This window comes from Pedobacter sp. GW821-FHT01D05 (assembly GCF_059422505.1).
In genome coordinates this window covers 1-57,671 of record NZ_JBWKXA010000005.1, presented here as the reverse complement: position 1 = coordinate 57,671, position 57,671 = coordinate 1, and the positions used below count along the sequence as shown (strand labels likewise).

At 40.0% G+C, this 57,671-nt stretch carries 47 protein-coding genes and 4 tRNA genes (1 of these 51 running past the window's edge); 30 read left to right on the top strand and 21 right to left on the bottom strand.

What is annotated here, in order from left to right; genetic code table 11:
• From AC07VK_RS17690 to AC07VK_RS17645, 10 genes are all read left to right on the top strand, one after another.
• Nucleotides 1-67 carry the 3' end of a DoxX family membrane protein gene (locus AC07VK_RS17690; RefSeq protein ID WP_492962116.1) on the top strand. It extends 311 nt beyond the left edge of the window, so the window shows 67 of its 378 coding nt (coding positions 312-378); its start codon lies beyond the left edge, outside the window; the stop codon is at nt 65-67.
• Nucleotides 68-167: 100 nt separating this feature from the next.
• Entirely contained in the window at nt 168-599 is a 432-nt protein-coding gene (locus AC07VK_RS17685) for a DUF2147 domain-containing protein (protein WP_492962114.1), read from the top strand.
• 7 nt (nt 600-606) lie between these two features.
• Nucleotides 607-1,626 carry a WD40/YVTN/BNR-like repeat-containing protein gene (locus AC07VK_RS17680; protein WP_492962112.1) on the top strand — a complete coding sequence of 340 codons (1,020 nt, stop codon included), beginning with the start codon at nt 607-609 and terminating at the stop codon, nt 1,624-1,626.
• 153 nt (nt 1,627-1,779) lie between these two features.
• Nucleotides 1,780-2,595 carry a TerC family protein gene (locus tag AC07VK_RS17675; RefSeq protein ID WP_057932988.1) on the top strand — a complete coding sequence of 272 codons (816 nt, stop codon included), beginning with the start codon at nt 1,780-1,782 and terminating at the stop codon, nt 2,593-2,595.
• 104 nt (nt 2,596-2,699) lie between these two features.
• Nucleotides 2,700-3,404, top strand: a complete 705-nt coding sequence (locus AC07VK_RS17670; protein ID WP_492955197.1) for an HAD family hydrolase — start codon at nt 2,700-2,702, stop codon at nt 3,402-3,404.
• Entirely contained in the window at nt 3,391-4,227 is an 837-nt protein-coding gene (locus AC07VK_RS17665) for a phosphoribosyltransferase family protein (RefSeq protein ID WP_440823542.1), read from the top strand. The genes AC07VK_RS17670 and AC07VK_RS17665 overlap by 14 nt, the downstream gene beginning before the upstream one ends.
• A gap of 2 nt (nt 4,228-4,229) precedes the next feature.
• Nucleotides 4,230-4,784: a TerD family protein gene (locus tag AC07VK_RS17660; RefSeq protein ID WP_426328546.1), complete on the top strand. Its 555-nt coding sequence runs from the start codon at nt 4,230-4,232 to the stop codon at nt 4,782-4,784.
• Nucleotides 4,785-4,788: 4 nt separating this feature from the next.
• Nucleotides 4,789-5,403, top strand: a complete 615-nt coding sequence (locus tag AC07VK_RS17655) for a TerD family protein (RefSeq protein WP_116251228.1) — start codon at nt 4,789-4,791, stop codon at nt 5,401-5,403.
• 27 nt (nt 5,404-5,430) lie between these two features.
• Complete coding sequence (locus AC07VK_RS17650) at nt 5,431-6,528, top strand: toxic anion resistance protein (RefSeq protein WP_492955198.1); 1,098 nt, start codon at nt 5,431-5,433, stop codon at nt 6,526-6,528.
• 7 nt (nt 6,529-6,535) lie between these two features.
• Nucleotides 6,536-7,498 (top strand): hypothetical protein, encoded by a 963-nt coding sequence (locus tag AC07VK_RS17645; protein ID WP_492962110.1) that lies wholly within the window; start codon nt 6,536-6,538, stop codon nt 7,496-7,498.
• Nucleotides 7,499-7,645: 147 nt separating this feature from the next.
• Here AC07VK_RS17645 and AC07VK_RS17640 read toward each other — a convergent pair whose 3' ends face one another.
• Together AC07VK_RS17640 and AC07VK_RS17635 are read right to left on the bottom strand one after the other, a co-directional pair.
• On the bottom strand, nt 7,646-8,509 hold the full coding sequence (locus AC07VK_RS17640) for a dienelactone hydrolase family protein (protein ID WP_492962108.1): 864 nt from the start codon (nt 8,507-8,509) through the stop codon (nt 7,646-7,648).
• 62 nt (nt 8,510-8,571) lie between these two features.
• Nucleotides 8,572-9,576, bottom strand: a complete 1,005-nt coding sequence (locus AC07VK_RS17635; protein ID WP_492962106.1) for a phosphotransferase enzyme family protein — start codon at nt 9,574-9,576, stop codon at nt 8,572-8,574.
• A gap of 109 nt (nt 9,577-9,685) precedes the next feature.
• Here AC07VK_RS17635 and AC07VK_RS17630 point away from each other — a divergent pair, with 109 nt between their 5' ends.
• Nucleotides 9,686-10,279: a 2OG-Fe(II) oxygenase gene (locus AC07VK_RS17630; RefSeq protein WP_492955202.1), complete on the top strand. Its 594-nt coding sequence runs from the start codon at nt 9,686-9,688 to the stop codon at nt 10,277-10,279.
• Between the two features lie 3 nt (nt 10,280-10,282).
• On the opposite strand, the gene AC07VK_RS17625 is transcribed toward AC07VK_RS17630, so the two are convergent.
• A complete protein-coding gene (locus AC07VK_RS17625; RefSeq protein ID WP_492962104.1) occupies nt 10,283-11,011 on the bottom strand; it encodes a LytR/AlgR family response regulator transcription factor in 729 nt (242 codons plus the stop codon).
• Complete coding sequence (locus AC07VK_RS17620) at nt 11,008-12,504, bottom strand: sensor histidine kinase (protein WP_492962102.1); 1,497 nt, start codon at nt 12,502-12,504, stop codon at nt 11,008-11,010. The genes AC07VK_RS17625 and AC07VK_RS17620 overlap by 4 nt, the downstream gene beginning before the upstream one ends.
• Nucleotides 12,505-13,063: 559 nt before the next feature.
• On the opposite strand from AC07VK_RS17620, the gene AC07VK_RS17615 reads away from it, so the two are divergent.
• Both AC07VK_RS17615 and AC07VK_RS17610 read left to right on the top strand, forming a co-directional pair.
• Entirely contained in the window at nt 13,064-13,963 is a 900-nt protein-coding gene (locus AC07VK_RS17615) for an ABC transporter ATP-binding protein (protein ID WP_492962100.1), read from the top strand.
• Nucleotides 13,960-17,478, top strand: coding sequence for a M1 family aminopeptidase (locus AC07VK_RS17610; protein WP_492962098.1), 3,519 nt, complete (start codon nt 13,960-13,962; stop codon nt 17,476-17,478). The genes AC07VK_RS17615 and AC07VK_RS17610 overlap by 4 nt, the downstream gene beginning before the upstream one ends.
• A 457-nt stretch (nt 17,479-17,935) precedes the next feature.
• Here AC07VK_RS17610 and AC07VK_RS17605 read toward each other — a convergent pair whose 3' ends face one another.
• The 8 genes from AC07VK_RS17605 to AC07VK_RS17570 form a co-directional block, all read right to left on the bottom strand.
• Nucleotides 17,936-18,877, bottom strand: a complete 942-nt coding sequence (locus AC07VK_RS17605; RefSeq protein ID WP_029276941.1) for a helix-turn-helix domain-containing protein — start codon at nt 18,875-18,877, stop codon at nt 17,936-17,938.
• A gap of 26 nt (nt 18,878-18,903) precedes the next feature.
• Complete coding sequence (locus AC07VK_RS17600) at nt 18,904-20,004, bottom strand: efflux RND transporter periplasmic adaptor subunit (protein ID WP_492962095.1); 1,101 nt, start codon at nt 20,002-20,004, stop codon at nt 18,904-18,906.
• Between the two features lie 13 nt (nt 20,005-20,017).
• Nucleotides 20,018-23,302, bottom strand: a complete 3,285-nt coding sequence (locus AC07VK_RS17595; RefSeq protein WP_492962093.1) for an efflux RND transporter permease subunit — start codon at nt 23,300-23,302, stop codon at nt 20,018-20,020.
• A gap of 13 nt (nt 23,303-23,315) precedes the next feature.
• Complete coding sequence (locus AC07VK_RS17590) at nt 23,316-24,707, bottom strand: TolC family protein (protein ID WP_492962091.1); 1,392 nt, start codon at nt 24,705-24,707, stop codon at nt 23,316-23,318.
• A gap of 377 nt (nt 24,708-25,084) precedes the next feature.
• Nucleotides 25,085-25,504: an SRPBCC family protein gene (locus tag AC07VK_RS17585; protein WP_057933008.1), complete on the bottom strand. Its 420-nt coding sequence runs from the start codon at nt 25,502-25,504 to the stop codon at nt 25,085-25,087.
• 254 nt (nt 25,505-25,758) lie between these two features.
• Nucleotides 25,759-26,277, bottom strand: a complete 519-nt coding sequence (locus tag AC07VK_RS17580) for a protease (RefSeq protein WP_492955211.1) — start codon at nt 26,275-26,277, stop codon at nt 25,759-25,761.
• A 158-nt stretch (nt 26,278-26,435) separates the two neighbouring features.
• The gene (locus tag AC07VK_RS17575; RefSeq protein ID WP_492962089.1) at nt 26,436-27,629 is read right to left on the bottom strand and encodes an SGNH/GDSL hydrolase family protein; all 1,194 of its coding nucleotides are present in this window, start codon (nt 27,627-27,629) and stop codon (nt 26,436-26,438) included.
• A 458-nt stretch (nt 27,630-28,087) separates the two neighbouring features.
• Entirely contained in the window at nt 28,088-29,182 is a 1,095-nt protein-coding gene (locus AC07VK_RS17570; protein ID WP_492962087.1) for an AI-2E family transporter, read from the bottom strand.
• A gap of 183 nt (nt 29,183-29,365) precedes the next feature.
• Between AC07VK_RS17570 and AC07VK_RS17565 the strand changes: the two genes are divergently transcribed.
• Nucleotides 29,366-30,184, top strand: a complete 819-nt coding sequence (locus AC07VK_RS17565; RefSeq protein ID WP_492962085.1) for an alpha/beta hydrolase — start codon at nt 29,366-29,368, stop codon at nt 30,182-30,184.
• 6 nt (nt 30,185-30,190) lie between these two features.
• On the opposite strand, the gene AC07VK_RS17560 is transcribed toward AC07VK_RS17565, so the two are convergent.
• A complete protein-coding gene (locus AC07VK_RS17560; RefSeq protein WP_494939810.1) occupies nt 30,191-30,568 on the bottom strand; it encodes a response regulator in 378 nt (125 codons plus the stop codon).
• Nucleotides 30,569-30,910: 342 nt separating this feature from the next.
• Between AC07VK_RS17560 and AC07VK_RS17555 the strand changes: the two genes are divergently transcribed.
• On the top strand, nt 30,911-31,165 hold the full coding sequence (locus AC07VK_RS17555; RefSeq protein ID WP_116251214.1) for a hypothetical protein: 255 nt from the start codon (nt 30,911-30,913) through the stop codon (nt 31,163-31,165).
• Nucleotides 31,166-31,473: 308 nt separating this feature from the next.
• Here AC07VK_RS17555 and AC07VK_RS17550 read toward each other — a convergent pair whose 3' ends face one another.
• Both AC07VK_RS17550 and AC07VK_RS17545 read right to left on the bottom strand, forming a co-directional pair.
• Entirely contained in the window at nt 31,474-32,367 is an 894-nt protein-coding gene (locus tag AC07VK_RS17550) for a helix-turn-helix domain-containing protein (protein ID WP_492962081.1), read from the bottom strand.
• Between the two features lie 53 nt (nt 32,368-32,420).
• On the bottom strand, nt 32,421-33,239 hold the full coding sequence (locus AC07VK_RS17545) for an SDR family NAD(P)-dependent oxidoreductase (RefSeq protein WP_492955217.1): 819 nt from the start codon (nt 33,237-33,239) through the stop codon (nt 32,421-32,423).
• A 345-nt stretch (nt 33,240-33,584) separates the two neighbouring features.
• Between AC07VK_RS17545 and AC07VK_RS17540 the strand changes: the two genes are divergently transcribed.
• The 12 genes from AC07VK_RS17540 to AC07VK_RS17485 all read left to right on the top strand — a co-directional run bounded on the left by AC07VK_RS17540 (nt 33,585) and on the right by AC07VK_RS17485 (nt 53,143).
• Nucleotides 33,585-34,169 (top strand): RNA polymerase sigma factor, encoded by a 585-nt coding sequence (locus AC07VK_RS17540; protein WP_492955218.1) that lies wholly within the window; start codon nt 33,585-33,587, stop codon nt 34,167-34,169.
• 112 nt (nt 34,170-34,281) lie between these two features.
• Complete coding sequence (locus AC07VK_RS17535) at nt 34,282-35,283, top strand: FecR family protein (RefSeq protein WP_492962079.1); 1,002 nt, start codon at nt 34,282-34,284, stop codon at nt 35,281-35,283.
• A gap of 222 nt (nt 35,284-35,505) precedes the next feature.
• Nucleotides 35,506-38,742, top strand: coding sequence for a TonB-dependent receptor (locus AC07VK_RS17530; protein WP_492962077.1), 3,237 nt, complete (start codon nt 35,506-35,508; stop codon nt 38,740-38,742).
• 17 nt (nt 38,743-38,759) lie between these two features.
• Nucleotides 38,760-40,211 (top strand): RagB/SusD family nutrient uptake outer membrane protein, encoded by a 1,452-nt coding sequence (locus tag AC07VK_RS17525; protein WP_492955221.1) that lies wholly within the window; start codon nt 38,760-38,762, stop codon nt 40,209-40,211.
• 11 nt (nt 40,212-40,222) lie between these two features.
• Nucleotides 40,223-42,148: a TlpA family protein disulfide reductase gene (locus tag AC07VK_RS17520; RefSeq protein WP_492962075.1), complete on the top strand. Its 1,926-nt coding sequence runs from the start codon at nt 40,223-40,225 to the stop codon at nt 42,146-42,148.
• 656 nt (nt 42,149-42,804) lie between these two features.
• On the top strand, nt 42,805-43,416 hold the full coding sequence (locus AC07VK_RS17515; RefSeq protein ID WP_494939809.1) for an RNA polymerase sigma factor: 612 nt from the start codon (nt 42,805-42,807) through the stop codon (nt 43,414-43,416).
• 96 nt (nt 43,417-43,512) lie between these two features.
• On the top strand, nt 43,513-44,535 hold the full coding sequence (locus tag AC07VK_RS17510; RefSeq protein ID WP_492962071.1) for a FecR family protein: 1,023 nt from the start codon (nt 43,513-43,515) through the stop codon (nt 44,533-44,535).
• A 52-nt stretch (nt 44,536-44,587) separates the two neighbouring features.
• Complete coding sequence (locus AC07VK_RS17505; RefSeq protein WP_492962069.1) at nt 44,588-48,163, top strand: SusC/RagA family TonB-linked outer membrane protein; 3,576 nt, start codon at nt 44,588-44,590, stop codon at nt 48,161-48,163.
• A 12-nt stretch (nt 48,164-48,175) separates the two neighbouring features.
• Nucleotides 48,176-49,573 carry a RagB/SusD family nutrient uptake outer membrane protein gene (locus tag AC07VK_RS17500; protein WP_492962067.1) on the top strand — a complete coding sequence of 466 codons (1,398 nt, stop codon included), beginning with the start codon at nt 48,176-48,178 and terminating at the stop codon, nt 49,571-49,573.
• 48 nt (nt 49,574-49,621) lie between these two features.
• Nucleotides 49,622-51,610: a TlpA family protein disulfide reductase gene (locus AC07VK_RS17495; RefSeq protein ID WP_492962065.1), complete on the top strand. Its 1,989-nt coding sequence runs from the start codon at nt 49,622-49,624 to the stop codon at nt 51,608-51,610.
• 7 nt (nt 51,611-51,617) lie between these two features.
• A complete protein-coding gene (locus AC07VK_RS17490; RefSeq protein WP_492962063.1) occupies nt 51,618-52,694 on the top strand; it encodes an alpha/beta hydrolase family protein in 1,077 nt (358 codons plus the stop codon).
• Nucleotides 52,694-53,143 (top strand): protein-disulfide reductase DsbD N-terminal domain-containing protein, encoded by a 450-nt coding sequence (locus tag AC07VK_RS17485; RefSeq protein WP_492955229.1) that lies wholly within the window; start codon nt 52,694-52,696, stop codon nt 53,141-53,143. The genes AC07VK_RS17490 and AC07VK_RS17485 overlap by 1 nt, the downstream gene beginning before the upstream one ends.
• Before the next feature lie 206 nt (nt 53,144-53,349).
• Here the strand turns inward: AC07VK_RS17485 and AC07VK_RS17480 are convergent, their stop codons facing one another.
• Nucleotides 53,350-53,841, bottom strand: coding sequence for a protease (locus AC07VK_RS17480; protein WP_492962061.1), 492 nt, complete (start codon nt 53,839-53,841; stop codon nt 53,350-53,352).
• A gap of 376 nt (nt 53,842-54,217) precedes the next feature.
• Between AC07VK_RS17480 and AC07VK_RS17475 the strand changes: the two genes are divergently transcribed.
• Both AC07VK_RS17475 and AC07VK_RS17470 read left to right on the top strand, forming a co-directional pair.
• Nucleotides 54,218-54,901, top strand: a complete 684-nt coding sequence (locus AC07VK_RS17475; RefSeq protein ID WP_492955231.1) for a lipid-binding SYLF domain-containing protein — start codon at nt 54,218-54,220, stop codon at nt 54,899-54,901.
• 22 nt (nt 54,902-54,923) lie between these two features.
• Complete coding sequence (locus tag AC07VK_RS17470; RefSeq protein ID WP_492962059.1) at nt 54,924-55,310, top strand: hypothetical protein; 387 nt, start codon at nt 54,924-54,926, stop codon at nt 55,308-55,310.
• A 309-nt stretch (nt 55,311-55,619) separates the two neighbouring features.
• Here AC07VK_RS17470 and AC07VK_RS17465 read toward each other — a convergent pair.
• Both AC07VK_RS17465 and AC07VK_RS17460 read right to left on the bottom strand, forming a co-directional pair.
• Nucleotides 55,620-55,703 (bottom strand) — tRNA-Leu (locus tag AC07VK_RS17465).
• Nucleotides 55,704-55,773: 70 nt separating this feature from the next.
• A tRNA-Gly gene (locus tag AC07VK_RS17460) sits at nt 55,774-55,846 on the bottom strand.
• 302 nt (nt 55,847-56,148) lie between these two features.
• On the opposite strand from AC07VK_RS17460, the gene AC07VK_RS17455 reads away from it, so the two are divergent.
• The gene (locus tag AC07VK_RS17455; RefSeq protein WP_492962057.1) at nt 56,149-56,868 is read left to right on the top strand and encodes a M15 family metallopeptidase; all 720 of its coding nucleotides are present in this window, start codon (nt 56,149-56,151) and stop codon (nt 56,866-56,868) included.
• Between the two features lie 127 nt (nt 56,869-56,995).
• Here AC07VK_RS17455 and AC07VK_RS17450 read toward each other — a convergent pair.
• The 3 genes from AC07VK_RS17450 to AC07VK_RS17440 all read right to left on the bottom strand — a co-directional run bounded on the left by AC07VK_RS17450 (nt 56,996) and on the right by AC07VK_RS17440 (nt 57,652).
• A tRNA-OTHER gene (locus tag AC07VK_RS17450) sits at nt 56,996-57,082 on the bottom strand.
• Between the two features lie 133 nt (nt 57,083-57,215).
• Nucleotides 57,216-57,485: a GIY-YIG nuclease family protein gene (locus AC07VK_RS17445; protein ID WP_492963767.1), complete on the bottom strand. Its 270-nt coding sequence runs from the start codon at nt 57,483-57,485 to the stop codon at nt 57,216-57,218.
• 80 nt (nt 57,486-57,565) lie between these two features.
• Nucleotides 57,566-57,652 (bottom strand) — tRNA-OTHER (locus AC07VK_RS17440).
• Nucleotides 57,653-57,671: the final 19 nt, after the last annotated feature.

The following is a 57,671-nucleotide window of genomic DNA, read 5'->3' as shown; positions in this document are numbered from 1 at the left end:
GCTCCTATTTAACTTATTCCTGTTTTACGCGTACCGTGCCAAGTATCTACCGATCGTTTCAAAGTAAATTTTAGGATTTTCAAACTTTCTCGTACTTTTTCTCTTTATTTAGTGTTTTGATATAAAGTCTAATTATTATCTTTAAAAACTAACTAGAAATAAAAAATATGAGAAAGTTACCATTTTTAATGCTGTTTTTGGTGGCAGTATCGTTTTCTGCATTTGCACAGAACAAAGATGCTATTGTAGGCAAATGGCTTAATCCATCAGGCGAAGGGCAAATAGAAATTTATAAAAAAGGCGATAAATATTATGGAAAATTAGCCTGGATGAAGGAACCCAATTTAAATGGTAAACCTAAATTAGATGCGAAAAACCCAGACGAAAAGCTGCAGAAACGCGCTTTATTAAATCTGGAAATACTTAAAGACTTTAAATACGATGATGGTAAATGGACAGATGGAACGATTTACGATCCGAAAAAAGGCAAAACGTATAGCTGTAATATGACTTTAGCAGGTAATGATGTGTTAAATGTTCGCGGTTATATAGGTATTTCACTTTTAGGCAGATCTGAAACTTTTAGACGGGTTAAATAACATATACATGAAGAAAATTTTATGGTGCCTTTTAATGGCACCTTTTTTTTGCACTGCACAGAACTATTCCTTTAAACCTTTGAATGAAAATACCAAAACCAGTTTACGCGGGTTAAGTGTAGTATCAGATCGGGTTACCTGGGTAAGTGGTAGTAATGGATCGGTAGGTAAAACAACTGATGGCGGTATAACCTGGAAATGGTTAAAACCAAAAGGCTACGAAAAAATCGATTTCAGGGATATTGAAGCTTTCGATGATAAGCAGGCCATTATTGTGGGCATTGCCTCTCCGGCATACATTCTGAAAACCGTAGATGGTGGCGAAACCTGGACAGAAAATTATAAAAATGTAGATTCTGCCATATTTTTAGACGGCCTAAGTTTCTGGGATAAAAATAAAGGAATCATTTTCGGCGATCCCATAAACGATAAAATGCAGCTGCTTAAAACCGTAGACGCAGGTAAAAGCTGGCAGGATATTTCTGCAAAGTTCAAAACCAAATTAACAAAAGGTGAAGCGAGTTTTGCAGCCAGCGGCACAACCATTAAAACATTACCTGGTGGTAAAACCTGGATTGCAACAGGTGGAACGGTATCCAATATTTACTTTTCTCCAGATTATGGACAAAACTGGCAAGTATTTAAATGCCCCATTTTACAGGGCGAAAATAGTACAGGTCCTTTTTCCATCGATTTTTTGAATGAAAAAACCGGTGTAACCGTTGGCGGCAACTACCTAAAAGATAAAGAAAATGCGAATAATGTGCTTTTAACGAGCGATGGAGGCAAAACCTGGCAAAAACCAGCCACCCCGGTTTCGGGCTTCCGATCGGGCGTAACCTATATTAATGCTAAAACCTTAATTGCTACAGGTACTTCAGGAACAGACATTTCTACTGATGGCGGCCAAAACTGGAAACATATTTCTGATAAAAGTTTTAATGCCGTTCAACAAGCCAAAAAAGGCAAACAGATTGTTCTGGCAGGAGAGAAGGGGAATATCTATCAATTGGAGATCAACAAATAAAATTTCAGCCCCATTACGTAACAGTTGTATTGATTAGGTATCTAATCAGTAAAACGATTCAATAAATAAAAAAGATTGAAGCATCGGGATTGATAAAATTTTGTTTCTTTGCTGTCAACTAAAACTTTAATTTAAAACATACACACTCGCTCAATGGATTTTTTGCACACGATTTTAGGTGACGATATACAGGCCGGACTATTAATTATTTTGAATTTAATTGTGATCGAAAGTTTGCTTTCGGTTGATAATGCTGCTGTTTTGGCTACTATGGTAATGGATCTGCCAAAATCGCAAAGAGAAAAAGCTTTAAAATATGGCATTATCGGTGCTTATGTTTTTAGGGGGATCTGTTTGTTCCTGGCTGCATGGCTAGTTAAAATCTGGTGGTTGAAACCACTTGGCGGTTTATATCTGCTATATCTGGCTTTCGATTATTTTAGAAAAAAGAACAATAAAGGCAAGGAAGAAGAAGAGGAAGTAGACAAAAGCAAAAGCTGGATTTATAAATCTACTGTTGGCTTAATGGGGAATTTTTGGGCAACGGTAGCTTTAGTAGAGGTAATGGATCTGGCCTTCTCTATCGATAATGTTTTTGCTGCTGTGGCTTTTACCGATCATATCTGGTTAATCTATATTGGTGTTTTTATCGGGATTTTGGCTATGCGTTTTGTAGCACAGGCTTTTGTTAAACTGATGGAGAAATTTACCTTTTTAGAAACGATAGCATTCATCGTAATTGCTGTTTTAGGAATTAAACTTACTTCATCATTAGTAACACATTTCTATCCCGAATCGCCTATTTCTCACGCTATCGAAGGTGAAAAAACAGATCTTTTTGTCTCTATTTTTACGGTAGCCATTTTCATTATACCCGTATTAACGTCATTATTGTTTAACTATCCCAAAAAACACAAAAGCGATATCATCATTTCAGACGATGCCGAAAAGGTTTTGGATAAATCTTAAGTTGTAGGGCTTATCTGTGATAAATCTTACAATCAAACGGTTCTGATCTTGCAATCAAATTTGTAATATTAGATTTTATAAAACAGATTAGAAAACAGGGTGCAATGGCTTTTTACAAACATTACTCATTCGATCTTTGGTTAACGCTGATTAAATCTAATCCAGCGTACAAGCAAGAGCGAACACGGTATTTTTACCAGAAATTTAATACTAAGCATAAAAATTTAGCAGAAATTGCTGTTGTTTTTCGTCAGGTAGATTTAATGGTAAATGCCATTAACGAGCGGACAGGGAAAAATGTAGATGCTGATGAAATGTATTTAATGATCATCAGTATGATTAACGATTACGATTTCAATTTCCATGATGTGGATCTGCAGGAGATTGATCACCACATGGAACAACTGGTTTTTACCCACATGCCTTTGCTATATAGCGATAGTTCTTTAACCGTACTGGAAAAGCTTAAATCAACAGGTTTAAGTTCGACCAATATTTTAAGCAATACTGGTTTTATAAAAGGGAAAACCCTAAAAAAAGTAATCAATCATTTGGGTATCGATCAGTTTATCGATTTTCAACTGTATTCTGATGAAGTACGGATGTCTAAACCCAATACCGGATTTTTTCAGCTGATGTTAGATCGCATCGACAGGGAAAAACATCCGGAGTTAATGCTAAAAGATGTAATCCATGTTGGCGATAACCCGCATGCTGATGTTCGTGGGGCAGAAGCAGTGGGCATTAACAGTATGCTCATCAATTCCAATCACCTATCTATCTCAAACCTACTCTATGATACCGTATAATTTCTCACTTCATAAAATAGACAATACCGTCGATTTTGGCTTTAGTGCCGACGATTATAGCCGTTTTAAATTTGGCGATGACCTGGTGGCCCGATCTTTCGGAAAAGATCTTGCCGATGGCTTTATCCGCTATTATCTGGCCGATAATGTAATTACCGACCAGATTGTGGTTATTTCTAGTCCTTATAGTTTTATTCCAACGGCAACCTTTGCCATGAAAAACTATTTCGTTTGCCAACTTAACCGTTGGCTGGTCGAAAATGGTGGTTTGGCAGTACAGGAAACCAAAGTGCACAGAACCATTACCTATAAAGAAGATTACGGCGAATTAAGTGCCGAAGAAAGGCTATTGTTGATCGGAAATGATTCATTCCATATCGATAAAGATTTTCTCGCGGGTAAAACACTTTTATTTCTGGACGATATCCGAATTACCGGAAGTCATGAGCGGATGATCTTAAAAATGGCTAAGGAATATGGTTTAAAGAACGAAATGCATATGCTTTATTTCGCCGAACTGGTGAATAAGAATATCCATCCCAATGTAGAAAATTTTCTGAATTACCATCAGATAAAATCTATTTTTGATCTGGAAGAAATTATTGATAGCGGCAATTTCAGGTTTAATACCCGTATTGTAAAATACATTTTAAATACGACTTCTAGCAGTTTTAATCTATTTTTAGAACGTAGAAGTACCGATTTTATCAACCAGCTTTACGATCTATCCTTGGGGAATAATTACCATACGATAGAGGCGTACGCTAAAAATTTACATCTTATTAAAGACTATATCAAAAACAATAATTATAAATTAATTTAAATATGGCTATTAATTTGCAAAAGGGGCAAAGAGAAAATATCGATGCTCCTAAATTTACAATAGGTTTAGGTTGGGATACCAACAGCTCTTCAACAGGTTCTGCATTCGATTTAGATGCTTCAATTTTTATACTAAACGATCAGAAGAAACTGATTTCAGACGAAAACTTTGTATTCTACAATAATTTGGTTTCTCCGGATGGTTCGGTAGAACATACAGGTGATAACTTAACTGGTGATGGCGATGGAGATGATGAACAGATCAAAATTGATTTAACCAAAGCTGATGCTAAAGTAAACGAAATCTGTATTGTAGTAACCATCCACGATGCTGATAACAGAAGACAAAATTTTGGTCAGGTTAGAAATTCTTTCATCCGTATTTTTGATGCCGTAACAAATGAGGTGATCTTAAAATACGAATTAGAAGAAGATTTTTCTATCGAAACTGCAGTAGAATTTGGAAGGATTTACAAACGCGAAGGCAAATGGAAATTTGAAGCCGTTGGCGTAGGTATGAAAGGTGGTTTACAGGATTATTTAAACAAATATCAATAATATTATGGCAATCAATCTTCAAAAAGGACAGCGTATCAGTCTAGAAAAAAGTAATGGTAGCAAACTTCAGAATGTTTGTGTAGGTATTAACTGGGGGGCAATCGAAAAGAAAGGCCTGTTCGGTTTCGGATCATCAAAAGAAGCGGTAGATTTAGATGGAAGCTGTGCATTATACAACGAAAACAAACAACTTTTAGAGGTCGTTTATTTCGGTAACCTAAAATCTAAAAACGGTTCTGTAAAACATAGTGGCGATGATTTAACCGGCGATATGGGCGGCGATGATGGATTAGATAATGAGATCATCACGCTTGATTTCTCTCAGCTGGATGCCAATGTAAACTATGTTGCCTTTGTATTGAATAGTTTTAGGGGCCATGATTTTGGTACTATTCCTTTTGCTTCCATCCGCATTTATGAAGGTACGACTAAGCGTGTTAACGAGGTTTTTGCTAAATTTGATATTGCTAATGGTGCAAACTTCGCTGGTCATGTATCGATGGTAATGGGCGTTTTTTACAAGAAAAACGGCGAATGGAAATTTAATGCCATTGGCGAACCAACCAAAGATAAAAAACTCGAAGATACCGTTAAAACCGTAACTCAAAACTATTTATAGGCCGTAAAGCTGGTAATTAATCAAACTATGGAAACCAACCCAAACGTTACCCAAGCCCTTACTCCGGTTAAACTGGATAAAGATGGCAATGTGGATCTCGAGAAAATAACCTCAGAGGAAACGCTTAAATACAATGAGATTGGAAAATCGTTAGAACCATCAGATGTAAATTCTATCCTGAATTACGGGAGCGATGCCCAAAACTCAATGGAGAAATACAGTAACGAGTTTTTATCGTCGGTACGGACCTATAACAGTGGTGAAGTGGGCGGTTTAATTAACGAACTGCTTACCGAACTGAATTATATCGATGTTTCAGAATTGGAGCAAAGTGCGTTTAAAAACTTTATTTCAAAAATCCCGTTTTTAAAGAGCCTGGTTGTTGATGTGAAAAAACTTTTCCAGAAGTATGATGTTGTGGTGAACAATATTGATAAAATCACCAACAAAATTAAAGCTGGAAGATTAAACTCCATTAAAGATAACAGTTCGCTGCAAACCATGTTCGATAGCAATGTAGGTTACATCCACCAAATGGAGGAACTGATTATTGCCGGACAGATGAAATACAACGAGCTGAGCATCAAACTTGCTGAGATGGAAGGCCGGCCTGCCGATTACCAGGATTATGAAATTGCCGATTTAAGGGATTTCATTAGCCGTTTGGATAAAAGACTGGCTGATATGAAGATTGTCCGCTTCATTATGTTGCAATCTTTGGCGCAAATTCGTGTGGTACAGAACAACAACACTTCAATTGCAGAAAAAGCGCAGTCGATTGTATCTACAACCATTCCGGTGTGGAAAAACCAATTGACTATTGCTGTTGCTTTACAAAGGCAAAAAGCCAATGTAGAGATGCAGAAGAAAATTTCGGACACCACCAATACCATTTTGCAGAAAAATGCAGAGATGCTGAAACAAAACAGTATCGATGTAGCCAAAGAGAATGAAAAAACAGTAGTATCTTTGGAAACCTTGAAACGAACCACTTCATCGTTGATTGAAACGCTTAATGAGGTTAAACAGATCCATGAAGCGGGTGCACAGAGCAGAAGGGTGTTGGATGGCGAACTTAAAACTTTGGAAACAGAGTTGAAAAAGAACGTTACGAGGGTGAGTTAATTAAAATATGGATGAATACCGTTTAAATATTATCAAAAAATCAAGCGCAGAGATCAACCGTTTACAGTTGCTCTCTGTGTTTTTTGATGATGAGGTGATTTATAAAATTTATTTAAGAAGCCAGGTTATTCATCAACTTTTTGCCAACAACGAAGAATTAGAGATCGAAAAATTAGATCTTTTCCATCTTCAGTTTACCGATAGTGTGATCGAACTGCTCAAAAAAATCAAAAAGAGCAATGAGAAAAACGTATCGCTCATTTACGATGAAATTGACCTGAATGAAGAGCTGATCGACCGCATGGCAAGTGCGCTTGTTGATCAGAAAAGTTTTCAGCAGGATAAACAGAAGCAATCGCTTAAAGTTAACTTATCACTACGGAAGTTATTCAGTGTATTGTCTGAACTAAGCTCCGATTTCCCCTTCTCCAAAAACATCAACGTTTTTAGTTCCAGATACGCCAACGATTTTTATTTCGATCTCAGCACCGATCAATTTGCCAAACTGATTGATTTTCAAAGCAAACAGGTGTATACCAATGTTTATGCAACCATCGAAAAAAAACTGATGGGCAAATTGTGTAAGTACGATTTTCGGACCGAATTTTATATTGGTTTAAAATCGGGTGAACTGGTAATTGAAGTATATAAATTTTTGGATATAGACAGTTATTACCTGTTTTTTCCAAGCAGAAACCTGTTCTTGTTCTGCGATTTAACTATTTTAAAAGATTTGGATATGTCTAATAATCTTTCAGAACGGGAACGGATTGTACAAGAGCTGCAATATAAAAACGATAAGTTGAAAAGTAATGCTGCGGTTTTAAAAACCGCAATTCCTAATGAGGTTATTGATTTATTAGAAGATAGTTACAGTAAAATATCGGACATTAATTTCCTAAACCACCTCAATAATTTCGATGTACAATCGAATATTTTGAAGACCATGCTGAAGACGGATTTGTTTTAGGTTGGTTTTTTCCATTCTACGTAAATCTCTATAGATAAATCGTCATTTCGACCGTAGTGGAGAAATCTGTATCCATAGCTTTATAGCATCTTTTAAAGATTTCTCGGCTTCGCTGCGCTCCGCTCGAAATGACGGTTCTAGGAATTACTACCGCGTTAACACCGCCAATTTCTGTTTAAACAGGTCGATTGTTCTGCTCCAGGCCAGTTTTGCTGCGGCTTCGTTATACCTCGTAGGTGAGGTATTGTTGTTAAAGGCATGGTTTACACCATCGTAGATGTAAATTTTGTAATCAATTTTATTGTCTTTTAAAGCTTGCTCATAAGCTGGGATTCCGGCATTAATGCGTTCATCCAGGCCGCCATAGTGCAGCATTAAACTCGCTTTAATTTTAGGAACATCTGCCACATTGGCCTGCGCGCCGTAATAAGCAACAGCTGCCTGCAATTTAGGATCGTTAACTGCTAATTTATTGGCCATTCCACCTCCCCAGCAAAAGCCAACACAACCTACTTTACCATTTCCGTCTTTTCTATTGCGTAAATAGTCCAATGCTTTTAAATAATTCTGTAGATTTTTTTGGGGATCTAATTTGCCGATCAACTCACGTCCCTTATCTTCATCCGTCGGGGTTCCACCAAACGGCGAAAGGGCATCAACACCAAGGGCCAGGAAACCTTCTGCAGCAATACGTTTGGTTACATCAATAATATGTGGATTTAAGCCCCTGTTTTCATGAATAACCAGTACGCAACCTAAGTTCTTTTTGCCTTTTGGCTTGGCCAGTACTGCTTTCATTTCACCATCAACACCAGTGTAGGTAATATTTTCAACTTCGATATCATCACTGTTAAAATCTGCTGCAGCGGCATAATTATTCTCTAGCATGGGCAGAATAGTCATCGCTAATGCTGTGCTGCCCGCCAGGATAGCCAGTTTTCTCATAAAATCTTTTCTGCTTACCTGACTATGGGTGTACTCATCGTACAGGTTGATTATTTTCTGATCCATCTTATTGATTTTGAATTACCATACAAGATAAACAAGGATGTTGAGATTTGAGGTAGCATTGCCTAAAAGTTACAATACATTTCTTCCCATTTTTTAATCAACATTACACGGTGTTTCGTATATCGAGGGGTTAAAAAGGCATTCGACCAATCATCGTAATTATCATAAAAGAATTTCAGGAAGAAAATATGAAAGGTAATCCCGAGATAGGGAATGGCTTTTAGTTCATCGTCAGTTAAGGGCCGTACTTTTTGATAAGCATTTAAAAAGATATTAAAATCCTCTTCTGCCCGTTCTTTTGACATTAAATTATTGAGTTGATGGAAAAAATAATGATTAAGGAACGACATTAAATCGTTAATCAGGTAGCCCTCACCTGCAAAATCGAAGTCAAAAAAGGTAATTTTTCCCGCTTCATCAAAATGGAAATTCTTTGGAAAAAAATCATAATGGCAATAACCATAGCTGAACTTTGAAGTATCAAATCCCTCGAATTTTTTTACCACTTTATTGGCAATGTTGGTCAGGTATTCAAATTCTTCAGGCATTTCTGTAAAATGAGGTTTTAAATCTCGCAAAGGCTCAAATAAAGTTGTTTCAAAGTTGAATACTGGACGTGGATTACTGAGCTTAATTGAAGCAGTAGTTTGGTGTAATTTAGCAATGTCTTGTCCCAATTGGATAAGGTGTGCGTTTTCCAGATCCAAAATCACTTTTCCTTCAGCAAAAGAAAACAGTACGCCGTTTCTTAAACCTTCAATGGCATTAAACTGTTGAATTTGTTTCCCATTTACATCAGTTATAGGGTAGGAAACCGAATTTTCATTTGCTTTTAAAATATTGAGCAATTCTACTTCAGCTTCAATTTCATTGCGTTTACGGTGTGCATCGCGGTAGATTTTGAAGATATATTTCTGGCGTTCATTTTCCAGAATATAGGTGTCGCTTACATTTCTGATGAGTAATCGGCAGGTTGTAGATGGATCTAACTGATATGCTTCAATTAAATGATCTTTTAGGGCAGCGGCTGATAAGGTAGAGTATTGTGCCGGGAATATATTTTGCATAAGTAGCGCTTTGGGGTTTCAAATATAAATTTTAGAAATGACATCTTAACCGTTAAATAAGACTACCTTTCCCAACTTAGGCATATCGTTTTAAGATTAATACAATCTATTGGAAAAAATATTTGATTGCCTTATCGATAGTTTTATCGAAGATAAAGTGGGTATAGCAGAAAACTTTTTAAGTGTTTCTTTAGCGGCCCATCTTAAAGATAACCTCATCGGGTTATTTGAAAACAAAAAGCTTTTAAATGCTGGCGTAGGTAACGATACGGTTGTGAATCAAAACAAGTTGATTAGAAGCGACGTGATTTACTGGTTAGACAGAAAGCATAATAACCAATACGAAAATGATTTCTTCGATCTGATGGACGAATTTGTGGTTTATTTAAACCGTACCTGTTATACGGGGATCACCGGCTACGAATTTCATTATACACTTTACGAATCGGGCACGTTCTACAAAAAACATATCGATCAGTTTCATAACAACGGGAGCAGACAATACTCGATGATTCTGTATTTAAATGCCGATTGGAAAACAGAAGATGGAGGAGAGCTGTGCATTTATCATGTTAATGAGGAACAGCATATTTCGCCCAATAACGGCAAAAGTGTTTTCTTTAAAAGTTCGGATCTGGCTCACGAGGTTTTGCTCACCCATAAACAAAGGATGAGTATCACAGGATGGCTTAAAATTGGTTAAACGCTAGTCTCCAATATTAAGCAATTGTTTAATTGTGCCCTTATAATTTTTACCGATAGGAACCTCCTGACCGTTTTTGAGCACAATGGTGTTACCTTCTAAATAATCTACGTATTTTTTGTTGAGAATAAAAGATTTATGGATCCGGATAAAATAATCGGCTGGTAACTGATCTTCAAAACTGGCCAATGTTCTGGGCGTTAGTAGAAAATCACCGTTTTTCCAAACCTTAACATAATTACCCAGGCTTTCTAAATATTGTATTTCTTCGGTTTTTACCAGGATGTGCTTTTTGTCTGCTTTAATGGAGATTTGCCCATCGCTTTTGGTCTCTGCTTTTTCGATTTCAATAGGGCCAGCAGTTTGTTTTTTAAGGTTGTACAATTCCAGCGCCCGGTTAACGGCTTTTAAAAAACGGTCGAACCGGAAGGGTTTTAACAGGTAATCGCAAACGGCCAGATCAAAACTCTCTAAAGCGTATTCTTCGTATGCCGAGGTAATAATTACAAGCGGTTTATGCGGTAAGGTTCTCAAAAAATCCAGGCCGTTTAGTTTTGGCATCCGAATATCCAGGAAAATTAAATCCACCTGCTGTTTATTCAAAAAATCTAGGGCCGCTGTAGCCCGGTAACAATCACCAACTATGTTAATAAAGGGAATATCTTTCGCATACTCGGTTATTACACCGTGTGCAAGAGGTTCATCATCTACTATTAAGCAACGTAAGCTCATGTTAACTGGAGTTTGAGTTCTGCCTTAAAGATATTAGCAATGGTGGTAATTTCCAATGTATAACGGTTAGGATAAAGCAATTCGAGTCTTTTTCTCAAATTATCAATCCCAATTCCTTTAATTCCCTTTACTTCTTCAGGGTCGAAGGAGTTCTCGCAATTGAAAATAAGCGTGGTATTATTGCTGATTAATGATAGTTTCAAACTGGCAGTATCATCCGCAGGTTCTATACCATGTTTAAATGCATTTTCGATAAGCACGATTAGTAAGAGGGGCGCAATATCTACCTGATCATTTTTAACTTGTTTATTAAATTCAAAATTTAAGTTTTTTTGTAAACGGATTTGTTGCAATTGAATGTAATCATCAATATAATTTAACTCCTGCAAAAGTTTAACTGTTTTTTCCTGCCCTTTGTAAATCGTATAACGCATCAGTTCTGATAGTTGCAAAATACTTTCCGGTGTTTTATCCGATTTTTGCAAGCTTAATGCATAAAGGTTGTTAAGCGTATTAAAGAAAAAATGTGGGTTAAGCTGTTGTTTTAGTAAATCGAGTTCAGTTTGCGATTTTTCCTTTTCTAAAGAGAGAATTCTATTGTTCTGTTTCCCCCATTGCAACGCCAAAACCACCGGCAAACTGATGAGCATGATGGCAAAGGCACCGAAAGCATTTTCCAATTCGAAAGGATTGGGTACGAATATACTCCTGCCAAAAACCGTGTTAATGGGCAGCGAAATTAACAATTGGGCCAATAAGGGATAAAGAACAGCAATGATGGCCGAAAGTGTTAAAAGGTAAATGAACAAACCCTTCTCTTTAAGGATTTTAGATACGAGTAAACGGCTATTGATCAGAAAAAGCAGGTATCCGCATAAATACATGATCAGGAATTGTGAAAAGAAGCTTAAAAATGTCCCAAAATTGAACAACAACAGTTTACTGTCGAATTCGAAACCAACCAAACGGAAACCCTTTCTTTGGTAAATCGGATTATCTAAACTCGAAACGGCCATTACCGAAATGGTTGCAGCGAGTAGAATGATGGTAATGAGGACGGCATTTTCCAGACCGATTTTTTTGATCCATTTAATGTGCTGCACTTTTTTCTGGTAATACTGATTGGCAATCAACATGATTTCGAGGGCGACTGCCGCCAAAGCTGTTGAAATAAAAACAGCATTGTCAAGCTTCGCAATTTGCAGGTAAAATGCAATGTCGGTAAAAAGCGGAAGCAGGATGAAGAAGCAAGTGCACCAGTAAACAACATATTGCTTTTTATTTAAGGTGTTTTTTAATCTGGTTTTAACAAAAGAAAAAATAAGTACAGGGAGCAAACAGAAACCCAAAGCCAAAATACAGCTGGCATAGGTAAACCAAATATTGGTAGTTAAGTTGTAGGTGTTAAAAATGGCTATCCACAACAAAAGGCCAACAAATATGAAAAAATCCTGGTATTTATAGTTGTAGCTGAAATTTTTTGTACTGAGCATTTTGTTAAATAGGATAATATTATTTAAAAAGATGTCACCCTGTCCAAAGGACTCCTGTGGAGAGCTTAGTCGAAGGACAATCTTTTTTGATTGATCTAATTGTATGAGGGCTTCGACTCCGCTCAGCCTGACAATATCAGCGTGACTAAGCTTTCAATAATCTTTAAAGTTATGAAAGTTTGAAGTTCACATAAAATTTAGATGATGAAAGGCACGTTTTTGATGATGAACGTCGTTTAGTTCCATGGTCTGTGTCTCCACAGACCATTTATAGTTTTATTTTGAGGAACGTTTAAAAAAGATGTCATCCTGAGGGATAATTTATTGTGTAAAAAATCAAAATAGATGAAAGAGGAGCTTTTTTGCGGTGATAGGCTGCGAGAATCGTCATCGGATAGCTATCGGATGACGATCCATTTTGATGAAAGGCACGTTTTTGATGATGAAAGGAATTTTAACCCTATTTAATACTTTCATCATCATTTTAAATGCCTTGGTCACTTAAATTATCTGCTGTGGTTTTGCCTGTCTAATTTGCGTCCATCTTATATTAATTAATATGGTACGGCTTAAAATACAGCAACTTACAAAATCTTATCAAAACGGGGTAAAGGCCCTTGATGAGGTTACATTAAATATCGCTAACGGTATGTTTGGCTTATTGGGGCCAAATGGCGCAGGCAAATCGTCGCTTATGCGCACACTTGCAACCTTACAGCTGCCAGACGCCGGTCAGGTTCATTTTGATGGAAATGATGTGCTGCAAAATCCGCAGGAAATGCGGAATAATCTTGGTTATTTGCCGCAGGATTTTGGTGTATATCCTAAAATTTCAGCGCTTGATCTGTTAAACCACCTGGCTGTGTTAAAAGGCCTGCAGCATAAAAATGAAAGAAAAGAACAAGTGACTTCTCTTCTGCAACAGACCAATTTATTTGAAGTAAGAAAAAGGTCTGTTAGCACCTTTTCTGGTGGTATGCGACAGCGTTTCGGCATTGCGCAAGCTTTACTGGGCAACCCACAGTTAATTATTGTTGATGAGCCCACCGCAGGTCTTGATCCGCAGGAAAGGAACAGGTTCCATGATCTGTTAAGTGAAATTGGTGCCAACCGTGTGGTTATCTTATCCACTCACATTGTAGAGGATGTGAACGACCTTTGTGCTGAAATGGCCGTGATGGCCAATGGGAAGTTGATTTTACAAGGCAAACCTTCAGACTTAACCCAAAAGTTAGATGGAAAAATCTGGCGAAGGGTAATCGATAAGGCAGATCTGGCACAATATTCATCCGTTTTTAATGTAATTTCTACGAAAATTATTTTGGGTAAGCTTCACATTTTCGTGCTGGCTGATGAATGTCCTGTACCAGGTTTCGAAGCGGTTTATCCCAGTTTGGAAGAGGTATATTTTTCTTCATTATTCGGCTCTGCCAATCAAAATCCGGAGGCTAGGTTATGATTATAGATTTACTAAAATTTGAACTGAAATACCATTTCGGGCAGATATCGTTCAAAGTGGCCGCTCTTTTATTTTTTATTCTCGGGTATTTCTGTGCGGTACAAGGTGGGTTTGGCTCGGAAGACGTGCATAAAAATTCGCCATATGTCATCACCAACATCATCGCCCTGCTTTCGCTTTTCTCTATCTTTTCTGGCACCTTATTTAGTGCTAATGTGGTGCTGAGGGACAGTATGCATAAAATGGAAGCAGTTGTTTTTACTACTTCGATCAAAAAACTCCCTTATTTTGCCGTAAGGTTTTTAGGCCTCATCATTTCAGCTTTTAGTTTACTCGTGCTGGTGGCCTTGGGTATTTACGTTGGCACTTTCTTTATCGATGCCGATCGGTTAGGTGTGTTTTGTATCACTTATTTTTTACAGCCACTTTTAGTTTTTGCATTACCTAATGTGCTGTTCGCTGCAGGTATTTTATTCTGTACTGCCATATTAACCAAAAATGTAAGGGCAATTTATGTGGTAGGTGTGTTGATTTACATTTTGTATATGCTTGCTTCGATATTTGGCAATTCGCCATTGCTGGCCACCTCAACAATGAAAGCAAGTAGTCCCCATATTTTACCTATACTTTTAGATCCTTTTGCATTAGCCTCGTTTTTTGGCGAAACCAGAACCTGGACCGATCTACAGCGCAATCAACAATTATTCCCGTTAGACGGCGCATTTTTACTCAACAGGCTGCTGTGGCTTGGTTTTACTGCTTTGCTAATGCTGATAACCTATCGTTTATTCAATTTCCGCTTGCAGCAACAGCGACAGGTAAAAATTAAAGCAATCAAAGTAGAACAGATTAAATTAATCCCTTATCGTGCTTTAGCCGTATTGTCAAATGGCTTTCGTTATCATGTGAACACGTTTTTCGCGCAGCTTAAACTCGAAATGATATTCCTGTTTAAAAACATCCCTATTATGGTAATGCTCTTGTTGTGGGTTTTTATATTCGGGGTAGAGTTAAAAGATGAGCTATTCAGTGGTGTTTATGGTATTCATAGCTATCCGGCAACAGGCATTATCATCGAAGAAATACGTTCAATAAAATTCGGACTGATCCTGATTATTTTTTACGCAGCAGAAGCCATAAGCAGAGAAAAAGCAGTAAATATTCATTCGTTGATTTACAGTACACCTGTTCAGAATTCAGCTTTATGGATGGCAAAAACCCTGAGTCTTTTTGCGCTGGTTTTCATCCTCGTCACTTTAAATATTGGGATTGGTATTGTTCTGCAGCTTACTCATGGCTATTTTCAGATCGAATTGCCCCTATATTTATCGTTGTACTATTACAGTGCATTCCCTTTGTTGCTTTTTGTGGTACTTATAATTTTTATCCAGAATTTGAGTGCGAACAAATATCTCGGCATGTTACTGAGTATGGTAGTCGTTTTCTTAATCTCATATGCGGAGCGCTTCGGTCTTGAACATTATCTTTTCCGATTTGCAACAGTACCTGATTTATTACATTCTTATTTTAACGGTTTTGGATATTATGCCAGCGCATTTAACTGGTACATGCTGTATTGGTCGGCTTTTGTAATAGTTGTTGCAGTTTTAACCATTGGGCTGTGGCAGCGTTCGGTTGAAATTAAGACTAAAGCGAGATTCGCGTTAGTAGGTTTGGCTTTTAAACAATATAAATGGATTACGGTTTTAGCATTGCTAATGTGGGTTTTCTGTGGGGCATTTATTTATCATCAAACCAATATCGCCGGTAAATATAAAAATAAACAGGAGCGGTTAGATTGGAGCCTGGCTTACGAGCAGAAATATAAAGCGCTGGCAGGCCTGCCCCAACCAGTAATTAAAGCTGTTAAAACCAATGTAGATTTATATCCTAACGAAGGAAAATATACCATTAAAGGTACATATCGCCTAAAAAATGAATCAAAATTGCCTATTGCCAAAATATGGACCTATGTAAGCCCTGCTGTAAATTCATTTTCTATAACCATTAAAGGAAGTGAAAAAAGCGAAAGAGATGAAGTATTTAATCAACAGTTTATCACTTTAAAAGTACCATTGCACCCTAACGAAGAAATAATGATGAATTTTTCAATTGATGTAATCCGCTCTGGATTTATTCCCTTTAATAGCGAAAACTCGATTGTAAAAAATGGGACCTATATTGAACTGGAGAAAATTGTACCTCAATTTGGTTATTGCTATAACTTTGAGACTGAAGATAAACGGGCCAGGAAAAAAGCAGGTTTAGCCGAAATAGCCAGCAAGCCTAATTTTAACAATACTTATGAACTGATCGATTTAGAAACGGTCATTTCTACGGATGTAGATCAGCAGGTGATTACCGTTAGTGAATTGCAAAAAAACTGGATGGCCAATAACCGAAGGTATTTTAAGTACAATACTTCTACTCCGATAAATTTTATGTTTGCCTTAAGTAGTGCAAAATATGCGGTAAAAAAGGAAAAGTATAAGGGGATAGATTTAAGTATCTATTATCAACCAGGACAAGAGTATAACTTGAAAAGTATATTTAGAGGCGTAAAAGATGCCTTGGAGTATGGTAATATGAATTTTGTTAAATATCCATTTAAACAATTAACTATTGCCGAGATTCCTCAATATAAAGGTGCTGCAACAGCTTACCCCGGAGTAGTTTTCAGTGCAGAGAACATTAATTTCCTGGGAAATTATAGTCAGAAAGGTGCTATTGATCAAAGTTATGCCATCACTGCACACGAAACTGCACACCAATGGTGGGCAAATATATTGGCTCCTGCAGATGGTGCAGGTTATGCCATGCTCACCGAATCGCTGGCTAAATACACCGAAAATGTGCTGATAGAAAAGGCTTTTGGCAAAATGTATTTGAGGAAATATTTGGCTTACGATAATAACCTCTACTTTTTAAACCGGAATAATAACGAAAAGGAGCTACCCTTGGCCAAAACTTTAGATCAGCCTTATGTACATTACCAAAAAGGAGGATTAACGATGTATGCGGTAAAGGAGTTATTAGGGGAGCAGAAATTCAATACAATATTAAGTCAGCTTATTACCGATCATGAAAACCCGAAACCAAAAGCTACAGCAAGGGATCTGGTTAATGCGATTTTAAAGGAAGCTTTGCCTAAGCATAAAAAGTTTATCACCGATTGTTTTAATGAGGTGGTTACATATGATTTGGGTATTAAAGTGATCAATTGTAAAAAGCAGAGTAGCGGAAAATTTAAAATTGATCTTGAAATTGATGCAGAAAGGTTAAGTGGTAGCAACAAACAATTGCCTGATCTTGAGGTGGATGTGGCCTGTTTTGATCAGTTGAAAACAGATTGGGGACCTGATACTAAAGCCTTATACGCCCAGAAGCTTCAAATTAACCAGCGTAAAACCAAACTTTCAATTATTGTTGGCCGTAAACCAAAAAAAATAGCCATTGATCCTTATGGATATGTATTGGATGCCGATAAAGGCGATCACGTAGCTGTGGTAGATTAAAAGGAATTGCTAATACAGGAGATTCTCATTCAAAGGTGCGTCCTGATGTCCTGATTCTATTATATCGGGATCTGCATCTATTTTGAAAATCATTATTCATAAGACCCTGAAACAAGTTCAGGGTGACGACCCTCTCCATGGATTCCAGGTTCGTTACGCTTGTTCGAAATGACGATTTTTCTATGCTACAATTCGCTATTAAGCCTGTTTCCCCTAGTTTCGTCATTTCGAACGGAGCGCAGTATAGTTGAGAACCACGAAGTGCTTAGTGAAGCTAAATCTAATTTGATAGATTTCTCCATTCCGCTACCGGTGAAGAACTGGTTGGCTTCAGTCGAAATGACGAAATTACCGGAGATGATGGACCATTTAGTTTTTGTCAATAAAAAAGCGCCATTTCCTCATTTCAGGATTGGCGCTTCGGATATTTAAACGACTAGGTTTAATACGATTATGATCAATTTGCTCTAAAACCTTTTGGGGTACATTGCATCTGACGTTTAAAAAATATGTTAAAATTTGCCGGGTATTCGAAACCCAGGCAATAAGCAATCTGTGCGATATTCCATTCGGTATGTTTTAGTAAGGCCACCGCTTCGGTTGCTATCCTTCTCGAAATGTGCTCAGAAGTAGTTTTGCCTGTTACTTCTTTTACCGCATGGTTTAAGTGATTTACATGCACCAACAGGCGGAAGGCGAAATCATGGGCTGTTTTCAACTCCAAAATATGCTCTGTAGAGCCAATTGGGAACTGCCTTTCCAATAATTCGATAAACAAGGAAGTTAAACGTGCGGATGCATTATTCTGTTTAAAAACAACATCCTGAGGTTTAACCTTTAGTGCTTCGTGAACAATAAGCTGCACATAGTTTCTTAACAGGTCGTATTTATGGATATAATCTCCATCCATTTCTTTCATCATTTTAGTAAAGATATCGGTTAAGATTACCTCCTGTTCTTCGTTAATGTGGATTACCGGGCTATCATTAATCCGCCACAATAAAGAATCGCGGAGGGTTTCGTTACGGTTATGGATAAAATTCTCGGTAAACAAACAGAAGAAACCAGCAGGTTTTGGCGAAGTACTTTCCCAAGAATATGGAATATTCGGATTGGTAAATAGTAATGCCCGTCCTTTAATTTCAATCTGTGCATCAGGGTAATGCAAAATCCCATTGCCTATGATCAACGAAATCTTATAGAAATCTCTGCGGCTAAAAACAGATGGTACGTTGCTGCAAACAGTAGTCCGGTTGAAAACATTAAAGTGCCCGATATCATTGATCATCCCTAAGCTTGGCGTTGGGATTTCAGGCCTTGTGATTTTTAATTTATTGTAAAAATCCTCTAATGTTTCCTTTTTTTGAAGGGTAGAAAGCTCTTGATTTTTTGATAACATATTTTAAGTGCTTAATACAGGTAAAGTTATGGTTTAATCGTCATTCCTTCGTGCATTTCCTCGGTCGGTTCTGCCACTAATTTGTCACCTTCTGCTAAATCGCCGAAAACTTCTACTTTATCGTCGGTTTCGCGGCCTTTTTTTACGCCTACTTTAACCGCTTTGTTATCGGCCACTTTTAACACGAATAATCCTTCGCTGGTATCCAATAAAGCTTTTTTGGAAATAATAAAGGTACTGGCATTGGCCGGAAGCGGAATGTTCACTTCAGCAACCATGCCCGGTAATAAAACCTTCGAAGCATTTGGTACATCCATTTCAATGCGTTCAGAACGTAAGCGTAAATCTAAAGCGCCCGATAAACGTTTCACTTTAGCCTTAAAGGTCTGGCTAGGCAAAGATTTAACCGTAAAACTAATCTCATCACCAGCTTTTAAATAGCCGGTATAAACTTCTGGAATGGAAACGGCCAAACGCAGGTTTTTCTGATCCTGTAAAGTAAATAAAGGTAAATCAGAACCTTTGCCTGTTGGACCAACATAGGCGCCTAAATTCACGTTCCTTGCTGAAATAATGCCACTGAAAGGTGCCCTGATGGTTAAATAATCCTGAACTGAACCCACTTCTTTGTAAGCCGCTTTTGCTGCTTCGAGTTGTGCAAGGTCTGCATTTTTTTTCGCCAAAGCCTGGTCTAAATCGTTTGTAGAGATCGTTCCAGGGGTTTTACTGGTTTCATATAAACGGTTATAGTTGGCTTTGCTTGCAGTATAAATCGCCTCCTGTGCTTTTATCCGCGACTGTGTTGCAGCCAGTTGGGAGGTCATTTCAGGTGCTTCCAAAGTCATCAATAATTGACCTTTGCTTACTTCTGAGCCGATATCAACTTTTAGGGTTTTTACAAAGCTGCTTACTTTGGCGTACAGATCAACTTGTTGCAAAGCAATTAATTCGCCCGGCAAACTCAGTTTGGTAGATAGCTTTTCTTTTTTAAGATCGAAGGTGGCTATAGCTGCTTCTTTTTCTTTCTTGGGTGTTACTTTCGATTCGGAGTGCCCACAGCCATACATGGCCGTTAGTACCAAAAATCCTGTACTTAATAATCCTGCTGAAAATATCTTCGTATTCATTGATGATGATGATTTATTCGTTTTCTTGTAAACCTTTAATGTAATGGATGCTTTCTTCGTCTTCCGGATCAAGCGACATTGAATCGGTAGTCTGTTTTCCCTGAACCCATGCAAATACCAATGGCAATATAATGAGTACGGCGAATGTTGAGGCTAATAAGCCACCAATAACAGCTCTGCCCAGGGGCGAAACTGCTCCACCACCTTCACCATGACCGATGGCCATTGGCAACATACCCGCAATCATCGCAATACTCGTCATAATAATTGGACGTAAACGTAATGCTGCGGCTTCGCGTGCCGATTCGAGCGCATTGCCATTGTGTTTTCTTAGTTGCTCTGCATTGGTGATGAGCAATACCGCATTGGCGATAGATACACCGACCGACATGATAATCCCCATATACGATTGCAGGTTTAAGGTTGATCCGGTAATGGTTAATAACAATAACGAGCCTAAAATAACTGCTGGTACAGTGGCTAAAATAACCAATGGAACTTTAAAAGACTGGAAATTAGCGGCCAGCATCAAGAAAATTACCACAATAGCCACAAATAAGCCAGATTGTAGGCTGTCTAAAGTATCGGTTAACACTTTACTTAAACCGATGGCGGTAACATTTAATCCCCTTGGCAGTTCACCAACGTTTTTAATAGCTTTTTCTACATCTTTTGATGCTGCGCCCAGATCGGTATGGTAAAGGTTTGCGGTTACCGATAGGAAAGGCATAGCACCAATATTATCGTTTTCGCCGGCCGTGGTATCGGCAGTAATTTTCGCCACATCACTCAAAACTGGTCGTGCCGAATTTTTTAATAACGGAATTTCGCCAATATCATCCTTACTGGTCATTTGATTCAGCGGTACCTGAACCTGAACACTATAAGGCAAAGCCGATTTTTCATCTAACCAGATGTTTTTATCCGTATAACGCGATGATGAAGTTGAAGCAATTAATGATCTCGAAATATCGGCCATATCCACCCCAATCTGTGCTGCACGGGTCCTGTCGATATCGATATTTAACGATGGATATTTAATAGGCTGTGCGAGCTGAACATCGCGCATGTAAGGGATTTCCTTCAATTCTGCGAGGATTTTATTGGCATATTTTTCATTCAGCTTTTTGTTTTTGCCTGCAATACGCACTTCAACAGGGGTAGGAGAACCTTGGCTCAATACCTTATCCGTTAGCTCTATCGGCTCGAAAGAAAGTTTAACATCAGGCAGAACTTTTTTGATTTTCTCCCTGAACTGATCTTTAAAATCATCCATATCTTCTTCGAAGTCTTTTAAACTCACCTGGAAAACAGCCTCATGCGGACCTGCCATAAACTGGTAGATGGGGTTTACCGAAAACTGGGCAGGGTGCTGACCAACATAAACGGATGATATACCCATATGTTCTTCGCCAACCATTTTTTTGAGCTCAGCCAAAACCACATTCGCTTTTTCTTCGGTACGTTCTAAACGTGTTCCATCAGGCGCACGTAAACGCAACTGAAACTGACTTGAGTTAACTCTTGGTAAAACATCGCGGCCAATATTAGCCAGTAACATGGCGGCTAAACCGATAATTACGATCAAATAAATCAAAACGACAGCTTTTCGGTAAGGCAATATCCGATCAAGGAAACGCATAAAACGGTTCCGGAACCGATCAAAGAACCCAATTTTGCCATTGCCACTAAAGTCTTCACGTTCAACCAGTACTCTTTTTTGATTCAAGGTATCTTTCTCCGATTCGAGTGTAATGCCGGTTGCTGCAAAATCAGCCTCATCTTGTGTAATGCCCGGGTGATGTTCACTGCCTTTTTTAGGGTGTGCAACCATTAGCCAATTGGCCATAATGGGTACGAAAGTTTGTGATAACAGGAAGGAAACCACCATCGAAAAGCCGATTGCCAATGCCAAGGGTAAGAATAATGCTCCTGGAATCCCTGTCATGGTAAAGGCCGGTGCAAATACAGCAAGGATACAAAACAGGATTAACAGTTTAGGGAAAGCGATTTCCTTACAGGCATCCCAAATGGCCAGGGCCTTGGGTTTGCCCATATCAAAATGCTGGTGGATGTTTTCTATCGTTACGGTTGATTCATCTACCAGAATACCAATCGCTAAAGCCAATCCACTCAGTGTCATAATGTTGATCGTTTGTCCGAATAATTTCAGGAACAAAACACCAGCAATTATAGACGTTGGAATGGTGAGGATTACAATCAATGCCGCACGTTTATCGCCCAGGAAAAGTAAAACCATCAAACCTGTCAATATCGCACCGATTGCACCTTCACTGATCAGACTTTTTACGGCGTTGATTACATAAACAGACTGATCGAACTCATAAGAAAGCTTAACATCTTCTGGCAAGGTATTTTGGATGTTCGGCAGGTTTTTCTTTAAGTTTTTAACCACATCCCAGGTAGAAGCATCTCCAGATTTAGCGATACTTAAGTATACCGAGCGTTTACCGTTGATTAAAGCATAACCAGCTACTAAATCGGCTCCATCTTTAACCGTTGCTACATCGCGGAGCTGCAAGTTTTGCACGCTGCCCTTAAATAAGGGAATGTTTTCAAAATCTTTAACCTTTTTAATGGTATAATTGGTTGGTGTGATATAGTTTTTATCGCCTATCCTCACATTTCCTGAAGGTGCGGTCTGGTTATTTAGCCTGATGGCTTCAACCACTTGGTCTACCGTTAGGTTGTGTGAACGCAAAAGTGACGGATTTACATTGATTTCTATCGTTCTCGGACTACCTCCAAAAGGGGCAGGAGAAAGCAAACCTGGTATAGCTGAAAAACTAGGGCGCACATACGTATTGGCCAGATCCTGCAATTCGTTGTTGGTGCGGATAGGGCTGCTTAATACCAATTGTCCAACAGGAAGCGATGAAGCATCAAAACGGATCACGAACGGTGGTTGCGAACCTGGCGGGAAAATAGCCTGTGCCCTTGTAGATAGCGCACTTAGCTCTGCAGCTGCCTGGGCCATGTTGGTGCCCTCGTAATAGGTTAGCTTCATTAACATTAAACCTTGTGTATTTTTGGTTTCGATACTTTTGATACCGTTTGCAAAAAGCAGGATATTAACGTACTGTTTACCAAAATAAGCTTCCATTTGGTCGGGTGTGTAACCACCAAAGGGGTGCGCAATATAAATTACCGGAAGGTTCATCTGCGGAAGAATATCAACCTTGATCTGATTGATGGCTCCAATACCGAAAAAGAACAGTCCAGCTACTAAAACTAAGATGGATATGGGCTTGCGGAGTGCGAAACGTATTAAATTCATTTATGTAGCCAGATTAAAATTCGTTGATAAATATGTCGTAATTGCCAAGTGCTGCTGATTTTAGCAATAAGGCCTGCCAAACATTGGTAAAGGCAATATCCCGATCTGTTTCGGCACGGTTTAACGTAAACAGCGCCTGTGTAAGATCTACTAAAGTGGTAAGTCCGTTCTTGTAGAGTGTACTTTTTTGCAAATAAGCATCAGATGCTGCTTTTACTTGAATAGGCGCTTCTCTGTAATTGGCCAAAGCGTTGGTTAGCTTAGTTTCTGCAAGTGCCAATTGTGCTTTTAGTTGTTGATCAACAAGATTGTATTCTTCTTTTAAACCCTGGCTAATGTATTCCTGTGCACGTACCTGCGGACGGTTTTTAAGAAGGGTTGATAGATTCCAGGTCATTCCTATGCCAATCAAATAGTTTCCGCGGGTAGGATTTATACCATCGGCATAGCTGGTAGTATAAGCAGCCTGATCCAAGGCATAACCTGGGCTGAAACCCGAACCTCGGCCCTGCATTACACCGAATAAGCTAAACGTGGGGTAGTATAATTTTTTGAAATAATTAACCTGTTGCTGGCTAACATCTACCCGGTTTTGATAAAATTTTAACAGCGGATGAGAGCTTTTGATTGTTGTATCTTCGAGCAGATTGCCAGGGATACGCGTAATTGAGGCAGTATCTAATTCGTATGAGGTTGCGGTTAAACCCATTAACACCCCCAAACGGTTAGCCTGTTCCTGCTCTAAATCTTTAGCTTTTGTTAACGCAATTTTGGCATTGGAAACTTCGGCTTTTGCGAAAGAAGAATCTACTCCTGCAATTAATCCGTTTTTAGCCCTGATTACGGCCGTATTTTTAAAGGTAACAGCGCGATCGAGATTTTTCTGTTGCGATTTGCTTAACCTTTGTGCAGCCAGCAGATTTAAATAAGCGGCAGAAACACGGATTTCCTGCTGGAATTTTTCCTGTTCCAGATCATTTTTGTCTCTTTGGTAAGAAGCATCGGCAATTTTAATGCGTTCTCTTATTTTTCCAAAGGTGAAGAAATCCCAGTTTACATTGGCCAGATAGAGCCCACCGAATGCGGCATTCCAGTTTTGTTTGTCTAGAGATGGACCAGATGAGGCCGTTCCCAAACCTCCAAGTCCATATTGCGGTCCGTTTTGGCCGTTAATGGTGCCATAATCTTGTTGGGCACTTAAGCTGAAGTTTGGTAGATACTCTCTTTTGGCCTGCTGGATAGATGATTTTGATGCATTGGCATAATTATCTTTGGCCTTTATGGTACCGTAATTGTTTAATGCAGTATTAACAGCTTGTTTAAGGCTAAGCGTTTGTGCACTTACGCCGATGGATAGACTGATAGAGAATAATAACGAAAAATAAAATAAAGATATACGAGACATAGTGTATAATTTACACGGCAAATGTAAATGATGATCGCTATATCAAAGTATTCGGTTCAAATCAAAAATTATGCGAATCAAATAATAATCGAATTGTTACTTAAGGCGTAAAAATGGACAGTTTCTGCCGCTAGAAATAAGAAGAGGCTGTATCACAAAAATGAATATTAGAGACAGCGGATTTTTTTGCTATGTGGCGACGAGGAATCGTCATTGCGAGGAGGCCTTTTCAGCCGACAAAGCAATCTTTCTAGCAAGGATGGCTAGCTGGAAAGATTGCTTCGTTCCTTCTCGCAATGACGACCTTTCTTAAGAGATCTGTCAGTGATAGCCTGTTGATAGACTTGTTATCTCACAAGATGTTATTAAAAAGGTGTTTATGATTCCTCAGTATAACTTTTAAAATTATCCAGAATGGCCTGCCAGCCACCACGTTGCATTTCGATCGGATTGGTAGATTCGGCATCGAAAGTTTCGGTTACTCTGGTTTGTTCGCTCAGTGCATCAAAAATAATGCTTACTGTTCTGCCGTCTTCCATGGTGTATTCGATTTTTTTATGCTGATCAACCGTGGTATAGGTTCCGCCGAAATCAAAACTCATGCTGCCATCTTTTGCCGCCATAGTGCTTTTAAATTTACCGCCAACCTTTAAATCGTTTTCTGAATAAGGGGTATGCCAATCTGGTGATGCAAAGGCCCATTTAGTAATGTGATCCGGATTATTCCAAAATTCCCAAACTTTTTCTACTGGTGCATTTACTGTTGTTTCTACGGTGATTGATGTTTTATTTTCCATGTTTTAAGGTGTTTATTTTTTAATAAAGTTATAGGAACTTTAACAACTCAAAAAGAGTAAATGCGACAAAATAAGGGGTAGTATGCCACTATTGTTTAGTTCAGCTTTACAATTAGAGAAACGGTTAACCACAGATAAAAAGAATGCACACAGGTAATTAATTAAAATTACCTGTGTGCATCTCCATACAACCAATTAAGCCGAATGACTAAAAAATTAGCGAATATTTTTGTTATTTAACCCGGGGTTGAATGCTAGTGCAGTTCCGTATAAATAAAGGTAACTGTGTCTCTAGATATTAAGCCGCTCATGTTTCCGCCCGTGTAAACTGCTTTATAGCTCGATCCTTTTTTTAGGTCGTAGGCTTTAAGTAAATCGGCATTTGCAACCAGACTATCACCAGGGTTTACCTTCGAATAACTCGATGCAGGAGGTGGCATTACTCTTTTAGCCATTGCGCCTTTGTACTGGGCTTCTTCTCCTTTTTCGTTGGTAATGCTTAAATAACTGCTCATTAAAGGTTCGAATGGCGTATGCCAGATACAGAAACTTTTTACACTATCGGTATTGTTGTGCACTACAAACCTTAACAACAATGGATCGCCGACAGCTACATTGCCATTTATTTTCATTTTAACCTCAAGTGAATCGGTTTTATCAGCAGTAGTTTGAGGCATGCTTTCGCTTTTACTACTTTCGGTGTTTCTGGTGGCCTCGCTGCAGGCAGAAAACAATACTAAGAGCGCTGGGATAATAAATTTTAAGTTTTTCATTAAGGAGTTTTTTTAATAAGCAAATGAATGTTAAAATTGTTTTGGTTAATAAACTAAAACGATTAATTATGATAAATATGTTGATTGATATACAGATAGTAAATCTGCAGTTAAATAGATCTGGATTGCAAACCCAGACCAGCAAATAAATTAAAGGATCAATTCGAGTTTACTAAAAAGTAAGCAATGCGACAGGCATAACCTGTCGATTTTGAGTTGTGCTGATCGCTGATTCGTACACTTAATTTATGCGTTCCGTTAGTGAGCTGATCGCCCAGTAGCAGGTACCATGGCAAATGCAGGCTTGAACTCCATTGGGTGTACAGATCGATCATTTTTTCTTCTCCGTCATCTATGCGGTAATGGAGTGCACCCGCATCTGGGCCTGATAAAATAGCAATCCCTATGGTGTTTCCTTTAAAAATCAGATCAAAAGTACTGTTCCTGGTATTGCTTTCGAGCACTGGAATATTAACAAAACCAGGTCTTCCTTCCAGCCCGTCAGTTGGCTTCCAATTTTTATTGATGTTAAAAGTATTTAAGTTTTCGGTGCTATTAATGCTAAGGTATTGTCCTTTGGTGTAGGCAAATTTATCAATGATTTTAGGAAAACCTATCGAAGCTTTTTTATTGGCATTTTTCTGGTTTTCTTCCAGATAAGTTTTAATGGTGTTGAAATAAAGTTGCTGACCAAATGGTGATGGATGCAGGTCTTTAAAATCGGCCGCCCAGGTAAATTCGCCATTGGCCATACGTTTATCTACTTCTAAAGCCAGGTTTATAAATGGCAAGTGATAATATTCAGCCAAATCGCTGTGTACTTTTACTTCAGTTGGGATTTTACCTTTATTAAAATCATCATTTTTATCTTCATCTGCAAAAGCCATCATTACGATATCCGTTTTCGGGTTCTTGCTTAAAGTATGTCTGATAATGCCTTCTAAAGCACGGCGCTGGGTTTGTTCGGCGGTTTTATTAACATGATCATTAACGGCTGACTCTACAAATAGCAGGTCAATTTTTCCACTGTCGAGTACATCGCGCTGAAGGCGGAACGCATGTGGTAAACTGCCCAATGACGGAATACCCGCGTTAATGAACCTGAATTTTGTTTGCGGATAAGTTTTGGCTAAATAGTTACTTACCAATCCACGCCAGCCTTCCATATTGGTAATCGACCCGCCTAAAAAAGCAACGGTTACCAGTTCGCTTTTTCCTAATTTTTCTGCTGCGGTATGGCTGTAACCGTTAAAAGTGATAAACGACGATGATTGTAACTTGTTTTGAGCAAAGCCTTTGAAAAATAGTGCCGTAAACAGTAGTGTCAGGCAAAGAAAAGAGGTTAGTTTCATGTTGATTAGCGTAGACCAAAAGTAATAAAATTTACAATTGATGTGCATTTTCAGCAATATTTTACTTCAGTGATGGGCGACAAACCAGGCAGTTGTCACCCTGAGCGGAGTCGAAGGGTAATTTAAAGACATTATCTGGTTCATTATTAGGAGCGCAATTTGGTGCGACTATTAATGCTTGTTCTCGCTTTCCGTTTTACTTTGCCTACGGCTTCGTGTTCACTCCAATAGGGTCTAGGTGGTAGGGCCTGTATTCAGATGATCGGCTGGGTGCTTACCTGCACTAACCTTTGTTTCTAAACCTGGTAGCAGCGACAGCCTCCGATTTAAGCACTATTTTTTGCCTTTTTATGGTGTGCTTGCTTGTTTCACAGGTTTCATCGGAGCTATAGCGAATAACGGGGCTGCTGTTCCCGAAGAATTACTGAATGTCCGTTTTCAAATAAATAAAAGGAGTATTAATTACCAGTAGCCACGGTTTTCTTCCTCCTAAATCTCTTCACCTGCCCCATATGTTCAGTTGGGATATTATCGCCCAGCAATTTCCCCCAGGGTTTAAGTCCATCAATCCGATCAAAGATGATTTTCAGTACCGCAATAAATGGAATAGAAAGGAACATTCCGGGTACACCCCAAAGTGCAGCACCCATTAATACAATTACGATAGAAATAAGTGCATTGATCTGCACCTTGCTCGAAACAATGCGCGGTACAAGGATATTGTTATCGATAAACTGGATGAGTGCATAAGCACCTATAATTAATAATTGGGTGGTAAAACCATCCATGGTTAAAGTCGCCATTAACACAGGTAAGGCTATGGCAATAATACCGCCAATGTAGGGTAGCAGGTTCAGTATTGCTCCTATAACACCAATTAAAATGGCATTTTGTACACCGAGGATCAGCAGGGCCGCAGAGTTCATCACCGCAACAATTGAAGTTTCGATCAATAAACCGATGATATAACTTTGTATTGCTGCTTTCGTTTCACTTAAAATCTCGGCAACTTTTTGTTTGTTTTCCTCCGAAAACACTTCATAAATAAAATTAAGGATCAATGTTTTATACAGCAAGATCAGAAAAGTATAAACAGGGATTAAAAAAACGACACTGAGCACACCCATTAAGCCACTTAAGGTTTGGCCAATTAAAGCTTTACTTCCATTTGCAGCATCGTTAACCATTTGCATCTGTTTTTGAGAGGAGATACCAAAAGTAGTTTGTAGCCAGGTTCTAATTTCTTCCAACAGTTGCGATAATTTATGTTTAATGCTTTCCAGATCGTCGAAAAAGTGGGCAACCTGCGAGGATAGAAAATAGAGTATAGCAATTACGACAACAATACCGATAACCATAGCGAGCATAATGCTTACTATTTTGGGCATTTTTCTTTCAAAACGATTGGTAAGTGGGTTAAGTAATATCGCAATTAGCGCAGCGAAAGCAAGTGGCACAAGAATATCTCTCAGCACACTCATCATAAATACTGTAATTACTAATCCTAAAAGAATTACAGGAGCTTTGATGTAAAATGGGTAGGTTTTAAGCATTTTTAGATGGGTTCATCGTTCAACAACCAAAAGGTAACAAAATTGTTTTAAAGTTTTTAGCTGTTTAAGGAATAGAGGAGCACGACATAATTATTTTTTGGTATCAATTCGCAGAAATAGCAAACAATATGCGGTTATTTTATAAATTTAGAACCATATTATTATAATAATTAAAAACTCCCTATGAAAAATAGCTTTTTAATCGCCATCTGTTTGTTTTTGTTTAGCCATGTTTTGAGCGCTGCGGAAGTAGATACCGCTTTAACCTTTAGCAGATCGATGAACAAAAATATTAAAGCAGTGGTAATTAAGCCCGATAGCTATAAAACTGGAAAAACTTTTCCGGTGGTTTACCTGCTTCATGGGGCGGGCGGTAACTATGCCGAATGGGCCAAAAAAGTGCCAGGGATTAAAAACCTGGCTGATCAGTACCAGTTTATTATTGTGTGCCCTGATGGTAACGTAACCAGTTGGTATTTCGATAGTCCGGTAGATCCCGAATGGAAGTATGAAACCTATGTGGCTAAAGAGTTGGTAAGCTATATTGATGAACACTATAAAACCATAGCCGAAAAAAAGGGTAGGGCCATTACCGGTTTGAGTATGGGCGGCCATGGTGCACTATACCTGGCTATTAAACACCAGGATGTTTATGGTGCCGTAGGCAGCATGAGCGGGGGCGTAGATATTAAACCTTTTCCAAATGGATGGAATATTTCGAAAAGATTGGGCGCGCAGGATGAATTTCCTGAACGGTGGAAACAGAACACCGTGATTGATATGATTTACCGCATTAAACCCGGATCGCTAGCTATTGCGATTGAATGTGGTACCGAAGATTTTTTCTATAAAATGAATGTACGTTTGCACGATGAGCTCTTATACAACAATATCCCTCACGATTTTACCACCAGACCTGGTGTACACAACTGGGATTACTGGGCCAATGCCATTAAGTTTCAGAGTGTGTTCTTAAGTAACTATTTTAACGCAAAGCCTTAGCAATGTTTAGGCAGCAAGCTGTGCACTTACTTTATTAATGAGGTTGACGATATCAAATGGTTTGGCGATGAAATCGTTAGGGTGACAAATAATGCCTTGTATATCGCTTAAATTATGACTGGCCGAAATCATAATCACCGGTATGTGCAGGGTTAACTGGTCTGCTTTGAGTAGATTACAAAGATCTCTTCCATCCAGGGCACCTAACATTACATCCAGTAAAATTAAATCGGGTTTAAATTCGCTAATCCGCTGGTTAAAATAACTTGCATCCATTAGTCCGCTTACCTGATAACCTTCCAGTCTTAAAATTAATTCTATAACCTCCAGTATTTCCTCATTATCATCTACCACTAATATCTTTTTCATTTTCTCGTTCTCCATCAGGTTATTGTGATAGTATTTAACATATTGTAAATAAATAACTTGTATTTGATTAACAAGGGCAGGGCTAAAAGGTTTCGATCTATTTTGACGAAAGCACAACGGTTAGTTTTAAAGGTGTCTGTATTAAATGGGAAAAAATATAGGCAGGTCCGTAATCATGCCAATCGCAATGAAATTAAAATGATGTAGCGATAGTAATGTAACCTGCATTAAAATTACTACATCATTTTAAGTAAAAAATTAACTTTTAGATTACATACAAAATAAAGACTTACCATATTTTTGACCGTTCTCGAAATCTTATTTATAAAACAGGAAACGAAGATTTAAAAGCCAAAAATGAAATACTTAGTCAAAGAAATCAGTGACGGAAACTGCGATATTACATTATTGCCAGAAAACCTGAATGATAGAAATCTTTTAGCCGAAACAACGAAAAACCTTCAGCACGATTATCAAGAAACTATCCAATCGCATTATGAACATGCATTGAAAAATGAAGTTCATGGCAATGCGGCATTTGTTTCCTTAAACAACGAGGAAAGCAATTATCCGAAAAGAGTAAACGTAAATTACCAGATTATCTTAAGTTAAGCGGATATTCTGCTGGCAAAGGCTTTCTTTATGGTAAAGAAAGCCTTTTTTGTTTTAGGGTTCTTTTGGTTCAAATGCAGTAAAATAAAAAATGCTGTTGATTTGTTGTGCTTTTCTTAATATGGGCCATTAAATAGGTGAGTTACCTGATTGAATTTCCCCGACAAGCACAAAACCACGATGCTGATATAGCGAGATGTATTTAGGATTTGAAGATTCAAAAATTGAAATAAGTCCATAAAGATCAGCGCTTTATGTGCTTTAGTTATCAGTGCAGAGCCTATTCAATCGGTCAAAAAATAATGCGCTTAATTTAAATATTGATCTCTAAAATAATTTGGCGAAACTCCGGCTTCTTTTTTAAATAGTCTGGAAAAGTACGTAGGGTTCTCAAAGCCCAGCGAATGGGAGATCTCCGCAATATTCATCTTTCCCTCCTTTAGTAAATTCTTTGCTTCGTTAATGATATAAAGATGGATAAGTTCAAGGGCAGTTTTTCCTGTTTCCTGTTTAAGTACATCGCTCAGGTACCGGGATGAAAAATTTAATCGCTCTGCCATGAAAGTCACTGTGGGAAGGCCCGATTCTTGGGTCTTTTTTGTTTCGAAATAAGATTGAAGCAGCTCATGAAATTTAGTCGTTACGGTTCCTGTTAATTCGGCACGGTTAGTAAATTGCCGTTTGTAAAAACGTTGTGCGTACTTCAGTAGTGTATCCAAATGGCTAAGTAAGATCGTTTTGGTAAAGTCGTCAGTATTATTGCGGTATTCTTTATCCATTGTGGTGACCAGGTTCCAGATCATTGCCTCCTCGCTGGGCGAAAGGTACAAGGCCTCATTGGTCTCATAGTCGAAATAACCATATTTTTTAATTTCATGATGCAGCGCAGTACCCGCCAGGAAATCTTCATGGATCAATATCAGAAAACATTCATCTCTTAACTTGATATTTTTAAACGTTACTGTCTGCTGGGGTTTAATGAACAATAATTTGCCCCGGTCATGGTCGAACTTTGTTCTGCCATGCTTAATGTCTCCCGATTCCAGCTGCTGGAAAGAAACGATGTAAAAATTGGCAGAGAATTCTATATTGTCACCTCCGCACTCGTCTTTGTTCCCGAAGGAAATGCTAAAAAGCGGATGCTCAGGTGCTTTTATGCCGATGGCGTTACTGAAACTGCTTATTTTATCGAAGTGATTCATATTCTTTTAAAAGAAAAACAGTACCTGTATAAACAGATACTGCTAATATAACATTAATTTCCCTGGGCAGCAGCAGACACGTCCTGCCATTCTTCCCAGGTTTGCATCCGTTGGCCATAAACATGTTTTATCCACTGGATACCAACCCTGCCCAAGATCAGTCTTAACGGAGGATTTTCCGCATCAACCAATTTCAGCACGGCCTCCGCAGTTGCCTCAGGCACTCCCCAGTCTTCTGCTTTGTTACCAGCAGCAAGTCCATCTCTTACTTCATCATAAAAAGCCAATGGTTTGCTTTGCATCCCGGAGGTTGTGGCAAAATCGGTCATGAAACCGTTTGGTTCCAGTATGCTAACTTTGATACCGAAGCCGCTAACTTCAGCAGCCAGGGCCTCACTAATACCTTCAACAGCAAACTTGGAAGCACTGTATAGTCCCAAAGTAGGAAAAGCGAGCAGACCCAATGCGCTGGATACCTGAATGATATGACCTGATTTTTGTTCGCGCATAACCGGGATAACTGCTTGGGTTACCCATAGTAAACCATAAACATTGGTGTCGAATTGTGTACGTATTTCCTGCTCTTCTAACTCTTCTATAGCACCGGTGTGGCCATAGCCTGCGTTATTAATGAGCACGTCGATGGTGCCAAAATGGTCTTTAGCTTTTGCGACAGCCTCAAAGCATGCAGCCTTATCGGTAACATCGAGCGTCAAAGCGAGCAGTGTTGAAGCATACTCTTTTGAAAGTTCAGTTAAAGCTTGCGGGTTTCTTACTGCAACCACCACCTGATCGCCCCGTTTCAAAAATGCTTCTGCCCATATGCGGCCGAGGCCTCGGGATGCCCCGGTTATAAAAATTGTCTTTGCCATTGTTATCTGTTTAATATTGATATAAAATTCATTGACAAAGTTCAGTTAAATAAGTGTTGGCAAGTGATACAAAAGTGGGTAATAATAGAACGATTTTACGTAATTTGAGGTGAATCGTATTCATCATCCACAATATAACTTAATAGAACAAAATGCCACTGATCGCAACAATAGTGAAGGCCAGCTTTGATGCACCCAACTAAACAAATCTGTGTGTTCCGACCAGCACTGAAATCAAAATGTAAAAAAGGTATAGATAAGCCTGATTTGACCCCGAAATTTTTAATTTTGATAGCAACTTTAAGCTGTTATGTTTTTAATTTAAATCTACTAATTTTGTAGACCATGCATGTTGTCAAAGATTCAGAGGAAGAGTTGTTGCTAAAGCTTAAAACAGGAAGTGAAGAAGCATTTTCCTTTATCTATCAATTGCATGTAAATCATATTTACAGTTTTTCTTTAAAGATCCTTAAATCTCCAGTGCTTGCCGAAGACCTCACACAGGAAGTTTTTGTCAGGTTATGGGAAAATTCTGCTCATCTGGATCCCAAATTATCACTTCAGGGCTATCTATTTACCATAGCCAGGAATTTATCGCTCAACGTAATCCGTAAAGCAGCCAGAGAGACCATAATTACCGATGAGATTGCAAGGCATGCCTTTGATAAGTGTGAAGATGGCCTGGCCTATAGCGAGCACATGCAAACAAAAGCATTTATCTCGCGGGCCATTGAACTGCTGCCTTCACAGCGCAGAAAAATCTATGAACTATGCCATGGGCAGGGGTATTCTTATAAACAGGCTGCCGAGGAACTCGGGCTAAAGGATGCGACAATCAACAGTCAGATGGTCAAGGCTATCCGTTCGATCAGGCAATACCTCATTCGCAATGGTGCGCTCGTAGTGTTGCTTATTGTTCGGCCGTTTTAACAATCAGAGATTTTTCTTTTTTGCAGCCCTTTATCACTGAAATAAAAAATATTTTTTCCTTGAGTAAATGTAGGGCGGTTGCAAAGTGTTATACCATTAAACACCATCTATCTTGGAACAAGCGATTAAACAACTTTTCTTAAAATATATCAATGACCAGGCATCACAGGAAGAAATTTCCCAAGTGCTCTCATTAATACAAAACGGGGGGCACGAGCAGGAGTGGAATGAGGCATTATCAGCATTCCAGGCCGATTTTCAGCAGGGAAATCAGCAAGATGCCCCTATGGATGAACATTTGCTTTATCAAAAAATCAAGGCCCGTACCGTTTTAAGGCCGCAAGGTAAATCCTTTAGCTGGATCGGTTATGCCGCATCTATACTTTTAGTCTGTACGGTTGCCTATTTCGTGCTCCGGCCTGCATCCCGGCCAGTCGTTTTTGCAGAAAAAACGCCGGTGAAACCTGCAGTAGAGAAAAGCCGTGGGCACAGATGGATCAAACTTGAAGACGGGACTTCCGTTCAGCTTAACACAGGTAGCCGTTTAGAATATGCTGGGAGCTTCAAAGGCAAAAAGAAACGCGAGGTATCACTTGTTGGGGAGGCCTTTTTTGATGTGGCACATGATGCTGCCCATCCCTTTGTAATCCACACGGGCGAGCTTAGCACCACCGTGCTGGGCACCGCTTTTAACATTTCAGCATATCCGGGACAAAAAGCTGTAACGGTGACGGTAATCAGGGGAAAGGTGATGGTGCAAAAAAAGGGGGAGACCCTGGCGGTGCTGACCCCTAATGAGCAGTTGAGCTGGCAGGGCGGCCAGGTGAGCCCACTTAAACATACAGTAAACACTGAGCAGACCATATCCTGGAAGTCAGGAGACTTGATCATGGACGATGTTACCCTTGCTCAGGCCGCAGCACTCATTGCCAAACGTTATGGCGTTGAGGTTTCCTTTAAAAATGAAAGGGTGAAAAAGTGCCGCTTTACCGCTGCCTTTTTAGACCGGAACGAAATCGGCCAGGTAACTGAAGTATTAGCCGATATTACCGGGGCATCCTTTCAGCTCAAAGCGGGTAAACTTTTGATCGACGGGCCCGGATGTGAAAATTAATAACCAATCGAAAACAAACTAAATTTAATGAAGAAAAAAATATCGCCCACATGATATAGCAGAAGAATTAAGTAAACCCCGGCGGCCACCGGGGCTTACAACAGTTTTAAATTATATATCGAACAACCTAAAACCAATGCAATGTATTATAAAAATACACCTTTTGCAAGTCAGCCCCCGTTGACTTGTCACTACACTATTACCCAAAAACTAAGATTTTTCATGAAAGTAAATGCGATCTTATTGGTTATCTCTCTCTATGCCATGGGCAGCCTCTATGCCACCGACAGCTCGGCGCAGGGTCTGCAGGAAACCAATGTTTCCCTGGGGTTTTCCGGCGGCAGCCTTCAGCAGGCCTTTGCAAAGATCGAGCGTGAAACCGATTTTCGCTTTGCGTATAAAAAACAGGTGCTTTCAGGGATAACAGCACCTGTGCTCACCTTGAAAAGGCGAAACTTAAAACAGACCCTCGACGAGCTTTTAAAAGGTACAGGCCTTGATTATAAACTGCTCAACAACAGTATTATCATATTCAAGTCTTTGGCGCCCACCCCTCAGACCAGCGCCAACTTTGTGGAGGTCACAGGAGTGGTCAGAGATGAAAGTGGTGCTGCTCTTCCAGGGGTTTCGGTTAAAGTAAAGGGAAAAACTGCCGCAACGATAACCGATGTTAACGGGGCCTTTAAAATCCAGGCTTCTCCTGATGATATTCTTATTTTTAGCTACGTTGGCTATTCTGTTGCCGAAAGACCGGTACCGATGGGGAAATCTATAGACATCAGCTTATCGCCGCAGGCCGGAACCCTTGATGCGGTTGTGGTGGTTGGATATGGGACCACAACCAAACGGACCAATACCGGATCAGTAACCACAGTGAGCGCCAAACAGATCGGAAACCAGCCCGTAGCAGATCCCCTGGCTGCCCTACAAGGCCGGGTTGCAGGATTGGATATCTCTTCGGTAACAGGTTACCCAGGTTCAGGATATAATGTGCGCCTTCGCGGGCAGAATTCGATTACTTCTGGAAATGACCCGCTTTACATTGTGGATGGAGTTCCCTTTACTTCGGAAAGCCTGAGCCAGTTTTCTGCTGCTAACGGCGCGCAGAGCCCCCTTTCCAGTATCAACCCGTCTGATATCGAGCAGATCGATATCCTGAAAGATGCCGATGCAACGGCCATTTACGGATCACGGGGAGCAAATGGGGTAATTTTGATTACCACCAAAAAAGGAAAAGCCGGAAAGGCAGAATTTAAAGCAAATTTATATACGGGAATCTCCTCAGTGAATAAACGGGTTAAAATGCTGGGCGGAGCAGATTATCTCGCCCTTAGACGTGAAGCTTACGCCAAAGACGGCGTGACCCCGACCGATACCCAGGCGCCAGACTTGTTATTATGGGATCAGGCCCTTGATCAGAACTGGCAGGATCTTTTGATAGGAGAATCTGCCAACCTCTCGGAGGTTCAACTGGGCCTGAGCGGTGGCACTGAGCAGACCAGGTATCTGATTAGCGGGACCTTCAGGGATGAGAAAATAGTTTTGCCCGGCAATCTTGGCTATAAACGGGGTGCCCTGAATATGTCGCTGAACCATAGCTCAATAGACAAGAAATTCCAATTTAATAGTTCTTTGAAATATACACTGGATGAAAACAATACCCTGCAGAGCGATGTGACCAGCTTTTTTAATCTGGCACCGAATTTTCCGATCTATGATGCCAAAGGGGACTATTACTGGGTAGGAAATGAGCAGAACCCAATGGCCTATTTTGAACGTACCAGTTTGAGTAATACCTCAAATATATTCGGGAATACGACTTTGAGCTATGAGTTTTTAAAAGGCTTTAGTGCAAAGCTGGCTGCAGGCTTTAACAGGATGCATATGAAACAGACCCAGACACTCCCTAAACTGGGTTTTAACCCAGCTACCTATTCCGGTAGCAGCGCCAACTATGGAGACGGAAGCTTAAGCTCCTATATTGTAGAGCCCCAGTTAAATTATAACCTTAAACTGGGAAAAGGAAATCTCTCAGCTCTTGTGGGCGGAACCTGGCAGCACAGTGTCAGAGAAGAGCAAGGACTCACCGGGAGCGGATACATCAGTGATCAGCAGCTTGAAAATATCAAGGCGGCTACATTGATTACCCCAAGGAGCTACAGTTATGCCAAATACCGTTATACTTCGGTTTTTGGAAGACTAACATATAACTGGGATGAGAAATATATCATCAATGGTACCTTCCGCCGGGATGGGTCATCCAAATTTGGACCCAACAATCGTTTTGGCAACTTTGGCGCCCTGGGTGCTGCATGGATCTTCAGCAATGAGGGTTTTATAAAGGAAAATATCCCTTTCTTAAGTTTCGGTAAGCTAAGAGGTAGTTTCGGGACGGTTGGTAATGATCAGATCGGTGATTACCAGTTTTTAGACAGCTGGACACCTACCACTTATCCCTATGGTGGTATAGGGGGGATCTCACCAAGCCGTTTTCCTAATCCGGATTACAGCTGGGAAGTCAACAAAAAAATCGAGGCTGGGTTAGATCTGGGCTTTTTTAACGAAAAATTATTGCTCACCACAAACTTTTACCGCAACCGCTCCGGTAACCAGTTAATTGGTAGTACGCTATCTTCCCAGTCTGGTTTTACAAGCTATCAAGCTAATCTTCCAGCGCTGGTAGAGAATACAGGATGGGAGTTTGAACTCAGTTCAGTGAACGTTAGGGAGAAGGATTTTTCGTGGAATACTGCTTTCAACCTGACTATTGCCCGTAATAAACTGCTGGAATATCCAGACCTGAAAAATTCGGCCAATGCCGCTAAATACTTCATCGGGCAACCTATTGGAATCGTCATGGGTTTTGATTTTCTTGGGATCAATCCGCAGACTGGTGTTCCTGAGTTCAGGGATGTAAATGGAGACAAGGTGATTACCGACCCGGCTGATCTGGTGGTGATCGGAAATGCAATGCCTAAATTTTATGGCGGCCTGCAGAACAGTTTTACCTATAAAAACTTCAGTCTTGATTTCTTTTTTCAGTTTGTAAAACAGGAAGGACCTGGGCTGAACTATGGCTATCTGAGTTATTCTAATGGTTATGCCCTTAGAAATAAAGACCTCAGTGCCCTTGACAGATGGACTACTCAGGGCGTTCCTGCAATGATTCCGGGGGCCAGCGCCACAGCAGGCAAACCGATTTATACTGCCTATCAGAACAATTATCGCCTGTCGAGTGCGAACTGGGTTGATGCCTCTTTTATCAGACTAAAGAACATTTCTTTGAAATATGACTTCAAAGATCTGCTCAAGAGCTGGAAATTTAACAACATTTCGCTGTACCTGCAGGGGCAGAACCTCTTCACCATTACATCATATAATGGTTTTGATCCCGAAACCAGGGGCTATTCTATGCCTCCGGTAAGTGTATATACGGCAGGTGTACAGCTTTCATTTTAACCCTAAATAAAATTCCAATGAAAATTATCAATTATATATTGTTCATCGCAGTGCTCAGTTCCTCGCTGTCATGCAAAAAATATGTGGAAATCGAAGATCCAAAGGATCAGCTTGCCACAGGGACCGTTTTCACTACCGATGCTACCGCAACCGCTGCTATGGTGGGGATTTACTCCGACATGAATGCCTCTAATTACCAGTTTGCAAACGTGCTGACCAGCTTCACCTGTGCAATGGCCGCAGATGAATTTGTATATGCTTCGGTGCTTGCCAACTTTGATGAGTTCAAGAACAATGCACTGACATCGGGCAATGGCTATGTAGGACTTATGTGGTCTTCACCCTATAATTTTATTTACCGCTCAAATGCTGTTATCGAAGGAGTCAGCGCATCCAGTACTTTAAGCCCTGCAGTAAAAAACCAGCTTTTGGGCGAGGCTAAGTTTATGCGCGCATTCTGTCATTTTTATCTGGTAAATTTCTTTGGTGATGTACCTTTGATCCTCAATACTGATGTGATTGCCAACAGCAGTAAACCAAAGACGCCAAAAGCAGAAGTTTATGCTGCGATCATCCAGGACTTAAAAGATGCTAAAAGCCTGCTTGTGCCAGCCTATCCGGGAAACGGCGAACGTACCAGGCCCAATAAAACCGCTGCAACATTGCTGCTTTCCAGGGTTTACCTTTACACTGGGGATAATGCGCTGGCAGAGGCTGAATCTACCGAAGTCATTGCGGCCACTACACAATATTCGCTCCTGAAAAACGCAGATCCCAATAACGCTGCCCACATGACCAAGGCTTTTTTAAAGAATTCTTTAGAGGCTGTCTGGCAGCTCCAGGTGGTCAATACACTTGGGGGAAGAAATACCTGGGAAGGAAATACGCTCATTCCAACAGGTGCCCCCCTTTATCGGCTGACAAAAGGAAGCGATGGACTGGAATCAGGCTTTGAGGTAGGGGATAAGCGTTTTAGCAACTGGGTTGGGAATTACACCACCACAACGGCACCAATTGTTACCCATTACTATCCCTTTAAATATAAGGTTAGATTGGGCGCTGCTGGTGCTGCGGTTACGGAATACTCAATGATACTCAGATTTGCTGAAGCGTACCTGATCCGCGCGGAAGCTAGGGTGGGGTTGAACAGGCTAAGTGATGCCAAGGATGATCTGAATGTGATCCGCGACCGGGCGGGCCTGGTACCTTTAGCTGTGGCAGCAACACCGGCTATAGCCATGGCCCAGGTGGAGCAGGAACGAAGGGCTGAACTATTCTCAGAATGGGGCCATCGCTGGTTTGATTTGAAAAGGTGGAAAAGCCTTTCAGGCGATCCTTCGAAATCCCGGGCGGATGATATTTTGCCGAAAAGCAAGTCATCCTGGAAATCCACAGCTGTGCTTTTCCCGATCCCGATCGAGGCGATGCGCACAAATCCAAATATGATCCAGAACCCCGGTTACAACTAACCATTAGAACGATGAGAAAAATAATTTTATGTTTTTTGTTCTCAGTGCCTGTATTCCTGCAGGCCTGGGCACAAAGCGTTTCGGTTATACCCGGGAAAATAAAAAGAGGTGATACGGTTACCATACGCTATGACCCAAGAGGTGCAGATGCGAAAATCAAGCCTGGAAGCTTATCAGTAACGATCGTTTTCACCTATTCCACCTTTTATGATCTCCCATGGAAAATGCCGATGGTAAAACAGGGTGAAATATGGACGGCTTCTTTTGTTGCCGGAAGGTTTGCCACTTTTGCCACTTTTTATCTTCAGAGCGGGGATCAGGTGCAGAAACCTGGCCCAGACCAGCACTATGCCTTAAAGGTATTTGAGGGCACGAAAAGGGTCAAAAGCAGTCTGCTCCACGAATCCTATAGCCTGTCGGCTCAGATACCTAAATCTCCTGACTTACAGGAACGAAAAGCTGCCCTGTTGGAAGAGGAATTGAAAAACAACCCCAGTAACTATGAAGCAAAAGTGGCGCTGCTTAATACCAGGATGATCATGGCGAAAAGTGCGGAAGAAAAGTTGAAGTTCCGGGAGCAGGCCAGAAAGATTATTGCCGCAAAGCTGGAGGAAAACCCGACCCTGCCAGGCAATGTGAACCTGGTTACCATGGGATACCTGATGATAGGAGAAAAGAGCAGGCTCGATTCTGTGCGCAGCGTGATCATGAAACGTTTTCCCCAGGCAGATATTTCGAAAGACCTCCGTGCTTCCATTATTGCAAAAGAGCCTGATGCCGCAGTGAAGATAGCAAAGCTTGAAGCGCTGCTGAAAACAGGAAATCAGCCTGATGGAGAAGGGTCTGAAAGTATTCATAAAATGCTTTTTGAATATTATGCTGCTCAGAAAGATTCGGTCAGGGCATTACTTCATGCCTCAAAACTCAATGCCAAGGTTACGCCCTACACACCACAGACGCTGAAAGATATCGCCACTGTGTTGACCGCGGGCAAGATTGCACCATCGGCAGCTATCGGTTATGCCAACAGATCGTTAAGAATAGTAGAGCGGTGGCCCGTGGGGATTATCAGGTATTTCCCCGAGTTTGGTTATATCCCTTCTTTTGTTCCCGATAGTGTAAGAAGTCGTACTATAGCCGAGGCAAAGTCTGACCTGCTTTCACTCAAGGCCCTTAATTTTCTTAAGTTAAAACAGGTTGATTCAGCCAAAAAACTGGCAGATGAGGCAATAGGGATTTCAGATGGGAGAGATGGGCTGATCAATAGTGCCGAAGTATCGGCCCAGCTCGGCGAAAACCGCAAAGCCTTTGATATCCTTTGGAGGTTATTGGTCAAAAACCCAACAGATTCCCTCGTGCTAAAAAGCGCCAAACTCAACTTTTTAAAATATAATAGCTCAGAAGAGGATTTCCGCTCGAAGGTAGCAGAGCTGGAAGCTTTGGAAATCAGTCAGCTGACTGCTAAAACCAGGCTGCTGATGATGAACAGGCCTGGCCCCGAGCTTTCCGGTTTGGTAGATCTGGAAGGAAAACCGGTTAGTGCTGAAATGATGAAGGGAAAAATCGTCATCCTTGATTTTTGGGCAACCTGGTGCGTTCCCTGCATGCAGGAAATGCCATATTTTCACAAGGTTTTTGAAAAATATAGAAACAACAGGGACGTTTTGTTCATGGTGGTTAATAGTGGATCTAACAATACCATTGAAGACGCCAGGAAATGGGTAAAGCAGAATCCCCAGTACCAGTTCCCTGTTTACTTTAATAACGACAAAAATATCGGTGAAAAAGTGGGCTTTAACGTAATCCCCACAATAGCCGTTATTGATCAGCAGGGTAAAATGCAGTTCAGGACCATTGGCTTTGAAGGTGAGATCCTCCAAAAAAAACTGGATGTAGAAATTTCCATCCTGCTCAAAAGACAGGCTAAAACCGAATAGCTTTTCGGCCGGCATTTAATGGATTTTTTATATCCGAGCCGGCCGCCGTTAAGCTTCACAATACCGTCATTTTCAAATACTCAAGTGACGCGCCCGAATGAACGGCGTAGGTATTCAACCTTGAACAATTTAATGAACGTTTTGTAAAATACATTTATGCTAACTTTTGCAGCGCTTTCCCTACTGAATTTTTCTTTTTTGGGATTATCGGGTTGAGCAAAGCCAGATGCAAGAAGAGTATTTTATATTGATTTTGGTCTGCCCCAGGGCAGACTTTTTTGTGGTCACATAATAGAATCCTTATTTGACTGATTAATAGTTTTTTAACAAACAGATAACCTATACGGCATTCTTTTAATGGCTAAGCGCTGCGCGAAAACAATTTAACGAAATAAGTCCTCTTCGAACATTTTCAGATTGAGCCAATACCTGTAAATCGACTATCACTTTAGCCTGGTTATAAACCAGATTTGTCCATATTTAAAGTGAGGTTGCAGAATAGCTTTTTATGAACACTGTTTTAGAAGAAAATATTCATAAATTTGTGTTCCAGTAATATTATCCAACAGCTCCTCCAGATTGGTAATAAAAATGTTATCATTGCAAATGCGGTTGAACCTAATATAACTTGAGTCGTTATCAAACCCCCTTCATCATTGAATTTGGATAATAGCTTAACCGATACTCAGCTTTGGGGCCATTTGTTGGATGGCGATATGGAAGCTTTGGAAGAAATTTATAAGCGGCATGCTCCATCATTATTTCAATATGGCTCGCGATTGCTCTATAATCCAGAAGCGGTGCGAGATTGTATGCAGGATGTTTTCGTAGGTTTTTGGTCAAAAAGAACAAAGCTGCCAATGGTATCCAACGTGCGCAGTTATATTATCACCTCGTTCCGCAATTCGGCGAACAACTACCGCTTGTCGACGAAGAAATTCAAAGATTCGGAAATAGATGACCAGGACTACTTTGACCTGACCTTTTCAGTTGAGTTGGAGCTGATTGAAAAAGAAAAGCAAAATGAGCAGACTGCTAAATTATCCAAGGCAATGGAGCAGCTAACCCCCAGGCAGAAAGAAATTATCTATTTAAGATATTTTGAAGAACTGGATTATGAAGAAATCTCTGAGATTATGGATTTAACCATCAAAGGTACTTACAAACTCAACGCCCGTGCACTTGAGGCACTTCGCCTGATCATGAAAATAGACAAGGCTTTATTGATGATTTACCTCATTAGCATAAATAAAAATCATATCCTGTAACCGACACCAATTTTTTTTTAAATTATTTTTTATTTCATGGGGTAATTTTCAATATTCATCTGTCTATATGGTGAACCTGCTTTAAAGGTACCATAGATGAACGAAAAAAAATACCATAATTATACTGTTGAAGAATTTCTGAATGATCAGGATTTCATTCGCTTTGTAAAATACAATCTTCAGGATGATGTGGCATTTTGGAAGGGCTGGGCTGAGGCTAATGCAGGTCACCTGGAAAATTACAATCTTGCCTTTAAAGAGTTAAAGTACATTCTGTCTGCAGAACATATTCAAGTCCCACCATTTTTTATTGAGGAACTTTGGGTTGATATCAAGGCTTCAATAACAGAGAGAGAAGTAAAAAAAATGAAAATCAGGCGAACAGCGATCTGGATTTCATCTATTGCAGCATCTCTGGTTTTTGCCGTGTTTTCAGTCTGGTATTTCAACAGCGACGTTGTTGTTAAAACAGCTTTCGGTGAAACCAAAATCGTCACATTGGATGACAGCACCAAAATACACCTTAACTCGAATTCCGTATTGACCATGCCCAGAGCCTACCTGTGGAAAAAGGTGCGGTCGGTTTCGCTGGATGGAGAGGCATACTTCAGGGTTAGGCATTTGAATGTCGATCCTGCAACACTACAGAGAGGAGACCTGTTCGTGGTACACACCCCTACTGTGCAGATTCAGGTGCTTGGAACAGAGTTCAATGTGAGAGATCGCCGGCAGGAAGCCCAGGTGGCGCTTATAAGTGGCCGGGTACTAGTAAGATCGATGAAGACAGGAAAGGAATTTAGTATGATGCCAGGTAATGTATTCAAAAACGATATGCTTAATGAGGGGATCACATCTAGTGCTGCACAGTCCATATCTCCATCATCATGGATTGAAGGTAAGCTCATTCTTAAGCAGGCGAAAGTGAGTGAGATTATAGCTGCTTTCCAGGATAGGTACGGATATAAAGTTGTCATGGAAGACCAAAATCTCCTCAATGAAGTCATAGATGGGACGATCTCCTTAAAAGATGAGAACGGAGTCTTATTCACCCTGAGTAATATACTTAATGTTAATATAAAGAAGGAGGGAAGCGTGATCACACTTACATCAAGACGTTAACGCGTCCGGCTTCAAAAAACAATCAACAACCAAACAACCAACCAAACAAAAAATGAAAACAAAACTACTTAAACCAATCACCGCTGTGATTGTTTTTCTAATGGTGCTTTTTGTAGTCACGGATTCCTCCGCGCAGCAAAAAACATTAACACTTGAAAAGGCCCTAAATGAAATTTCTGTCCGATTTAAGACTAAGTTTGCCTATAAGCACAACATTATTCAGGGCAAAACCACGACCTCAGAAAGCCTGAATGCGAAATCTGTCGATGAGGCGCTCAAGAGAGCTTTATACCCTAACGGTCTTTTGTTTTTATATGTGAGTGAGGGCAATTACACTATTATAGCGCAAGAGGATAGGATGTTTCAGAATGATCTCTCCGCTACTCCATTAAAAAACGATAACGGAGAGGTTTATTATAGTGGAAAAGTTACTGATCAGGATGGAGAAGGGATGCCAGGAGTGACCATAAAGTCAAATGGTTCCAATCGCGCTGTCATTACCGACCGTCAGGGAAGTTTTTCCATTTTTCTTCCTAATACAGCAACAGCAATAAGCTTTTACTATTTAGGCTACGAATCTGTTACTAAAGATCTGGATGGAAAGGTGACAAACTTATCGATAAGAATGAGGCCTGCTGTAGGTGAACAACTTCAGGATGTAAATGTGGTGTCAAACGGCTATCAGATGTTGCCCAGGGAGCGTTCTACTGCTGCAGCTGCTGTAATTAAGGCTGCTGATTTACAGAAAATCAAGACGCCTAATCTTATACAGCGATTGGAAAACCAGGTTGCGGGATTAAAAGTTGATTTGAATTCTGATAATATGTTTACCTATGGGAATACACAAATTGGAATTAACAGCGGTACGCGCAGTGTGGGTAGATCAGATTATAGTATGTCCATTCGTGGGGCCAGCACGCTACGTGGAGAAACCTTTCCATTGGTGGTGGTAGATGGTGCGATCAGCGAATTGGATCTATCTACGATTAATCCTAATGACGTTGAAAACATCACGGTGTTAAAAGACGCCGCCGCTGCTTCTATCTGGGGTACGCGGGCTGCGAATGGCGTAATTGTAATTACCACGAAAAAGGGCGGCCCAAATCAGGCACCCAGGGTGAGTTTCTCGGTTTCAGCTACCGTGTCCAATAAACCCAATCTTGATTATTTGAAGATCATGAATTCAAGTCAGGCAATCTCTTTTGAACAGGATCTTGTCGCTAAAAATCTGATCACCCCACCAAATTCAGCCAGCCCGTTCGGACAGCCCGTAGCTAATGTAACCGACCTGATTTTCAAGCTCAGGGCCGGAACAATAACCCAGTCTGCCTATGATGCCGCTCTTAGCCGATATAGCTCGATAGATAGCCGGGATCAGATATCTCAATACTTGATAAGACCCTCAAACAACCAGCAGTATGATTTATCGGTAAGCGGCGGCGGAAAAAGCAGCGACTATTATTATTCCGCCTCTTATAGCAAAGAAAATCCTCAAACAGTAGGTGTGGATGGACAGCGTTTAACGATAACTTTGAACAACAATTTCAAAATTTTCAAAGTGGCCACCTTATCAACGAATGTAAGAGGTTCCTTCTTTAAATTCAATAATAATGGTCAATCGCTCAATACCTTATTTGGTCCCTCATCATCGACTTTTATGCCTTATGATAGGTTGTTGGATGATCAGGGAAATCGAATAAGTTTCGGTAGGCAATACTACTCGGGATGGACCAATTCGCTGCAGAGCCGGGGGTATCGCAACTGGCTTTACAATCCTTTGGATGAGATCGATAATGCAGACAATACCCAACAGGATAACAATTATACGATCAACCTCAACCTGAACGTACCGGTCTTTAAAGGTTTATCAGCGAATGTTTTCTATGGTAACGAAAGAAGCTTTAGTCAAACCCGGAGTTATTTTAATGAAAGATCCTATTATTACCGGAACTTTATCAATACTTATACACCGCTACCTTCAAACGGTAATGCCCAAAATTCTATTGGTTTACCGTTAGGCAGTGGGATTTTGAGTAATATAAACACCTCCGGCAACAATTACAGTCTTCGTGGCCAGCTCAATTTTGATCAGGTTTTTGCTGGTTTACATCAATTAACTGCAATTGCAGGATCAGAGATTCGCCAGACCAAGATAGGTCAAGGGTCCAATACGCTGTATGGTTATAATACCGGTACCGGACTCTCCAGACCTGTGGATTTTTTTACACCATATCAAACGATACAAGGCTTTGCCAGTAGTTTGGCCGCTGCGCCAACTCAACAGGATAAAACACGAAGATATTTATCGTACTATGCCAATGCTGCCTATACCTATGCCGGTAAGTATACCCTTTCCGGAAGTGCGCGCTATGATGACTACAACAATTTTGGTGTCGATCGCAAGTTCAGGGCAACACCGCTATGGTCAACAGGATTTAAATGGGATGTAAAAAAAGAACAATTTCTAGCCAAAGCCGGATTTGTAAGTTCCCTAAGCATAAGGGCAACCTATGGCGTGAATGGTAATATATCAACCAATATCTATCCCTTCACCTATATCGGGTTAGGTAGTGCAGATTTGACCACAGGTCAGCCTTATGCGTTTTTGGTCGCACCTGCTAATCCGGAATTAAGATGGGAAAAAACATACGTGGCCAATCTGGGTATCGATCTTGGTCTCTTCAACGGCCGCTTATTTGCAACTGCAGATATTTACTCGAAACGAGGAAAGGATTTATTTTATGAGTTTCCGATCAACGGAACATACGGTGTTACCACACTTAATCGAAACTCAACCAATTTATCCGGAAATGGCATGGATTTGAGTATCAGGGGTACTATTGTTCGCAAGAGGGACTTTGAATGGAACAGTGGAATCAATTTTGCCTATAACACCAATAAAATCACCGATGCAAGATTTGGAATCACCTCATCATTCTATTCTAATCCGGCATTTGGCGCCAATCTAAATGATTATCCAACGGATAAGATATTTGTATACAAAAATGCTGGACTAGATCAAAATGGGCTTACTCAGGTGTACAATGAAAATGGTGCGAAAATAGCAGCAAACCAGAATATTACATCGATAAATGCATTGCAATACGCGGGAAGAAGAACTGCACCCTATTTTGGAAACTTTAATACATCTGTTAAATTTAAGGATATCACACTAATGGCGGTTGCCTCTTACCAATTCGGTAGTGTGTTTCTTAGACCAACGATCAGTTCCTACCCTTCGGCAAGAACAGGTGTAAGGTATGATTTGCATGAGGATGTGGCAAAACGTTGGGTAAAGGCCGGAGATGAGGCATTCACCAACGTACCCAGTCCAGTAGGCAATTTCGCTGCCCAGAGTTTATTGCGTTATCAACAATCAGATATCAATGTATTAAAGGGCGATTATGTACGACTTCGCGAACTATCGGCGTCATATCAGTTGCCGATTGAAAAAATAACCTCTTTTGTCAGAACAGCAAATTTCACATTTGCTGTGAGAAATTTAGGGCTTTTATGGAGAGCAAACAAAGAGGGCATCGACCCGGATTTTATTGCTGGTCTTAGTTCTACAACTTTGGGCCTTCCATCTGCAGTTTCTTATAATTTTTCTTTAAATGTTAACTTTTAATCCTTGGCAATCATGAAACTAAAAAATATAATTATAGGCTTTTCGCTCATTGCGACGACAATAACTGGCTGTAAAAAGTATGTAGACATTAAAACGCAGGGAAATCTTGTACCTAATCAAACGATCAATTACCGCTACTTGCTTAACAATACTGCTGCATTTGAGAATATACAGAATCTATCCGACTTTGCTTCATCTGATATTGATATCAATGATGGCGCACAACAGACGGCATTAACAGGATCACAATTTTATTCTTATCTAACAGGAAGTTATAACTGGAGACCCGTTATTTTTCCATTTGGATCTGCTTACGAGCAAGACCAGAGCTGGAATGCGCTTTACGCTATAATACTAAACTGCAATACCATAATCAATGAGCTTCCGGCCAGTGATGGGACTCAAGAGGAGAAAAAGGCATTGGAAGCAGAAGCTTTGGTCCATCGGGCAGATGCATACCTAAACTTAATTAACACCTATGCCAAACCGTATGTGAGGTCGTCTGCAGGTTCTGATCTTGGCGTGCCGCTGATTTTGGTGCAAACGGTCAGTCAATCTTTAAAGAGGGCCAGCATTGAAACGGTGTACAATCAAATCATTAACGATTTTTTGCAGGCGCTACCAGCTTTACCGGCTACACAAGCCTATAACACGCTACCAACTAAAGCATCTGCTTACGGAGAATTGGCCAGGGCATACTTAATGATGGCAGATTACCCAAATGCTTTAAAATACGCAGAAGAGGCATTGAAAATTAAGAATACCTTAATCGATTTATCGGCTATAACTACCGTTAACACCTCAAACTATCCAAGAAGAATTGCAAATCCAGAAATCATGCTATCAAAACTTCCCATTGGAGGATCATTGACATTTGCACCTTCAGTATTAAAATTGAGCGACGAATACCTAACGGTATTGGGTACCAAAGATCAGCGTTATACACTTTTTACCGTTCCCGCAGCAACAGTTTCCGCTACCTATACAGGAAGGTTTTTTTATAAGGAAAGCGTAACCGGTGAGACCAGAAACGAGGGCGTTTCAGTACCTGAGATGTTGCTTATCCGTGCTGAATGTTTTGCGCGTACGGGGAATATTTCTGAGGCGATGAATTCGTTGAACACCTTAAGGATCAAAAGATTCAAGCCTGCCGATTATGTGCCTGCTATAGCCAATAGCAATACTGATGCCCTGGTAAAAGTGATTGATGAGCGTAGACGAGAGTTTTTTGGAACCATGCTGAGGTGGTGGGATATGAGGAGGCTGAACAATGAAACAACTTTCCAAAAAACGTATACCAGAAACTTTGGAGGTGTGATTTATACATTGGCACCAAACAGTAACCAATATACATTTCCAATCGCAGAATATCTTCGTAACCTCAATCCAGAACTCGAGCCAAATCCCTAACCCACGTATACCACAACACGGATAACATCCAGAATTAATCAATAAAAAATGATACACAAAACCCTAACCTTTTTACTCTTTATTGCCCTCTCTATCAATGGATTTTGTCAGCGCACCAATAATTTCAGGTCGCTGCCTGAAAAGCCCTATAACGGAAAAGCCCTGACTGTTTTCTATAATCCATCAGGCACACCGCTACAGAACAAGGAATCTATTAACGCGGTGGTATATAAATATACCGATTATAGGTGGGAAGCGGCCGACGTGAAATTTGTCAAGGCTGGAAAGGAATGGAAATCAGATTTACAGGTTCCGATCAATACGGGAATACTTGCCTTTAAATTCGTTTCAGGAGATTCCATCGACAACAACAAGAATCTTGGCTATTTTATTATGCTCAATGATAAGGATAGACCAGGAAAAATGGCCCCTGGAGGATATATTGGATGGGGATTTGCAAGATCACCGAACTATGGTAAAAATATTCCCGGATACATCAACTTTAAAGGCATCAGTGATACTGCAACATATCATTGGCTAAACCAGGAGATTTTGAATAACCAAAAATCGAAATCATTATTGGCCAGGGATTATGCTATAGCCCTTTCTTCTTACATGGGAGAGCATGCTGCTCCTAAATTGGTTTTAGCCACTAAGTACCTTGCCCGTACGGACGCTAATGAGTCTGAACTGCTCGATGCAAGATATATCAGTGCTAACCTTATTCGGGATAAAAATCTAACAGATTCTATCAATATGGTAATCAGCCAAAAATTTCCAAATGGGAGTATAGCACGGCTTGCAGCATTCAAAAAATTGTCCTCGATCAGAGATATTGACTCATTGTTGGTCGCTTCCGAAGATTTTCTTTCAAAATTCCCTGAAGCAAATACAAACGCAAAGTTTAATTTGGAAAATAGAATCAATTATGGTGTTATATATCAGAACCTGATGGTTTTTGGAAGGTTGAAGAAAAGGCCAACTGATTACGTGAGTAAGTATATCGATTCCTTGCCATATAATATGCTTACCTCAGTTTATTATAAGCTAATAGGCATTCCTTATCACAGAAAAGAAGGGGATCTGAAAAAAATTGCTGAAGACTCTGATCTTTTTGTAAAAAGATTCGAATACTTCAAAGCCAACCGGCCGGCATCGATGGCCTATCTTTCTCCTTCAGAGTGGAAAAGTGAATACCAGAAAACGTTTGTTGCCATGGTCTCTTCAGATCACATTGGGCTCTTGAATTATCAGAAAAGATACCAGCAGGCACTTCAATATGCAAAAGAGGCACAGGCCATTTTAGACTACAACAATGCAGAGATAAATAACCAACAGGCATTAAGTTTAAAGATGTTAGGTCTGAACAAGGATCTGCAGGTGCTTTTGAAAAAAAGTATGTTCAAGAATCAGAGTTCTACAGAAATGATTGCGATGATCAGAGAGGCGTTCGTAAAAGAACGTGGTTCAGAGAAAGGTTTTCAGGAATATTTGGAAAGCTTGAAAAACCCGGCCGACAAAGAAAAGGAACAAAAAGATATCATGGAAAGCATGATCAAGAAAGAAATGCCAACCTGGAGTATGAAAGACCTTAATGGCAAGACTGTTAATTCGAACGATCTCAAAGGGAAAACCGTAATCCTCGACTTTTGGGCCACATGGTGTGTTCCTTGCAAAGCTTCCTTTCCGGGAATGAAACTAGCTGTAGAGAAATACAAAAATGATCCGGATGTTGTATTTTATTTTGTAGATACAGAAGAGAGAGGTGATACTTACAAGACAGAAAATGCGAAGTACATCAAAGACAATAATTATCCCTTCAACGTGCTATTTGATAATCGATTGGACGGCATGAAGACCAATTCGGAAGTGTTTAATAAGATTTGTAAAGCATTTACCATCTCTGGTATACCCCAAAAGCTGATCATAGACAAAAATGGGTACGTGCGGTTCATTTCCATAGGTTTCAGGGGGAGTGCTACAGGTTTGGCTGATGAGATGACGGCGTTGATTGAAATGACTAAAAAAGCAGAATAACAAGAAAATGAATAAGATCAGATTGCTCATTGCCGCATTGGCAGTATTTACGCAAACATCCTTTGCACAGAATTTTATAGATCAGGAAATCACATTCAAATCACCGGATGATAGCATTTCCTATGCAGGTACCTTGTCAATCCCTGGGGGAAATAAAAAAAGTCCGGCCGTCGTTATCGTTTCCGGAACGGGAAGACAGGATCGTGATGGCCTGATGGCGGGGCACAAGATCTTTAAAGAAATCGCCGATAGCCTGGCGAATCATGGATACGCTGTTCTCCGGTTGGATGACAGAGGTGTAGGTAAAACGACAGGAGTATATGAACATGCAACTACTGCCGATTTCGCAACTGACGCTTTATTGGCCGTAAAATATTTAAAATCCGTACCTCAGGTAGACGCCGGTAAAATTGGTCTCATCGGCCACAGTGAAGGTGGAGCGATCATATCGATCGCTGCTTCCAAAAGTAAGGATATTAAATTTTTGATCAGCCTCTCAGGCTTGGCAATGAATGGGTACGATGCCCTGATTTCGCAAAATGAGAGTATAGTCAACAATTCCACTTTGCCCGATTATGATAAGGCCAGATCCAACGACATCAATGAACGTATGTTTAAAACGGCATTGAAATATGCAGATTCGGCTAATATGGAGGCAAAATTGAATGAAACCTACAACACATGGAAAGTAAAAGATGATGACTACTTCAAGACCCTGAATATTAAATTCGATCATTTCCGCTTTCCGGTCTACAGCTTCGTAAATTATGCGATAGGACCTTGGTACAGGTATTTTATCAAGTACAATGCAGCTAAAACGATGGCGAATATTAAAGTCCCTGTGTTAGCGATAAACGGGGATAAGGATAACTATGTGGTTCCCGAGGCAAATCTTCAAAACTGGAAGAACTATATTGCGGCAGGCGGCAATAAAAAGGTAGAAACACATTTATTGAAAAATGTCAATCATTTGTTGTTACCGTGCATCACCTGTAATCAAGCCGAGATCCCAAATATCAAAAGCGGTGTTTCGCCCGAAGCTTTTCACATCATCTTTTCATGGCTAAAAAAAACAATTAAATAATGAAGAAATCTATTGTAATAACAGCGCTGTTTTCTTTACTGTTCATCAGCGCCCAAAGTCAGATATTAAAACCAATAAAGTGGTCTTATGCAGCAAAAAAAACAGGTGCCAACACGGCAACAATTTTTATTAAAGCAACAATCGACCAAGGATGGCATTTATATTCCCAGTTTGTAAAAGATGGAGGACCAGTGAAAACCACATTTAGTTTTAAGCCTTCAAAGGAATACTCCCTTGTGGGCAAGACGCTGGAGCCAAAACCTATAACAAAATATGAGGATACCTTCAAAATGGATGTAAAATATTTTGAGCACAGTGTGATCTTCCAACAAAAAATTAAAACTAACGGAAAAACAGCGGTGGTGAAAGGAACTGTCGAATCGATGGTATGCAATGACAAGCAGTGTCTGCCCCCTGAAGAAGTTAGTTTCAGTGTCGCGGTCAAATAAATTGAGCACTTCAACAAGATAATTCAAAACCCGTAATATTCTCAAGCAGTTCGCAGCTATTTAACTAGGAGGATGAATACCATTTATAAAGAGCGATTATGGATTTATCATTAGATAAATCCATAATAATATAAGTTAGTTGATGATAAATTAAGGGGAGGAGCTGGATGGCCTTCCCCTTTTTTTTGTCTCTGGAATTACTAAGTTTAGTTCGTGTACCTGAAGGTAACGGTGTTGGTACTTTTTATTCCGCTCATGCCGCTGGCGTTATAAGAAACGGTATATTTTTTTTGGGCTTCCAGCTGATAGGCTTTTAAAAGGTCGATTTCTGATGAAAGTATGTCTTTTGGTTTAACAACAAGGTAGCTGTCTGCGGGAGGGGGCATGATCCTTTTTGCCATAGGGCCTTTATAGAAAACCTCATTTCCATTCTCATCTTTTATATCAAGGTATTTGCTCATCAGGGGTTCAAAGGGAGTGTGCCATTTGCAAAAGGATTTTTCTGTTGGCTGATCATTGTGGACGGCAAATTTTAAGGTGACTTTTTCTCCTGTCTTTATAACATCCTTTATGCTAAGAACCACGTAAAGTGAATCGCCTTGGTTCTTTGAGGGCCGGTTGGAGGATGGATGCTGCACTTTTTGGCTGCAGCCAAAAAGTACGATCAATACTGCGGGGATAATAAATTTAAGTTTCATCGTGTATGATATGTTTGAACATAAACGATAGGCGCTACTTAAATGCTACAGATGATTTTTAACTCGAAGATCTTCAATGAGATTAAATGTTTTTCCTCCTAATATTGGATATTGCAACTGCCCCATGTTTACCGATCAGGCAAAAGAAACTGTGGCCCTTGATTTAGAAATTGATCAGTGGCTTTATTTTGGGAAAGCAAAATTTTTAATCCATTATATCCTGAAATTTTTAAGGTATCAAGGGTGAATTCTCACAGAAAGGTAATTTACCTGAAGACCGGTCGGGAAAAGAAATAAAAGGTATAATATTGCATTTCCGGACCGTTATTAAGAGCAGATCTGCTCGAATAATGCCGGTTATTTTTTCGATATATATATGAACACAATTAATTTGATCAAGATGAATCTCGCTGTGCTCTGCTGCGTAGCATTACTATTTCCTACTGCGGCCGCGGCGCAGAATAAGGAGCAAAAAAGAATAAAAGCTTCAACCCAGGTGCTTTCGGGTTTCGGGAAAATGAAAGAATCCATTCCCTCCAGACTGCTTGAGCTTACAGAAGGTATTGTTATTGTACCAAAACTGATCAATGCAGGTTTTGTTATTGGAGGGAAGCGCGGCAGGGGCATTGCAATGGTGAAAAGGGCAGACGGCTCCTGGAGCAATCCTGTTTTTGTAACCATTACCGGCGGAAGTGTTGGCCTTCAGGCAGGTGTACAGTCGACTGAACTTGTGCTTGTTTTTACCCATGCCAATAGTCTTACTGCGATCAAGAAAAGCAGTTTTACCCTTGGTGGTGATCTTTCTATTGCGGCAGGTCCCCTGGGACGTAGTTCTGCAGTGAATACAGATTACAAACTCGATGCCGAGGTGTATTCCTATTCCCGTAGCAAGGGGCTTTTTGCAGGGCTCTCTGTAAACGGCGCATCGCTGGAGATTGATGCGGCTGCAAATGCTGCGGTATATGGTAAAGACATGGACGTAGCCGAGATATTTGCTTCCGGTGGGGATCCTGATGATGAAATAGGAGAACTTAAAGCTGTGCTTACCAAAATGAAATAATTGAATTATTATGCTTAAGATCATGAAGAAAATCATTTTAGTTTTACTACTGGCAATCCCTGGTTTTTCAGGTTATGCACAAACCTATCAGGCCATCACAAGTAAGAATAAAACTTATCTGGAAACACTGAAAGGGGTGAGTTATACTTATAAGCAAGGGGTTGTTACCTTGAAGAATAACGGAAAGTATGATCTGGGTACGGTGAGTATAACCGTTTCATCCAAGGTAGACAGTACTTTGTTCGGGATTGCCCTGTTTGAGGAGGGGCTTGAGAAACGGACTACTGTTAAGGCTGATGTTTATTTTACTGCAGGCCTGGGCAGTAGTGTTCACGAGGTTTCCCTAAAAGATATTGACCAGAAGAATCTGGTGCTGTCTTTTGATAAGGCGACCAGGGCTATGAAATAATTGCTGTATGGGGGATCGTGTAGTATTACCCCAATACAAAATTTCCGATTTTCTCAGAACCTAGGATACACTGTAAAATGACCGTAAACAGCAAAACCTTTCATTTTTGAAAAGTTTTGTTGTCGATTTTTTTGAGTTTACTCGGGGCGGGAATCGAACCCGCAGGCCTTTGAAAGCATCCCGACTTATGTCGGGACGTGTCTACCAGTTCCACTATCAACCATTCGCTTTTCGGTCTATAAAGAAAAATGCCTATAAATAACAAAACCTTTCATTTCTGAAAGGTTTCGTTATCGATTTTTTTGAGTGTACTCGGGGCGGGAATCGAACCCGCACGCCTTTGAAAGCACAGGATTTTAAGTCCTGCGTGTCTACCAGTTCCACCACCCGAGCATTAGCCTGTTCCGAAATCCTTCGGTAGGTTAACTTTAAAATAAATGCCTTCTGGTAGGAAGGCATTTAGAGCGAAAGACGAGATTCGAACTCGCGACCCCGACCTTGGCAAGGTCGTGCTCTACCAACTGAGCTACTTTCGCAAATTAATACATGGTGTTGTATTCCTTTGGGGTTGCAAATATAGGAATTAAAGTTTTTAATGCAAAAAAATAAAATAAATTTTTTGAATGAAATTCTTAGTGCTTAAAAATCAGCGGAATAAATTTCTGAAAATTAGGGTTTATAAGTTTTTTTTTCTGTTTTGGAGCTTAACCTAAGCCGTAGGGGATGTAGAACTTTTCAGGTCTATGTTTGTTACCTAATAGATTATCTATTCTGATAACATTTGTAATCGTTGCTTATGCCAAAATAAAAAGGTTTATCAACTATAATTGATCACTATATGGATAAATTAAGCCAAACCAGAATTCAGTTATTACACCCTGATTTAAGGGCTTTAGCAACAGATACTTTTTCTAAAGCCGAATTAAAGTTGACGGGTAGGGCAAAAGCCAGAATAACGACTACATTGCGCTCGTTTGAGGAACAAGACGTTTTATATAAATTGGGCCGGACTGTGGTTAACCCTGATGGCAAATCGAAAAGTAAGCCGATGGGAAATGTTGTGACTAATGCAAAGGCAGGTCAATCGATACATAATTATGGTTTAGCGATCGATTTTGCCCTGGTTATAGATGGTGAGGAAACTTCGTGGAATATGGTTAAAGATTTCGATGAAGATGATATTGCCGATTGGACAGAAGTAGTTACCGTTTTTAAAGCCAATGGCTGGGAGTGGGGCGGCGATTGGAAGAGTTTTAAAGATCCACCACATTTTCAGTTCGATTTTGGTTATACCTGGCAGCAGTTGCAGGCCAAATGGAATATTGGCGATCAAAAAGATGGTTATGTCAATTTAAAAAGAGCTGCGCTAAACGTAGCCAACCTCTACAGAACAACAGCGGCTTTAAACCTCAGAACAGGACCATCAATTACTTCGAGAAAGAAAAAAGTTATTTTAAAAGGCGATTATCTGAGCGAAATTTCGAGAGAAGGCGAATGGAGTAATGTGGTTTTTGAAGGTATTAAAGGATATGTTAATAACAGATACCTGGTTAAATGATCAAAACGTAGAACATTAAAATAAATTAAACCGCAGATCAGTATTCTGGAGATTTAAATAATTGATTTTTTCTGTTGTAAACAAAAAAACCTTTCATTTCTGAAAGGTTTTCGTTCGATTTTTTTTGTGTACTCGGGGCGGGAATCGAACCCGCAGGCCTTTGAAAGCATCCCGACTTAGGTCGGGACGTGTCCACCAGTTCCACTATCAAGTATTCGGCTTTCGATCTATAAAGAAAAATGATTATAAACAAAAAAACCTTTCATTTCTGAAAGGTTTTTGTTCGATTTTTTTTGAGTGTACTCGGGGCGGGAATCGAACCCGCAGGCCTTTGAAAGCATCCCGACTTATGTCGGGACGTGTCCATCAGTTCCATTATCAACCAGTAGCCTTTCGATATATTTACTGCTCTTTTTCGATTTGATTTCAAGCTCTCTCTGTACAGCTTCTGCTCGACTAGGAAAATATTCTTGGTAAACAATAGTCCACGGACCTTTACCTCTAGTTGCAGTTACCTGGCCTTTATTATGCCGAAGAAGTCTTTTGTTAATATCTTCGGTATGCCCAATATAAAATTTTCCGATTTTCTCAGAACGTAGAATATAAACTGTAAACAAAAGAAGTCAACTTAAAAGAAAAATGATTATAAACAAAAAAACCTTTCATTTCTGAAAGGTTTTTTTGTCGATTTTTTTTGTGTACTCGGGGCGGGAATCGAACCCGCACGCCTTTGAAAGCATCCCGACTTAGGTCGGGACGTGTCCACCAGTTCCACTATCAAGTATTCGGCTTTCGATCTATAA

Coding starts and splice junctions, on each gene's coding strand:
- AC07VK_RS17625 (WP_492962104.1), bottom strand. CDS start 11,011: ATGAGCTTACGTTGCTTAATAGTAGATGATGAACCTCTTGCACACGGT.
- AC07VK_RS17650 (WP_492955198.1), top strand. CDS start 5,431: ATGGAAACCAACCCAAACGTTACCCAAGCCCTTACTCCGGTTAAACTG.
- AC07VK_RS17455 (WP_492962057.1), top strand. CDS start 56,149: ATGGATAAATTAAGCCAAACCAGAATTCAGTTATTACACCCTGATTTA.
- AC07VK_RS17475 (WP_492955231.1), top strand. CDS start 54,218: ATGAACACAATTAATTTGATCAAGATGAATCTCGCTGTGCTCTGCTGC.
- AC07VK_RS17500 (WP_492962067.1), top strand. CDS start 48,176: ATGAAACTAAAAAATATAATTATAGGCTTTTCGCTCATTGCGACGACA.
- AC07VK_RS17585 (WP_057933008.1), bottom strand. CDS start 25,504: ATGGAAAATAAAACATCAATCACCGTAGAAACAACAGTAAATGCACCA.
- AC07VK_RS17485 (WP_492955229.1), top strand. CDS start 52,694: ATGAAGAAATCTATTGTAATAACAGCGCTGTTTTCTTTACTGTTCATC.
- AC07VK_RS17665 (WP_440823542.1), top strand. CDS start 3,391: ATGATACCGTATAATTTCTCACTTCATAAAATAGACAATACCGTCGAT.
- AC07VK_RS17615 (WP_492962100.1), top strand. CDS start 13,064: ATGGTACGGCTTAAAATACAGCAACTTACAAAATCTTATCAAAACGGG.
- AC07VK_RS17545 (WP_492955217.1), bottom strand. CDS start 33,239: ATGGCAAAGACAATTTTTATAACCGGGGCATCCCGAGGCCTCGGCCGC.
- AC07VK_RS17495 (WP_492962065.1), top strand. CDS start 49,622: ATGATACACAAAACCCTAACCTTTTTACTCTTTATTGCCCTCTCTATC.
- AC07VK_RS17660 (WP_426328546.1), top strand. CDS start 4,230: ATGGCTATTAATTTGCAAAAGGGGCAAAGAGAAAATATCGATGCTCCT.
- AC07VK_RS17540 (WP_492955218.1), top strand. CDS start 33,585: ATGCATGTTGTCAAAGATTCAGAGGAAGAGTTGTTGCTAAAGCTTAAA.
- AC07VK_RS17590 (WP_492962091.1), bottom strand. CDS start 24,707: ATGTCTCGTATATCTTTATTTTATTTTTCGTTATTATTCTCTATCAGT.
- AC07VK_RS17670 (WP_492955197.1), top strand. CDS start 2,700: ATGGCTTTTTACAAACATTACTCATTCGATCTTTGGTTAACGCTGATT.
- AC07VK_RS17645 (WP_492962110.1), top strand. CDS start 6,536: ATGGATGAATACCGTTTAAATATTATCAAAAAATCAAGCGCAGAGATC.
- AC07VK_RS17490 (WP_492962063.1), top strand. CDS start 51,618: ATGAATAAGATCAGATTGCTCATTGCCGCATTGGCAGTATTTACGCAA.
- AC07VK_RS17680 (WP_492962112.1), top strand. CDS start 607: ATGAAGAAAATTTTATGGTGCCTTTTAATGGCACCTTTTTTTTGCACT.
- AC07VK_RS17610 (WP_492962098.1), top strand. CDS start 13,960: ATGATTATAGATTTACTAAAATTTGAACTGAAATACCATTTCGGGCAG.
- AC07VK_RS17470 (WP_492962059.1), top strand. CDS start 54,924: ATGAAGAAAATCATTTTAGTTTTACTACTGGCAATCCCTGGTTTTTCA.
- AC07VK_RS17560 (WP_494939810.1), bottom strand. CDS start 30,568: ATGGAGAACGAGAAAATGAAAAAGATATTAGTGGTAGATGATAATGAG.
- AC07VK_RS17640 (WP_492962108.1), bottom strand. CDS start 8,509: ATGGATCAGAAAATAATCAACCTGTACGATGAGTACACCCATAGTCAG.
- AC07VK_RS17685 (WP_492962114.1), top strand. CDS start 168: ATGAGAAAGTTACCATTTTTAATGCTGTTTTTGGTGGCAGTATCGTTT.
- AC07VK_RS17575 (WP_492962089.1), bottom strand. CDS start 27,629: ATGAAACTAACCTCTTTTCTTTGCCTGACACTACTGTTTACGGCACTA.
- AC07VK_RS17570 (WP_492962087.1), bottom strand. CDS start 29,182: ATGCTTAAAACCTACCCATTTTACATCAAAGCTCCTGTAATTCTTTTA.
- AC07VK_RS17620 (WP_492962102.1), bottom strand. CDS start 12,504: ATGCTCAGTACAAAAAATTTCAGCTACAACTATAAATACCAGGATTTT.
- AC07VK_RS17530 (WP_492962077.1), top strand. CDS start 35,506: ATGAAAGTAAATGCGATCTTATTGGTTATCTCTCTCTATGCCATGGGC.
- AC07VK_RS17565 (WP_492962085.1), top strand. CDS start 29,366: ATGAAAAATAGCTTTTTAATCGCCATCTGTTTGTTTTTGTTTAGCCAT.
- AC07VK_RS17525 (WP_492955221.1), top strand. CDS start 38,760: ATGAAAATTATCAATTATATATTGTTCATCGCAGTGCTCAGTTCCTCG.
- AC07VK_RS17505 (WP_492962069.1), top strand. CDS start 44,588: ATGAAAACAAAACTACTTAAACCAATCACCGCTGTGATTGTTTTTCTA.
- AC07VK_RS17580 (WP_492955211.1), bottom strand. CDS start 26,277: ATGAAAAACTTAAAATTTATTATCCCAGCGCTCTTAGTATTGTTTTCT.
- AC07VK_RS17480 (WP_492962061.1), bottom strand. CDS start 53,841: ATGAAACTTAAATTTATTATCCCCGCAGTATTGATCGTACTTTTTGGC.
- AC07VK_RS17595 (WP_492962093.1), bottom strand. CDS start 23,302: ATGAATTTAATACGTTTCGCACTCCGCAAGCCCATATCCATCTTAGTT.
- AC07VK_RS17675 (WP_057932988.1), top strand. CDS start 1,780: ATGGATTTTTTGCACACGATTTTAGGTGACGATATACAGGCCGGACTA.
- AC07VK_RS17635 (WP_492962106.1), bottom strand. CDS start 9,576: ATGCAAAATATATTCCCGGCACAATACTCTACCTTATCAGCCGCTGCC.
- AC07VK_RS17520 (WP_492962075.1), top strand. CDS start 40,223: ATGAGAAAAATAATTTTATGTTTTTTGTTCTCAGTGCCTGTATTCCTG.
- AC07VK_RS17655 (WP_116251228.1), top strand. CDS start 4,789: ATGGCAATCAATCTTCAAAAAGGACAGCGTATCAGTCTAGAAAAAAGT.
- AC07VK_RS17600 (WP_492962095.1), bottom strand. CDS start 20,004: ATGAATACGAAGATATTTTCAGCAGGATTATTAAGTACAGGATTTTTG.
- AC07VK_RS17510 (WP_492962071.1), top strand. CDS start 43,513: ATGAACGAAAAAAAATACCATAATTATACTGTTGAAGAATTTCTGAAT.
- AC07VK_RS17605 (WP_029276941.1), bottom strand. CDS start 18,877: ATGTTATCAAAAAATCAAGAGCTTTCTACCCTTCAAAAAAAGGAAACA.
- AC07VK_RS17550 (WP_492962081.1), bottom strand. CDS start 32,367: ATGAATCACTTCGATAAAATAAGCAGTTTCAGTAACGCCATCGGCATA.
- AC07VK_RS17555 (WP_116251214.1), top strand. CDS start 30,911: ATGAAATACTTAGTCAAAGAAATCAGTGACGGAAACTGCGATATTACA.